The sequence below is a fragment of the Chitinophaga silvisoli genome (assembly GCF_003412465.1).
Lineage (GTDB): Bacteria > Bacteroidota > Bacteroidia > Chitinophagales > Chitinophagaceae > Chitinophaga > Chitinophaga silvisoli.
Genome location: NZ_QTJV01000010.1, coordinates 173,015 through 230,685, shown reverse-complemented (window position 1 = coordinate 230,685; position 57,671 = coordinate 173,015). Strand labels below are relative to the sequence as shown.

Annotated in this window: 58 protein-coding genes (2 of these 58 running past the window's edge); 29 read left to right on the top strand and 29 right to left on the bottom strand. The window is 45.6% G+C overall.

All coding sequences use genetic code 11. From position 1 onward, the window contains the following. Positions 1-374, bottom strand: the 5' portion of a protein-coding gene (locus DXN04_RS25305) for an Mrp/NBP35 family ATP-binding protein (protein ID WP_116856196.1). 724 nt of this gene lie to the left of the window's left edge; only the first 374 of its 1,098 coding nucleotides appear in the window; the start codon lies at positions 372-374; its stop codon lies beyond the left edge, outside the window. A gap of 168 nt (positions 375-542) precedes the next feature. On the opposite strand from DXN04_RS25305, the gene DXN04_RS25300 reads away from it, so the two are divergent. Further along, positions 543-1,208, top strand: coding sequence for a carboxypeptidase-like regulatory domain-containing protein (locus DXN04_RS25300; protein WP_116856195.1), 666 nt, complete (start codon positions 543-545; stop codon positions 1,206-1,208). Positions 1,209-1,350: 142 nt separating this feature from the next. Then, a complete protein-coding gene (locus DXN04_RS25295; RefSeq protein WP_116856387.1) occupies positions 1,351-2,247 on the top strand; it encodes a 3-hydroxyacyl-CoA dehydrogenase family protein in 897 nt (298 codons plus the stop codon). Between the two features lie 12 nt (positions 2,248-2,259). Here DXN04_RS25295 and DXN04_RS25290 read toward each other — a convergent pair whose 3' ends face one another. Genes DXN04_RS25290 through ribD form a run of 3 tightly spaced genes read right to left on the bottom strand, consistent with a single transcriptional unit; the run spans position 2,260 to position 5,138 of the window. Further along, on the bottom strand, positions 2,260-2,856 hold the full coding sequence (locus DXN04_RS25290; protein ID WP_116856194.1) for an IMPACT family protein: 597 nt from the start codon (positions 2,854-2,856) through the stop codon (positions 2,260-2,262). A gap of 10 nt (positions 2,857-2,866) precedes the next feature. After that, positions 2,867-4,144: a hypothetical protein gene (locus tag DXN04_RS25285; protein WP_116856193.1), complete on the bottom strand. Its 1,278-nt coding sequence runs from the start codon at positions 4,142-4,144 to the stop codon at positions 2,867-2,869. Position 4,145: 1 nt separating this feature from the next. Beyond that, the gene (ribD, locus tag DXN04_RS25280) at positions 4,146-5,138 is read right to left on the bottom strand and encodes a bifunctional diaminohydroxyphosphoribosylaminopyrimidine deaminase/5-amino-6-(5-phosphoribosylamino)uracil reductase RibD (RefSeq protein ID WP_116856192.1); all 993 of its coding nucleotides are present in this window, start codon (positions 5,136-5,138) and stop codon (positions 4,146-4,148) included. 77 nt (positions 5,139-5,215) lie between these two features. Between ribD and prmC the strand changes: the two genes are divergently transcribed. Beyond that, positions 5,216-6,073 carry a peptide chain release factor N(5)-glutamine methyltransferase gene (gene prmC / locus DXN04_RS25275; RefSeq protein WP_116856191.1) on the top strand — a complete coding sequence of 286 codons (858 nt, stop codon included), beginning with the start codon at positions 5,216-5,218 and terminating at the stop codon, positions 6,071-6,073. A gap of 230 nt (positions 6,074-6,303) precedes the next feature. Here the strand turns inward: prmC and DXN04_RS25270 are convergent, their stop codons facing one another. The 3 genes from DXN04_RS25270 to pepT all read right to left on the bottom strand — a co-directional run bounded on the left by DXN04_RS25270 (position 6,304) and on the right by pepT (position 8,933). Continuing rightward, positions 6,304-6,720 (bottom strand): ExbD/TolR family protein, encoded by a 417-nt coding sequence (locus DXN04_RS25270; RefSeq protein WP_083721470.1) that lies wholly within the window; start codon positions 6,718-6,720, stop codon positions 6,304-6,306. Positions 6,721-6,728: 8 nt separating this feature from the next. Next, on the bottom strand, positions 6,729-7,445 hold the full coding sequence (locus DXN04_RS25265; RefSeq protein ID WP_116856190.1) for a MotA/TolQ/ExbB proton channel family protein: 717 nt from the start codon (positions 7,443-7,445) through the stop codon (positions 6,729-6,731). A gap of 243 nt (positions 7,446-7,688) precedes the next feature. After that, positions 7,689-8,933: a peptidase T gene (gene pepT / locus DXN04_RS25260; protein WP_116856189.1), complete on the bottom strand. Its 1,245-nt coding sequence runs from the start codon at positions 8,931-8,933 to the stop codon at positions 7,689-7,691. A 224-nt stretch (positions 8,934-9,157) separates the two neighbouring features. Here pepT and metE point away from each other — a divergent pair, with 224 nt between their 5' ends. Then, positions 9,158-11,452: a 5-methyltetrahydropteroyltriglutamate--homocysteine S-methyltransferase gene (gene metE / locus DXN04_RS25255; RefSeq protein WP_116856188.1), complete on the top strand. Its 2,295-nt coding sequence runs from the start codon at positions 9,158-9,160 to the stop codon at positions 11,450-11,452. Between the two features lie 22 nt (positions 11,453-11,474). Then, positions 11,475-11,678, top strand: a complete 204-nt coding sequence (locus DXN04_RS25250; protein ID WP_116856187.1) for a cysteine-rich CWC family protein — start codon at positions 11,475-11,477, stop codon at positions 11,676-11,678. 61 nt (positions 11,679-11,739) lie between these two features. Here the strand turns inward: DXN04_RS25250 and DXN04_RS25245 are convergent, their stop codons facing one another. Next, positions 11,740-12,168 (bottom strand): FKBP-type peptidyl-prolyl cis-trans isomerase, encoded by a 429-nt coding sequence (locus DXN04_RS25245; RefSeq protein WP_116856186.1) that lies wholly within the window; start codon positions 12,166-12,168, stop codon positions 11,740-11,742. A 237-nt stretch (positions 12,169-12,405) separates the two neighbouring features. Between DXN04_RS25245 and DXN04_RS25240 the strand changes: the two genes are divergently transcribed. Beyond that, positions 12,406-13,569: an exo-beta-N-acetylmuramidase NamZ family protein gene (locus DXN04_RS25240; RefSeq protein WP_116856386.1), complete on the top strand. Its 1,164-nt coding sequence runs from the start codon at positions 12,406-12,408 to the stop codon at positions 13,567-13,569. Further along, entirely contained in the window at positions 13,559-14,491 is a 933-nt protein-coding gene (gene fmt / locus DXN04_RS25235; RefSeq protein ID WP_116856185.1) for a methionyl-tRNA formyltransferase, read from the top strand. The genes DXN04_RS25240 and fmt overlap by 11 nt, the downstream gene beginning before the upstream one ends. A gap of 84 nt (positions 14,492-14,575) precedes the next feature. On the opposite strand, the gene DXN04_RS35655 is transcribed toward fmt, so the two are convergent. From DXN04_RS35655 to hemH, 7 genes are all read right to left on the bottom strand, one after another. After that, positions 14,576-15,556 (bottom strand): LysM peptidoglycan-binding domain-containing protein, encoded by a 981-nt coding sequence (locus DXN04_RS35655; RefSeq protein WP_116856184.1) that lies wholly within the window; start codon positions 15,554-15,556, stop codon positions 14,576-14,578. Between the two features lie 69 nt (positions 15,557-15,625). Further along, positions 15,626-17,008, bottom strand: coding sequence for a methyltransferase RsmF C-terminal domain-like protein (locus DXN04_RS25225; protein ID WP_116856183.1), 1,383 nt, complete (start codon positions 17,006-17,008; stop codon positions 15,626-15,628). A gap of 137 nt (positions 17,009-17,145) precedes the next feature. Beyond that, positions 17,146-18,522, bottom strand: a complete 1,377-nt coding sequence (locus DXN04_RS25220; RefSeq protein ID WP_116856182.1) for an NAD(P)(+) transhydrogenase (Re/Si-specific) subunit beta — start codon at positions 18,520-18,522, stop codon at positions 17,146-17,148. A 3-nt stretch (positions 18,523-18,525) separates the two neighbouring features. Further along, positions 18,526-18,837 carry an NAD(P) transhydrogenase subunit alpha gene (locus tag DXN04_RS25215; RefSeq protein ID WP_116856181.1) on the bottom strand — a complete coding sequence of 104 codons (312 nt, stop codon included), beginning with the start codon at positions 18,835-18,837 and terminating at the stop codon, positions 18,526-18,528. Between the two features lie 7 nt (positions 18,838-18,844). Next, positions 18,845-19,960 carry a Re/Si-specific NAD(P)(+) transhydrogenase subunit alpha gene (locus DXN04_RS25210; RefSeq protein WP_116856180.1) on the bottom strand — a complete coding sequence of 372 codons (1,116 nt, stop codon included), beginning with the start codon at positions 19,958-19,960 and terminating at the stop codon, positions 18,845-18,847. 165 nt (positions 19,961-20,125) lie between these two features. Then, positions 20,126-21,466 (bottom strand): protoporphyrinogen oxidase, encoded by a 1,341-nt coding sequence (gene hemG, locus DXN04_RS25205; RefSeq protein ID WP_116856179.1) that lies wholly within the window; start codon positions 21,464-21,466, stop codon positions 20,126-20,128. Positions 21,467-21,468: 2 nt separating this feature from the next. Continuing rightward, on the bottom strand, positions 21,469-22,506 hold the full coding sequence (gene hemH / locus DXN04_RS25200; protein WP_116856178.1) for a ferrochelatase: 1,038 nt from the start codon (positions 22,504-22,506) through the stop codon (positions 21,469-21,471). A gap of 342 nt (positions 22,507-22,848) precedes the next feature. Here hemH and hemA point away from each other — a divergent pair, with 342 nt between their 5' ends. From hemA to hemL, 7 genes are read left to right on the top strand one after another with little or no spacing between them, the layout of a single operon-like run. Next, entirely contained in the window at positions 22,849-24,102 is a 1,254-nt protein-coding gene (gene hemA / locus DXN04_RS25195) for a glutamyl-tRNA reductase (RefSeq protein ID WP_116856177.1), read from the top strand. A 5-nt stretch (positions 24,103-24,107) separates the two neighbouring features. After that, positions 24,108-25,028, top strand: coding sequence for a hydroxymethylbilane synthase (gene hemC / locus DXN04_RS25190; RefSeq protein WP_116856176.1), 921 nt, complete (start codon positions 24,108-24,110; stop codon positions 25,026-25,028). Then, a complete protein-coding gene (locus DXN04_RS25185) occupies positions 25,018-25,701 on the top strand; it encodes a uroporphyrinogen-III synthase (protein ID WP_116856175.1) in 684 nt (227 codons plus the stop codon). Before hemC ends, DXN04_RS25185 begins: the two co-directional genes overlap by 11 nt. Before the next feature lie 5 nt (positions 25,702-25,706). Further along, complete coding sequence (gene hemE, locus DXN04_RS25180; RefSeq protein WP_116856174.1) at positions 25,707-26,732, top strand: uroporphyrinogen decarboxylase; 1,026 nt, start codon at positions 25,707-25,709, stop codon at positions 26,730-26,732. Continuing rightward, a complete protein-coding gene (gene hemF, locus DXN04_RS25175) occupies positions 26,732-27,640 on the top strand; it encodes an oxygen-dependent coproporphyrinogen oxidase (protein ID WP_116856173.1) in 909 nt (302 codons plus the stop codon). Before hemE ends, hemF begins: the two co-directional genes overlap by 1 nt. 27 nt (positions 27,641-27,667) lie before the next feature. Further along, on the top strand, positions 27,668-28,636 hold the full coding sequence (gene hemB / locus DXN04_RS25170) for a porphobilinogen synthase (protein WP_116856172.1): 969 nt from the start codon (positions 27,668-27,670) through the stop codon (positions 28,634-28,636). 15 nt (positions 28,637-28,651) lie between these two features. Then, positions 28,652-29,938 carry a glutamate-1-semialdehyde 2,1-aminomutase gene (hemL, locus tag DXN04_RS25165; RefSeq protein WP_116856171.1) on the top strand — a complete coding sequence of 429 codons (1,287 nt, stop codon included), beginning with the start codon at positions 28,652-28,654 and terminating at the stop codon, positions 29,936-29,938. A 186-nt stretch (positions 29,939-30,124) separates the two neighbouring features. On the opposite strand, the gene DXN04_RS25160 is transcribed toward hemL, so the two are convergent. Next, on the bottom strand, positions 30,125-30,898 hold the full coding sequence (locus DXN04_RS25160) for a carboxylesterase family protein (RefSeq protein ID WP_116856170.1): 774 nt from the start codon (positions 30,896-30,898) through the stop codon (positions 30,125-30,127). Between the two features lie 67 nt (positions 30,899-30,965). Between DXN04_RS25160 and DXN04_RS25155 the strand changes: the two genes are divergently transcribed. Beyond that, positions 30,966-31,559 carry a hypothetical protein gene (locus tag DXN04_RS25155; protein WP_116856169.1) on the top strand — a complete coding sequence of 198 codons (594 nt, stop codon included), beginning with the start codon at positions 30,966-30,968 and terminating at the stop codon, positions 31,557-31,559. Positions 31,560-31,604: 45 nt separating this feature from the next. On the opposite strand, the gene DXN04_RS25150 is transcribed toward DXN04_RS25155, so the two are convergent. Together DXN04_RS25150 and DXN04_RS25145 are read right to left on the bottom strand one after the other, a co-directional pair. Continuing rightward, the gene (locus tag DXN04_RS25150) at positions 31,605-32,399 is read right to left on the bottom strand and encodes an O-methyltransferase (RefSeq protein WP_116856168.1); all 795 of its coding nucleotides are present in this window, start codon (positions 32,397-32,399) and stop codon (positions 31,605-31,607) included. A gap of 4 nt (positions 32,400-32,403) precedes the next feature. Continuing rightward, positions 32,404-33,141, bottom strand: coding sequence for a glycosyltransferase family 2 protein (locus DXN04_RS25145; protein WP_116856167.1), 738 nt, complete (start codon positions 33,139-33,141; stop codon positions 32,404-32,406). Between the two features lie 273 nt (positions 33,142-33,414). On the opposite strand from DXN04_RS25145, the gene DXN04_RS25140 reads away from it, so the two are divergent. Next, positions 33,415-34,665, top strand: a complete 1,251-nt coding sequence (locus DXN04_RS25140; protein WP_147320059.1) for a hypothetical protein — start codon at positions 33,415-33,417, stop codon at positions 34,663-34,665. Between the two features lie 83 nt (positions 34,666-34,748). Next, positions 34,749-35,690 (top strand): hydrogen peroxide-inducible genes activator, encoded by a 942-nt coding sequence (locus DXN04_RS25135; RefSeq protein WP_116856165.1) that lies wholly within the window; start codon positions 34,749-34,751, stop codon positions 35,688-35,690. A gap of 32 nt (positions 35,691-35,722) precedes the next feature. On the opposite strand, the gene DXN04_RS25130 is transcribed toward DXN04_RS25135, so the two are convergent. The 3 genes from DXN04_RS25130 to prmA all read right to left on the bottom strand — a co-directional run bounded on the left by DXN04_RS25130 (position 35,723) and on the right by prmA (position 38,286). Further along, positions 35,723-36,529, bottom strand: a complete 807-nt coding sequence (locus DXN04_RS25130) for a M48 family metallopeptidase (RefSeq protein ID WP_116856164.1) — start codon at positions 36,527-36,529, stop codon at positions 35,723-35,725. Between the two features lie 161 nt (positions 36,530-36,690). Further along, positions 36,691-37,329: a glycerol-3-phosphate 1-O-acyltransferase PlsY gene (gene plsY, locus DXN04_RS25125; RefSeq protein ID WP_116856163.1), complete on the bottom strand. Its 639-nt coding sequence runs from the start codon at positions 37,327-37,329 to the stop codon at positions 36,691-36,693. 135 nt (positions 37,330-37,464) lie between these two features. Then, positions 37,465-38,286, bottom strand: coding sequence for a 50S ribosomal protein L11 methyltransferase (gene prmA / locus DXN04_RS25120; RefSeq protein ID WP_116856162.1), 822 nt, complete (start codon positions 38,284-38,286; stop codon positions 37,465-37,467). Positions 38,287-38,454: 168 nt separating this feature from the next. Between prmA and DXN04_RS25115 the strand changes: the two genes are divergently transcribed. Beyond that, positions 38,455-39,027: a hypothetical protein gene (locus DXN04_RS25115; RefSeq protein ID WP_147320058.1), complete on the top strand. Its 573-nt coding sequence runs from the start codon at positions 38,455-38,457 to the stop codon at positions 39,025-39,027. 59 nt (positions 39,028-39,086) lie between these two features. Here the strand turns inward: DXN04_RS25115 and DXN04_RS25110 are convergent, their stop codons facing one another. From DXN04_RS25110 to DXN04_RS25095, 4 genes are all read right to left on the bottom strand, one after another. Next, positions 39,087-39,896: an NIPSNAP family protein gene (locus tag DXN04_RS25110; protein ID WP_233525682.1), complete on the bottom strand. Its 810-nt coding sequence runs from the start codon at positions 39,894-39,896 to the stop codon at positions 39,087-39,089. Positions 39,897-40,040: 144 nt separating this feature from the next. Beyond that, positions 40,041-42,428 carry a polyribonucleotide nucleotidyltransferase gene (locus DXN04_RS25105; protein WP_116856160.1) on the bottom strand — a complete coding sequence of 796 codons (2,388 nt, stop codon included), beginning with the start codon at positions 42,426-42,428 and terminating at the stop codon, positions 40,041-40,043. Positions 42,429-42,514: 86 nt separating this feature from the next. Beyond that, on the bottom strand, positions 42,515-42,787 hold the full coding sequence (gene rpsO, locus DXN04_RS25100; protein ID WP_072361215.1) for a 30S ribosomal protein S15: 273 nt from the start codon (positions 42,785-42,787) through the stop codon (positions 42,515-42,517). Between the two features lie 166 nt (positions 42,788-42,953). Continuing rightward, the gene (locus DXN04_RS25095; RefSeq protein WP_116856159.1) at positions 42,954-43,649 is read right to left on the bottom strand and encodes a cell division ATP-binding protein FtsE; all 696 of its coding nucleotides are present in this window, start codon (positions 43,647-43,649) and stop codon (positions 42,954-42,956) included. 95 nt (positions 43,650-43,744) lie between these two features. Here DXN04_RS25095 and DXN04_RS25090 point away from each other — a divergent pair, with 95 nt between their 5' ends. From DXN04_RS25090 to DXN04_RS25075, 4 genes are read left to right on the top strand one after another with little or no spacing between them, the layout of a single operon-like run. Continuing rightward, entirely contained in the window at positions 43,745-44,119 is a 375-nt protein-coding gene (locus DXN04_RS25090; protein ID WP_116856158.1) for a BlaI/MecI/CopY family transcriptional regulator, read from the top strand. Beyond that, positions 44,116-45,294: a M56 family metallopeptidase gene (locus DXN04_RS25085; RefSeq protein WP_116856157.1), complete on the top strand. Its 1,179-nt coding sequence runs from the start codon at positions 44,116-44,118 to the stop codon at positions 45,292-45,294. Before DXN04_RS25090 ends, DXN04_RS25085 begins: the two co-directional genes overlap by 4 nt. Next, on the top strand, positions 45,295-46,041 hold the full coding sequence (locus DXN04_RS25080) for an energy transducer TonB (RefSeq protein WP_116856156.1): 747 nt from the start codon (positions 45,295-45,297) through the stop codon (positions 46,039-46,041). Positions 46,042-46,066: 25 nt separating this feature from the next. Further along, the gene (locus tag DXN04_RS25075) at positions 46,067-46,909 is read left to right on the top strand and encodes an energy transducer TonB (protein ID WP_116856155.1); all 843 of its coding nucleotides are present in this window, start codon (positions 46,067-46,069) and stop codon (positions 46,907-46,909) included. A gap of 54 nt (positions 46,910-46,963) precedes the next feature. Here DXN04_RS25075 and DXN04_RS25070 read toward each other — a convergent pair whose 3' ends face one another. Then, positions 46,964-48,142: an AIR synthase related protein gene (locus tag DXN04_RS25070; protein WP_116856154.1), complete on the bottom strand. Its 1,179-nt coding sequence runs from the start codon at positions 48,140-48,142 to the stop codon at positions 46,964-46,966. A 227-nt stretch (positions 48,143-48,369) separates the two neighbouring features. Between DXN04_RS25070 and DXN04_RS25065 the strand changes: the two genes are divergently transcribed. Continuing rightward, positions 48,370-49,302 (top strand): bifunctional riboflavin kinase/FAD synthetase, encoded by a 933-nt coding sequence (locus tag DXN04_RS25065; protein WP_116856153.1) that lies wholly within the window; start codon positions 48,370-48,372, stop codon positions 49,300-49,302. Positions 49,303-49,381: 79 nt separating this feature from the next. Here the strand turns inward: DXN04_RS25065 and holA are convergent, their stop codons facing one another. Both holA and DXN04_RS25055 read right to left on the bottom strand, forming a co-directional pair. Next, positions 49,382-50,377: a DNA polymerase III subunit delta gene (gene holA, locus DXN04_RS25060; RefSeq protein ID WP_116856152.1), complete on the bottom strand. Its 996-nt coding sequence runs from the start codon at positions 50,375-50,377 to the stop codon at positions 49,382-49,384. 8 nt (positions 50,378-50,385) lie between these two features. Next, positions 50,386-51,114: a ribonuclease H-like domain-containing protein gene (locus tag DXN04_RS25055; RefSeq protein WP_116856151.1), complete on the bottom strand. Its 729-nt coding sequence runs from the start codon at positions 51,112-51,114 to the stop codon at positions 50,386-50,388. A gap of 109 nt (positions 51,115-51,223) precedes the next feature. On the opposite strand from DXN04_RS25055, the gene DXN04_RS25050 reads away from it, so the two are divergent. Together DXN04_RS25050 and DXN04_RS25045 are read left to right on the top strand one after the other, a co-directional pair. Next, on the top strand, positions 51,224-52,186 hold the full coding sequence (locus DXN04_RS25050; RefSeq protein ID WP_116856150.1) for a hypothetical protein: 963 nt from the start codon (positions 51,224-51,226) through the stop codon (positions 52,184-52,186). A gap of 338 nt (positions 52,187-52,524) precedes the next feature. Next, the gene (locus DXN04_RS25045) at positions 52,525-52,923 is read left to right on the top strand and encodes a response regulator (RefSeq protein WP_158569140.1); all 399 of its coding nucleotides are present in this window, start codon (positions 52,525-52,527) and stop codon (positions 52,921-52,923) included. Positions 52,924-53,008: 85 nt separating this feature from the next. On the opposite strand, the gene DXN04_RS25040 is transcribed toward DXN04_RS25045, so the two are convergent. Further along, on the bottom strand, positions 53,009-54,655 hold the full coding sequence (locus DXN04_RS25040; protein WP_116856148.1) for an ABC-F family ATP-binding cassette domain-containing protein: 1,647 nt from the start codon (positions 54,653-54,655) through the stop codon (positions 53,009-53,011). Positions 54,656-54,868: 213 nt separating this feature from the next. On the opposite strand from DXN04_RS25040, the gene DXN04_RS25035 reads away from it, so the two are divergent. The 4 genes from DXN04_RS25035 to DXN04_RS25020 all read left to right on the top strand — a co-directional run. After that, positions 54,869-55,522, top strand: coding sequence for a carbonic anhydrase (locus tag DXN04_RS25035; RefSeq protein ID WP_116856147.1), 654 nt, complete (start codon positions 54,869-54,871; stop codon positions 55,520-55,522). Between the two features lie 4 nt (positions 55,523-55,526). Then, positions 55,527-56,345 (top strand): glutamate racemase, encoded by an 819-nt coding sequence (gene murI, locus DXN04_RS25030; protein ID WP_116856146.1) that lies wholly within the window; start codon positions 55,527-55,529, stop codon positions 56,343-56,345. Between the two features lie 269 nt (positions 56,346-56,614). Further along, a complete protein-coding gene (locus tag DXN04_RS25025) occupies positions 56,615-57,205 on the top strand; it encodes an RNA polymerase sigma-70 factor (RefSeq protein ID WP_158569139.1) in 591 nt (196 codons plus the stop codon). Between the two features lie 78 nt (positions 57,206-57,283). Continuing rightward, on the top strand, positions 57,284-57,671 hold the 5' portion of the coding sequence (locus DXN04_RS25020) for a FecR family protein (protein ID WP_116856144.1). 785 nt of this gene lie beyond the right edge of the window; only the first 388 of its 1,173 coding nucleotides appear in the window; it begins with the start codon at positions 57,284-57,286; the stop codon falls past the right edge of the window.

The following is a 57,671-nucleotide window of genomic DNA, read 5'->3' as shown; positions in this document are numbered from 1 at the left end:
CCTTCAGACAGGGCAAGGGCCAGGTTGGCCGCTACAGTAGACTTACCTACACCTCCCTTTCCGGAAGCTACTACGATGATGTTTTTCACCCCAGGCAGCAGGCTCTTTCCATCCTTACGGTTGGAATTTACGTTGGCAGTCATATTTACATGCACTTCAGCATCTTTGCTTACCAGGTGATGGACAGCATTGATACAGGCATTTCTGATCAGATCTTTCAGTGGACAGGCAGGGGTAGTAAGCACAACAGTGAACGTCACTTTATTACCATCTATCTCAATGTCTTTCACCATGTTAAGCGTTACCAGGTCCTTCCCCAGATCAGGCTCTTCCACATTGCTCAAAGCCTTTAAAATCTGTTCCGTAGTGATCATAAATAGTTGTTAATTTTAATTCGAGGCTGTAAAGTTAACCTAATTGCTATTTACTTTGTCTGCGCTGTCCATAGTTTTTGTCAATTGCTTCCGTTCATCCATCTATATGTGGAGGAAAAACATTCCTATGGCTTATGTTTAATTCAAATCATTTATCTTAGAGGCGGCATGCACAAGAAGATTTCCTACATACTGTTTTCGCTTTTGTTCCTTCCTTTTCTGCTGAAAGCACAGTTAACGCAGTTCAAGGATAGCATCATCCAGATTTCCGGTATTACTATGACGGCGGATAGCCTGAGAGCTGTCCCTGCAGTGAGTATTCTCATCAAAGGACAGAACAGGGGTACTATCTCTAACCAGCAGGGGGTATTCTCCATCGTTGCGTTTAAAGGGGATACACTGACCTTCACAGCAATTGGTTACAAGAAGAAAGATTTTAGGATTCCAGTGACTTTGCCAGGCAATGCTTATTCCCTGCTGCAACTCATGGTAGACGATACTACTTACCTGCCGGTTACAATCATCAAACCATATCCTTCCAGGGAAGAATTTGAAAAGGCATTTGTAAGTGCAGATATCCCGGATGATCAGTACGAACTGGCCCGAAAGAATACGGAAGAGGCAAAAATGAGGGCGATCTCAAGATATGTGCCACCAGATGCTGCTGAAGCTACCAATATGTACTTCAACAGGCAGGCTCAGAACCTGTATTATGCAGGACAGTTACCGCCACAGAATATTATGAACCCACTGGCATGGGCACAATTTATACAGGCCTGGAAGCGGGGGGATTTCAAGAGTAAGAGTAATAATTCGTACGGGTACGGGTATTAGCAAATTAAAAAGTATAAATCATTATATCCAAAACGGCTCAATTGCAATGCGATTGAGCCGTTTTGGCATTTGGGTCTTTCAGTGATAAACAGAAATGTATTTTCAATACCTTATTCACTTAAATTTGGCCAAATTCAATTCCATGTTCTCATTAAAAAATATTGCCGTGATCGGTGCCGGCACCATGGGCAATGGCATCGCACACGTCTTTGCCCAAAACGATTTTACCGTTACCCTGATCGACGTATCTGCACCAGCCCTTGAACGCGCCCTGCAAACCATCGAAAAAAACCTTGACAGACAGGTAGCAAAAGAAACCATCACTGCCGAAAAAAAGGCACAAACTTTACAAAACATCAGCACCACCTCCGACCTCGCCGGGGGAGTGCAAACTGCCGACCTGGTCGTGGAAGCCGCCACCGAAAACACTGCCCTGAAACTGAAGATCTTCCAGGACCTGGACCTGCATGCCCAACCAGCCGCCATCCTCGCCACCAATACCTCCTCCATTTCCATCACGAAAATCGCTGCCGCTACCAAACGCCCCGGCAAGGTAATAGGCATGCACTTCATGAACCCGGTGCCTGTTATGAAACTGGTGGAAATCATCAACGGCTACGCCACCGAAAAGAGTGTGACCGAAAGGATCGCCGCCCTCTCTGAACAGCTGGGCAAGGTGCCCTGCGTGGTGAACGATTATCCCGGCTTTATTGCCAACAGGATCCTGATGCCTATGATCAATGAAGCCATCAGCTCATTGTACGAAGGTGTAGCAGGTGTGGCAGAAATTGACACCGTGATGAAACTGGGAATGGCCCATCCCATGGGGCCTTTGCAACTGGCTGATTTTATCGGACTGGATGTATGTCTCTCTATCTTAAGGGTGCTGCAGGATGGATTCGGGAATCCGAAATATGCCCCATGTCCTTTATTAGTGAATATGGTAAACGCAGGCTACCTGGGTGTGAAAAGCGGGGAAGGATTTTACAGGTATGAGAAGGGAAATAAAGACCTGATTGTAAGCGATCGCTTTAAATAAATAAAGAAGGCTTTATGCCTTCTTTATCTCTAATCCATGAATATCTTTCAGCTTCAACAGTGCCAGCTCTTCTACGGCCTTCGGCACCCCAATATCCATACTGCAAAACAGCTGTAACTCCTGTGCATACACTGTGCAGTTCTGCTGCTTCACCACCATCATAATATCATTCAGAATCGTGTAGTCAAAACTCAGGTGATATTTGGCCTCTACATTTTTTTGCACTGCAGGGATCACCTGCAGCACCATAGACGCTGACATCTTATAGGCATTGATCAGGCCCGGTGCACCTAATAATGTACCACCAAAATAACGGACTACTACCACCAGTGTATCCGTCAATCCCTTGCTGTCGATCTGCCCCAGTATTGGCTTGCCGGCAGTCCCTGAAGGCTCTCCGTCGTCACTGGCGCGAAACTGATTGCCATCCGTACCCAGTCTGTACGCAAAACAATGATGTGTAGCTTTGGGGTGTTCTTTCTTCACTTCCTGCAGGCATTCTTTCACCTGCTCTACCGACTTCACCGGCCATGCATAGGCCAGGAACTTACTGCCCCTGTCCTTGAATTCTGCCCTTGCTGTTTTTTCTATAGTAAAATAAACTTCCATGCCTGGTTTGTTAAGGGGTATAATTGATCACGAGCAGGTTGTTCTGCTTCAGATCCGTCTTTATGCGCACGTATTTTCTGATCTTACCTGCGGTGATTTTCATCACGGCGGTATTGGGAGGAATACTTCCCAAATTGTCTGCCAATAATATCATCCGGTTTTCGCCCGGTTGGAGTGTAACTGATAATTTTTGTCTGCGTTTTAATACAGGAAATCCGCTTACGATGAATTTGTCATTCAGTCGGATAGAAATGCTGTCTCCATCTTCCGCAGCATCATCCCACAATTCCAGTTCTACCTCACCTGTGCTTACACTGATCTGATCCAGCAGGTTGTTACGCCGCTCCGTCACCCGCTTATCTACGGGAGGTGTGGGTGGTACTGGCTGTTGTGGCAATGCCTTCCTGTATACCTGTGCTACTAAGAAAGTAGAATAGAAATTTGACTTGTCACGAAAATCGTATACGGCTGCCAGGCTATCTGTCTTGATGCGGAAAGAACCGGTGTTTGGCGGGAGCCTGCCATAGTTGTCGGCGAAGAAACCCAGTATATTCATACCCGTATCCAGCTTCACCTGGAAGAGGGAGCCGCCGGGACTTACATATTCCTTATTCAGCAGGGTCTTACCATTGTGCACAAAACTTACGGTGTCTTTGTCATCCACATCTTCGTCCCGGATAAATACGGGGATGATGGAATCAGTCACCGTGATCTTATCGTAGACCCCGAAGTAAATGGAATCACCTTCAGGATGCACCATACGCTGGGTATCGGGGCTTTTCCAGGGGATATTATCTTTCTTTTTTAGTAAAATCGGTTTCTTAGACAGCAGTTCACGCAGGTAATCTTTCATCATGGCATAGATTTCATCGTCATGATAAAATCCCTGCATATACAACTCGAATGAGTTGATCCACATGCGTTCTACAGCAATGCCATTGGGCTTAAAATCCAGCGTACCATTGAGGTACAGCATCCAGGCACCGATTTTAAAAGGCGTTTCCGAGATGGGGTATTTATTTCTGCCAATGCCTAGTTCGTGGTCATTCTTCTTACAAAGTAAGACCTCGTACGCACCTGAAAAGGAGCCGTATTTAACAGTAAGGAGTGCCGGATACAGCATTTTGTTCGTAGGTTCACTGATCTGAAATTCCATGCTGATGGTGGAACTTCCGGTGGGGGCATAGTCCATATGCCAGGTGCCGGTCCATTTATCACCCTGGCCCACTGCCTGCAGTGAGCAAAGAATGAATAACCATATGCATATAGGAGCCCTTAATTTATACATGTTATTGTTCCCTGTGGTATGTAAATATATGATCGCCCTCCAGCGATATTTCAGTAGTTAACTTTGCATGCTTTAACCTGGGTGCCGGCAATCCTCCCGGTAGTGTGATCGCGCCCCTGATCACTCTTGCTTCGTCCCAGAGTTCTTCTGCTATAAACCGGTGCAGGGTAGCTGCCCCTCCTTCTACCAGTACACTGAGGATCCCTTTTTCATGCAGTTCCTTCATCAGTTGTGTCAGGGTATGGCCAGTGAAGAAGAAGGTCGGCTGACTCTCATCGTACAGGTGATGTGTATGGGGCACCTTGTGCTGTGGGTCTATCACGATCCTCAGGGGATTCTTTCCTGTCCAGAGCCGGTTATTGAGCCTTGGATTATCCATTACAGCGGTACGGCTGCCTACGAGGATGCTACTTTCCTCGCTCCTCCAGCGATGCACCACCCTATCGCTATATTCATTGGAAATACGTACAGGATGACCATCTTCAGTACCCATATAGCCTGCCTGGCACTCGGCCCATTTTAATATAATATAAGGGCGTTTCTGTTCATGAAATGTAAAAAAGCGGTTGTTCAATTCCCTGCATTCAGCCTCCAGGATGCCTGTGCGCACCTTTACACCGGCATTTTCGAGGATAGCGATTCCTTTTCCGGCTACTGCACTGAAGGTATCTACACATCCGATCACTACTTCCGGGATCTTTTCAGCTACGATCAGGTTGGCGCAGGGAGGCGTTTTGCCATAATGTGCACAGGGTTCCAGGCTTACGTACATGGTAGCTGCAGGAATCAGGTGGCGGTCGGCATCTTTTACGGAATTGACACAATTCACCTCGGCATGGGCCTGCCCGTATACCCTATGAAAACCCTCTCCTATTATCCTGCCCTCGTGTACCAATACCGCTCCCACCATTGGGTTCGGGGCCACCTTCCCTGCTCCCAGGGTAGCCAGGTGAATACAACGAAGCATGAAAAATTCATCAGTACGGCCGTCCATGATAGTGATTGTATCTTTACTTTTGCCTGCAAAAATATCGTTTACGCCGGGAATTTCCCTTTTTTATACCAGAGCATATGACCATTCAGGCAGCATTCATACAGATCATTCAGGCCCTAAGCCCCATCCATGGCGATCGGGAAGCCGCCAGTATTGCCCATATATTAATGGAGCATATTACCGGCCTTGGCAAAATGGACCGGATCGTTTATAAAGACAGGGAACTCACTGAGAACCAGGAGAACCTGTTTAGTACCAGCCTGGAGGCCATGCGCAGGAATGAACCTGTGCAGTATGTGACCGGAACGAGCTGGTTCTATGGCATGGAGCTCCGCGTAACACCGGATGTGTTGATTCCAAGACCGGAAACGGAGGAACTGGCGGAGTGGATTATAGAGGATGTGAAGAAGGCAGGAACGCAACCGAGAATCCTGGATATTGGTACTGGAAGTGGGGCGATACCGCTGGCGATTAAGAAAAACCTGCCTTTGGCGGCAGTAAGTGCAGTGGATATCAGTGAAGGTGCATTGAAAATTGCATCAGGAAATGCGGAAAAGCTATCACTGGATATTAGCTTTTCCCGGGTGGATATCCTGGATGCGGAGGCAACGGCAGCTTTGCCTGTTTTTGATATTATTGTGAGTAACCCGCCTTATATCTGTGAGCATGAGCGTGCGGGTATGCAGGACCAGGTACTGAGTTATGAGCCTGGTATTGCCCTGTTTGTGCCGGATCATGATCCGCTTCGGTTCTACCGGAGGATTGGTTTGCTGGCGCTGGAGAAGTTGACAGCCGGGGGTGGATTGTATTTTGAAATCAATGAGGCATATGGGGCGGAAACGGTGAATTTATTGAAGGAACAGGGCTTCGTGGACGTGGTGTTGAAACAGGATCTTTTCGGGAAAGACAGGATGGTGAAGGCGACCAAATTTTAACATTATCATTATTAAACCCTGGTATTTATCGCGGGTCTTTATAGCAGCAGTCTATCATCTGCATGCGAGCTAACATTTTTTTATTACTTCTCAGATGGCAAAAAAACGGCTCCGGCACTAAAGTGAACCGGAGCCGTTTGAATTTCGTATTTGTATGGTTGTTAGACCTCTTCGGTGTAATTCTCAGAGTCATTGGTAAAGTACGGAGACTTATCCCGAAAGTGCTATCCCTATTTAGTTTCAGGCGGTTTGGTAGTTGCCAGTACAACCTTGGCTCCTATTTCGCGCGCAATTTCCATAATAGAGACCACATCCTCTACCGGTACTGATTTTTCTGCATTTACCACGATGGTAGGATCTACCTCCTTGGAATCGCGTGCGATGGATGCGGCGAGCATCTGCTTCAGGCTTCCGAAGGCTACCTTGTTGGTACCTACAAAGAATTCTCTTTTATCATTGATGCTGACAACCACGGTCTGTTTAGACTTGGTATTGCTCTTTGCCTTTGGCAAAGTCAGCTTGATTACGTTTGGATTGGCCAGTGTGGATACGATCAGGAAGAAGAGCAGCAGAATGAACAAGATGTCATTCAGCGCCCCGCTGTGCATCTCCACATGATTTTTATTTCTTCTGTTGCGTAAGTTCATAAGCTTGATTATCTGGTTGGCTCCTGTAAAATATCGATAAACTCAGCAGAAGCAGCTTCCATCTTATTGATAGTCTTGTCTATCTGCGCATTCAGGAAGCTGTAGCCGATATAGGCCACCAGACCGATAATCAGACCCGTTGCAGAAGTGATCATCTTCACATAGATACCACCGGCGATAGTACCCAGTGTGATATCGGAAGTGATGGAGATATTAAAGAAGGTCTGGATCATACCGGCGATGGTACCCAGGAATCCGAACATAGGTGCTATACCGGAAATGATGGAGAGAATCACGAGGTTCTTTTCCATTTTATAGATTTCCAGTTTACCTACATTCTCCATAGACTTTTCAATGCTCTCGATAGGCTTACCTATGCGCTGGATACCTTTGTCGATCATACGGGCAATAGGGCTGTTGGTGTTCTTAGACAAAGAACGGGCAGCCTGGATGTTGCCATTGGAGATATGATCACGGATCATTGGCATGAAATTATCTTCCAGTTTGCCGGCTTTGGAGATGGTGAGATACCTTTCTACAAAGGAGAAAACGGCGATAACAGAGAGAATCCCCAGAGGGATCATGAGTACGCCCCCCTTTACCAGCAGGTCTAATAACCTGATATGCTGATCGGCAGCGGCAACTGCTTCGGTGCCGGCAGCCACTGTATCAGGCTTGGGCGATAATAAGGAATCCTGGAGTAATGTTACTAATCCTAAGAGCATGAATAAAAATTTAACCTTGCAAAAGTATTACATCAAATGCAACAAGCAGGGAAAGATACCAATATTATGTAAACATTTAACGTATATGTCCCTAAAATATTATCCCCATATATCATGAGTGGCGAATGCAAACCAGGGTTTGACTAATTGCGTCAAAAGGCATGCACCCCTCTATCAGCGATTTCTGTGCCAGATGTGGAAAAGGGTTTCCGTTACCTACCCGGATGCCTTTGCCAGCTGCCACTACGCTTTCTCTTCCCACACCTGTGCAAGGTATACGATCGTCTGCACTGCCTTCTGCATATCCTGTATGCTCACATATTCAGACTTGCCATGCAACGCCATTTCACCGGTAAAGATGTTAGGACAAGGCAGTCCCATAAAAGAAAGACGGGAACCATCGGTACCACCACGAATGATCATTTTCAATGGCTCTACTCCTGCCCTGCGGATCGCCTCTTCTGCGTAAGCAGTTACCTGCGGGTGCAGGTTCAGCACTTCCTTCATGTTGCGATACTGCTCTGTGACAGTAAGTTTAGCACTGGCAGCCGGGTATTTCGCCATTACCTGATCCAGGATGTTCTGCAGGAACTCCGCATGGTCCCTGAGTTTGGCCGTTACGAAGTCACGCAGAATGAAATCAATCTCCGCTTGTTCAACAATACCACTTACCCTTACCGGATGAATGAAACCCTGGCGACCTTCGGTCGTTTCAGGAGAGAGACTATCCTTAGGCAGTGCATCTATTATTTCTGAAGCTATCTTGATGGCACTCACAAGTTTATCTTTTGCTGTACCCGGGTGCACACTTACGCCGTCGATCACAATTTTGGCGGCATCAGCACTGAAACTCTCATCCTCCAGGGAACCCAGTTCACCGCCGTCCATGGTGTAACCAAAGCTGGCCCCGAGTTTCTTCATATCCAGTTTTTCCACGCCGCGGCCTACTTCTTCATCTGGCGTGAAGAGGATGCGGATGGTACCATGCTTGATTTCAGGATGCGCTACCAGGTAGTAGGCTGCATCCATGATTTCGGCTACACCAGCTTTATCATCGGCTCCCAGCAGGGTGTTGCCGGCAGCAGTGATGATGTCGTCTCCTTTTTTGGAGGCGAGGTATGGGTGAAGAGCGGCTTTAATCACGGTATTATCTTCCGGCAGTTCGATGTCTCCGCCATCATAGTGCATGTGAATGATAGGTTTTACACCTGTGCCACTACAATCGCTGCTGGTATCCATGTGGGAGCAGAAGCAAATGACAGGAACATCTTTGCTGGTGTTGGAAGGGATGGTGGCAAATACATAGCCATGTTCATCCATTTCAACATCGGAGAGGCCTATTTCATGCAGTTCCTGCACGAGCAGGCGACCAAGGTCTTTTTGTTTTTCCGTGGAAGGAAAGCTCTTGCTCAGTGGATCTGATTGCGTGTCTATCTGAACGTAGCGCAGGAAGCGCTCGGTAACGGTGTATTTGTAATTAGTGAACATAGTGCAAACCTAAGAAATATGGGCAAAAGTGAAATGTACTATTTGGTGCTGGTGAATGTTCTTTATTTAGAACAAATGAACACTCACCTCTCATTTAAAAGAACAATACTCTAAAATATCAAATACAAATAGATCATACAATCTTTCTATTTAGGTTTGTGCAGTAATTTGTACTACGGAACCGACTGGGTGCAGATATTTTCACCTTTAAAAACCTAAAAAACATGAAAACCAACGTTCCCGGCTATCCGCGTATTGGTAGCAACAGAGAATTGAAGAAGGCAAACGAGGCATATTGGGCGGGCAAAATCTCTTTAGAGAAATTGCAGATGACTTCCCGGCAGCTTAGAAGGCAGAATTGGGAAACCTTGCGTGATGCGGGAATTGACCTCATTCCTTCGAACGACTTTTCCTATTATGATCAGATCCTGGATATGTGCGTGACGACCAATACCATTCCTGCCAGGTTCCAGGGGCTGAAAGCCACCCAGATCACGGCGAATAGTCCTGAACTATATTTTGGTATGGCCCGTGGTTATCAGAAGAATGGTTTTGACCTGACGGCCATGGAGATGACCAAATGGTTCGATACCAATTATCATTACCTGGTACCCGAGTTTGACGGCACACAAAATTTTGAACTGGCTTATAATAAAGCACTGGAAGAATTTGAAGAAGCAAAAGCCCTGGGTATTCATACCAAACCTGTGATCATCGGGCCTGTGAGCTTCCTGCTCTTAGGTAAGATCAAAGAAGAGAATTTGCAGGTAGCAGATCTGCTGGATCAATTATTGCCTGTTTATATTTCACTAATACAATCACTGGAGAAGGCCGGTGCCAGCTGGATCCAGATAGATGAACCTACACTGGTGCTGGATCTGGCACCACAGCAACAGGCCTTGTTCCAGTATGCTTACAATAAAATTGCCGCCGTCCTTTCATCTGCCAAATTGTTGTTGACCACTTACTTTGGAAGTCTGCAGGACAATACTGCATTGACTTTGCAGCTGCCGGTACAGGCACTGCATATCGACCTGGTGAGAGCCCCGGAACAACTGGAGCAGCTCTTGCCTCAAATCCCTGCACATCTTCAACTCTCGCTGGGTGTGGTAAATGGACGGAATATCTGGAAGAATAATTATGAGAAGAGTATCTCATTGATCAGGAAAGCTGTTGACTCTTTGGGGGAAGAAAGAGTGCTGATTGCCTCTTCCTGCTCACTGCTGCATTCACCATATGACCTGGACCTGGAAACGCTGACACCACAACTGAAAAACTGGATGGCCTTTGCAAAGCAAAAAGTGTATGAGTTGGTGGACCTCGCGAACATCCTGGCAGGTAATAATGACATCTTAGTAGCAAATAAAGCGGTCATGCAGGATAGAGCGACTGCCGACATCATTCACAAACCAGCTGTAAAAGCCAGGATGGCGGCGCTGACAGCTGCTGATGCAAATCGTAAAAGTGAATTCAGAGTTCGTCAACAGGCACAGGAAGCCGTGTTGCAGTTGCCATTGTTTCCTACTACTACGATTGGCTCATTTCCTCAGACAGAAGAGATCCGTAAGCTGCGTGCAGATGTAAAGAAGGGGTTGATTACTCCTGAAGCATATGCGGCATCGATTCGAAAAGCCATTGAAGCATCCGTTCAATTGCAGGAAAGCCTGCATATAGATGTGTTGGTACATGGAGAATTTGAGCGGAATGATATGGTGGAATATTTTGGTGAACAGCTGGAAGGCTTTGTGTTTACGAAGAATGGCTGGGTGCAGAGTTATGGATCACGATGTGTAAAACCACCCATCATTTATGGAGATGTATCAAGACCATTACCGATGACAGTAACATGGAGCAGTTATGCACAATCGCTGACACGCAAGCCTATGAAGGGAATGCTGACGGGGCCTGTGACGATCCTGCAATGGTCATTTGTGAGAGACGATCAGCCGAGAGCGGATACCACATTGCAGATTGCACTGGCAATCAGGGATGAGGTAAATGACCTGGAGCAGGCGGGTATTCGTGTGATACAGGTAGATGAACCTGCCATCAGGGAAGGTTTACCATTGCGCAGGGCGGATTGGCCGGCATATTTGGAGTGGGCAGTACGTGCCTTCAGGGTAGCGGTGAGTGGTGTGGAAGATGCCACGCAGATTCATACGCACATGTGTTATTCCGAGTTCAATGATATCATTGATAGTATTGCAGCAATGGATGCGGATGTGATTACGATTGAGACGTCGAGGTCACAAATGGAATTGCTGGAAGTGTTTAGTTCATTCAGCTATCCTTATGAAATTGGGCCTGGCGTGTATGATATTCACTCGCCGAGAGTGCCTACGGTGGCGGAGATGACGGCATTGTTGGAGAAGGCAGTGCAGTTATTGCCGGCGAGGAATATATGGGTGAACCCGGATTGTGGATTGAAAACGAGGAAGTGGCCGGAGACAGAACAGGCATTGCGGAATATGGTGACGGCTGCGGAGAAAATGAGAGTGGCGATTCAACAAGCGGTGTAATGTCATTTTGTATCTTTGTGGTATGGCAGAACATGAAACAGTCAGCTGTCCACGCTGTAAGCAACCATTTGAATGCCGGGTCGGATCTATTCTTCGTTGTCAATGCCAGGCGGTGACGCTGAATGAAGAGGAACGCATCTATATCGCTGAACATTATTCAGGATGCCTTTGTGCATCCTGTATGGAAGAAATGAAAGAACAATTTAAAAAACAACAATTTCATTAGCTATAAACGCAAAAAGGGTGTTTGCCACGAGGCAAACACCCTTTTAAATCAATATCCTTGATTAAACGATCTCTACTAATTCAATGTCAAAGATTAAAGGCTCACCAGCCAGCGGATGGTTTGCATCCAGGGTGATGAACTCGGTGCTGATAGCAGCCACTTTTACAGGGAATACCTGGCCCTGAGGATTGCTCATCTGCAATTCCATACCTACCTGAGGATTTAAATCAGCTGGTATATTCTCTTTAGGAAAATCCATGATCAGTTCATCGTTTTTAGGACCGTAGGCTTCCTCAACCGGAATGTTCAAAGTCTTCTTATCGCCTACTTTCATATCCACCACACCGTTGTCGAAGCCTTTAATAACCATACCGGCGCCAACCTCAAATTCCAGCGGGTCTCTGCCTTCGGAAGAATCAAAAGTAGTTCCGTTAGTCAGACGGCCATGATAATGCACGCGCACCTTATCTCCGTTTTTAACTGCTTGCATAAAAATAATTTGTTAAGTGTTTAGGAAATTTATTACCTGCAAGGTAAGAAAAATGATTAAAGTGCCAAGTGTTTGGGCGCATTCTGTCTGCGTTATAGGAAAAATTTGGGGTTGGTTAATGAGGACCGGATTGTTTCGACAAGGGAAGGAAGCAGCTTGCGGAAAAATTGATGAGTGGCTAAACGGTGAGTGTTGATGGGTTATAGCAGGGAAATAAATTTTATTATTTTTGAACCTATGTATAAATTCCTCCTTTCCTGCATAATTTCAGCATCTTTCCTGCTGCCAGCAAAGGCACAGGTCATCACCGGGGCAGACCGGACAGCGGAATACCTTCCCCTGCTCAAAGGCAAACGTGTTGCCCTGATGGTCAACCAGACAGCCACTATCGGCCATACACACCTCGTAGATTCCCTGTTGAAACTCAAGGTGAATATTCAGAAGATTTTTAGTCCTGAGCACGGCTTCCGGGGCAAGGCGGATGCCGGCGAAAAAGTAGGCAACAGCAAAGATGCCGCTACCGGCCTCACCATTGTTTCGCTCTATGGCAAACACCGGAAAGCTGATGCAAATGACCTGAAAGATGTGGACATCCTCATTTTTGATATCCAGGATGTAGGCTGCCGGTTCTATACTTACATTTCCTCCCTGCAGGAACTGATGGAGTCTGCTGCTGAAAACAATAAACCACTCATTATACTCGACAGACCCAATCCAAATGGTCATTATGTAGACGGTCCTGTACTGGATACCGCTCTCCGATCCTTTGTAGGCATGCAGCCTATTCCTATTGTACATGGTATGACGGTAGGTGAGTATGCACAATTACTGAACGGTGAGAAATGGCTGAAGAACGGTGTGCAGTGTAAACTGACCGTGATCAAATGCCAGCAATATGATCACCATACTTATTACCAGCTGCCGGTGAAACCTTCTCCCAACCTGCCTAACATGGCATCTATCTACCTGTATCCCAGCACCTGCCTCTTTGAAGGTACTGCACTGAGCCTGGGCCGTGGTACAGATCTGCCTTTCCAGGTCTTTGGTAGTCCGGAGTTCCCGAAGAATCTCTACTCCTTTACACCTCACAGCACTGAGGGTGCCAAAGAACCTCCGCTGAAAGATGTAACTTGCTATGGCTATAACCTGACAGGTACACCTGAAGAAAGCAGGGCGAAGATGAATGAGCAGGTACAACTGAAATGGCTTATTCAGGCTTATCAATTGTTCCCGAACAAGGATAAATTCTTTATCGGCAGTTTTAACAGGTTGGCAGGGAATACTACCTTGCAGCAGCAAATAAAACAGGGTATGAGCGAAGCTGCTATCCGCCAGAGCTGGGAACCGGCTTTGAAACATTTTAAAACTATCAGGAAGAAATATTTACTATATGCAGAGTGATTCTCTTAGGATCGTATTTATGGGTACACCGGATTTTGCAGTGGCATCACTGGATATCCTGGTTCAGCATGGATTTAATATAGTGGGCGTGATCACTGCACCGGATAAGCCTGCGGGACGCGGCTTACAGCTACAGGAATCTGCCGTGAAGAAGTATGCAGTAAGTAAGGGATTGCATGTGATGCAGCCGGAGAAGTTGAAGAATCCGGAGTTCCTGGAAGAACTGCGCGCATTGAAGGCGGACCTGCAGGTGGTGGTAGCATTCCGTATGCTGCCCGTGGTGGTGTGGGATATGCCAAGGCTTGGAACAATCAATGTACATGGATCTTTGTTGCCTAATTATAGAGGGGCGGCACCGATTAACTGGGCAATCATCAATGGAGAAAAGGAGTCTGGTGTGACGACATTTAAGTTGCAGCATGAGATTGATACGGGCGATGTGATGTTTAGCCAGGCAGTGCCTATCAGGGAGGATGAGACGGCGGGTGAGCTGCATGATGCACTGATGCAGACGGGGGCTGAGTTGTTGCTGAAAACGGTGACGGCTATTGCAAATGGCGACGTGCATGAGATGCCGCAGGCGCAGATGAAGGCAGAGGATATTAAGCATGCGCCGAAGATTTTTAAGGAGGATTGCCAGATTAAGTGGGAGGATGGGATTGATCATATTTATAACCTGGTGAGGGGATTGAGTCCTTATCCTACTGCGTGGACGTATTTGCAGGGGAAGAGTGTAAAGATCTTTAAAGCTACGAAGGAGAAGGTGGCACCGGCGGTGGCACCCGGGGAGTTTGTGACGGATGGGAAGAGCTATTTGAAAATAGCGGCAAAGGATGGGTACCTGAGTTTGGTGGACATCCAGCTGGAGGGGAAGAAGCGGATGGAAATTGAGGCTTTTTTAAGAGGATTCAGGGCGAATTAAGAAATAGAATTAAATAGGCTAAATGAAATGGGGTTTGCGATCGCAAACCCCATTTCATTTACTTGATTATTTTTTGAATTCATTTTAATTCTCGTAGCTCAGTTCACAATAGAACTTCGGATCATTCGTACCCAAAGCTTCCAGTGCTGAATCACTCAGTTTGATAATCAAACCTGCATTCCCCTTGATCTGCGGAATAGTCTCCAGCACTTTCGCATAGATATACTTACCATTCAGCGGGTTCGTCACTTTTATGATCGTACCTCTCTGCGCGGTGTTGTGCAAAGCATAATATTTTCCGGCAGCAGCATTACTCTTGAACCAGCCTCCAGGACCTTTTTCAGTTGTTGCATTTTTACCATTGCTGGTCTGCTGCATATACAGTGATTCAAATGAAGAACCGGAACTTGCAACAGGCTTAGTCTCTGCGGGAGCAGGCGTTGGCGTTGGTGCCGGTGTTGGTGCCGGTGTATTATTCTCAATCGGCGGTGCCGGGTTGTTATTACTTACCGGAGCGGGTGTATTATTCACCGGTGCAGGTGCAGGAGTATTATTTACAGGAGCCGGCGCAGGTGTCGGTGCAGGCGTAGGCGTAGGTGTGTGTGCCACTGCACCACTACCACCTTTCAGATAACCGATGATTACATAGGTATCTTTCTTAAGGCCATCACCAGACATATTGTTCCACTTACGGATATTATCCAGCGGCACCTTGTTATGATTGAGACTGAGCCGATACAGTGTTTCTGCTGCTTCTACTTTATGATACAGGGGTGCACCACCAGATGCAGCATCTGCCTTCTGTGAGAAGTTCGCACCATTCAGCGGGATCTTGATATTCTGTCCCAGCTGCAGCCCTTTATCTGCAGAAATGTTATTCTCTGCAGCTATATCCTTGATAGGCAGACTGAAGGTCCTGCCCAGGCTATATAAAGTTTCACCTTTTTTCACGGTATGCATTACATACAGGTCAGGAGTAGTACCCTGCACCTGAATGATATCCTGTGCGTAAACGCCTGCTGCTGATAATACAAGTACCGCTAATGTCATGAACGATTTTACCATACTTCGCTGTTTATACCTTTCGGGCAACTAAATTATAAATATTTTGTGGTTTGAAACCTATACGGTATTTCAAGCCTGGATTTCTTTCAGAATACGGAGTTCCTTAGGATAATAATTATTGATACGGTTTGGCAATACTTTGGCCCAGCCCAGCGACATTCCTCCATATTGCATTAACGCCCATCCTTTTAGCGCTACAGTTACATCAGGATCTTCTTTTCTCAGATACTTCAATGCCTGCTCACGGGTCAATTCTACTTTTTGCACATTGCCTGCCACCAGTGGACTCATTGCCAGCTGATGATCCGGTATCAGTTCTTTGGCGGCCAACTGGCCAGCCCTGACACCTGCTTTCCGCAAATATAAGTGCTGCTGCAATACGGAAACAGCTGATTGCATCATTTCAGGTAATAATAGTACCTCGCCCTGATGCTCCATCATATAAATGCCTTCACTATTTTGCAACCAGGGAACGACTTTCTCCCTGTCTTTTTTTGTGACTGCTGTGAGTGTATCACGCTGTTTCTTAGCGCTGTATTCTTCTCCTGATTTTCTGCGGAAGCAGGTTATAAAGAACCCCTCTCCCTGTACTTTATCAGGATAAAAACGATATCCTTCTGCTGCGGTTTTTACAATGTGCCAGTCAGCCTGCAAAGGCACCGGTATATTTTCCAGGTCAAAATTAGCCTGTAACCAATCCATGATCTCCTCATCTTCTGCCCTGCTGTAGGAGCAGGTCGCGTAGACCAGGATCCCTCCTGCTTTCAGGGCAGGCAGTGCATCCGCCAGAATTCTCTGCTGCCGCTGACTACACAGGATCACATTTTCTTCTGACCATTCGCTGATGGCCTCCGGTTCCCTGCGGAACAGGCCTGAACCTGAACAAGGCGCATCTACCACCATCACATCAAAGAAACCGGGCAGTCGGCCAAAATCTCTCGGATCGTTGTTAGTCACCACCACATTGGCAGCTCCCCACTTGGTAATATTGTCTCCCAGCAGGGCGGCCCTTGTCTTGATCACCTCATTGGAAACCAACAGGCTCTCCGGACTGATCAGGGATTGCAACAGTGTCGACTTGCCACCTGGTGCTGCACAGAGGTCCAGCACTCTGAGGGGAGCAGTCAGGTCACATGCCTGTCTTAATACCTGTTCCAGAAACATGGAAGAAGCCTCCTGTACATAGTAGGCCCCTGCGTGAAAATATGGATCAAATGTAAAAGATGGCCTTTCAGCCAGATAATACCCGTCAGTCGTCCATGGGACCCTGCTATACCCATTGGTAGCCAGTTCACCCAGTATTTTTTCTGTCGTGTCTCTCTCCTTTATTTTGTTCGGATTAATACGCAGCGAAGTTACCTTTTCTCCCGCCGCATGTACACGCAAAAAAGCTGCCAAATCCATTTCAGGCAGCGAAATCAGACTATCAATAAATTTTTTTGGAAGCTCCAACCCGCTTTTTGTGGCAAAATACTGAAAATTAAGGTATGATAGGCTTAGATAAATTGGGGCCGGGGTATAACACTGCACTTTAGTTAGTTGGCCTACGGGAGCCTGGTATGATTCTTTGAAAAAAAAGGTGACCTGCTTTACACCTGTGTGATCTCTGCAATCAGCTGCTGCATCACGGCTTTCGCATCTCCAAACAGCATGGCGGTTTTTGGTCTGAAAAACAATTCATTCTCAATGCCTGCATAGCCGGGCTTCATACTTCTTTTATTGACGATCACTGTTTTTGCATGCTCTACTTCCAGGATAGGCATGCCGTAAATGGGCGATGCAGGATCACTTTTGGCAGCAGGATTAACCACATCATTGGCCCCAAGTACCAGCACGACATCGGTGGTATTAAAGCGGGGATTCGCCTGTTCCATTTCCAGTAATTTCTCGTAAGGCACATCTGCTTCCGCCAGTAACACATTCATATGTCCCGGCATTCTGCCCGCTACGGGGTGGATGGCATACCTTACTTCTACGCCTTTTGCTTCCAGCAATACCTCCAGTTCATGACAGGCATGTTGTGCCTGTGCAACGGCCAATCCATATCCCGGTACGATCATTACTTTGTGGGCATAAGCTAATACAACTGCTGCATCTGACAACCCGATTTCCCTGTAAGCTCCCTGCTCTTTACTGCCACTGCCTGTGTTGCTGCCACCAAAACTGCCAATCAATACATTTTTCAGGGAACGGTTCATGGCTTTACACATGAGGATTGTTAGAATAGTACCTGCAGAACCTACCAGGATACCACCTGTGAGCATCACCGGGTTATTGTACAGGAATCCGCCACAAGCCGCTGCCACACCGGTAAAGGAGTTCAGTAATGAAATCACCACCGGCATGTCTGCACCACCGATCGGCAATACAAAAAACACACCGTATAAGAGTGATAACAATAACACAGCCAGCATCCACCACGCCATGGTAACAGGCTGCACACCAATAACGAATGCTGCTATCGCCAGTATTACGATCAACAATATAATATTGAATATATGCTGCCCTTTAAAGGCGATGTCTTTGATTTTCCCGTTTAGTTTTCCCCAGGCGATGATAGAACCGGCAAAGGAAATACTACCGATGATGAGTCCTGCAAATATGATGAGCAAATGCAGACTTGTTGTTTCCGCATTTACATGCTCAAATTCAACGATCGAGATCAATGCTGCACATGCACCACCCATTCCATTGAACAAGCTCACCATCTCGGGCATAGCGGTCATCTTCACCTTCTTTGCAGATACGAGACCGATCACCCCTCCAATTAAGAGTCCGCCGGCTATCCACCAGAAATTATGCAGGTGTTCGCCATTGTGTGTATACAAAAAGATGGTGCCCAGTATGGAGATGAACATCCCTCCTGCCGCTATCAAATTGCCTTTGCGTGCAGTGGCAGGATGGCTTAGCATTTTAAGGCCAACGATGAAGGTAACAGAGCCAATCAGGTAGATCAATGATAACATGGGCTATTTATTTTTCTTTGACTTGAACATTTCCAGCATACGATCGGTCACTACAAATCCACCCACTACATTTAGTGTACCTAAGATGACGGCCAGGAAGCCCAGGATCAGTGCGGGATAATTATCTTTCTCCGCTTCGCCCATGACGATGATGGCACCGATTATAACGACACCATGTATCGCATTGGCACCACTCATCAACGGGGTATGCAATACAGATGGCACCCGGGAAATAACTTCTATACCCAGGAAAACGGAGAGGATTACCACATAGGTCATCTCCATATGTTGTTCAAAAAACGAAAGAATGTCCATTGTGCTGTTATTTTAATACGGCCTGCAGTCTTTCACTGATCACGGCACCTTCGTGTGTGATACAGGCACCTTTAATGATATCGTCCTGCAGATTGTTCACTAACTGGCCATCTTTGATGAGCAGTTGCAGGAAGTTGAATACGTTTTTGGCATACAGTTTACTGGCATCGGCAGGCATGCTGGCTGCGAGATTGGAGTCACCTATAATTGTGATGCCGTTGTGAAATACTGTTTGCTGGTTCTGAGTAAGCGCGGTGTTGCCTCCTGTACCGGCGGCAAGGTCTACGATCACACTACCCGGTCGCATACTGTTGATCATTTGTGCTGTTACCAGCAGCGGTGCGCGTTTGCCGGGAATCTGTGCGGTGGTAATGACAATATCTGCTTTGGTAATACTTGCGGCGATCAGTACTTCCTGTTGTTGTTTGTAATCAGCGGATTGTTCTACAGCATAACCACCGGCCTGCGAGGCATCGGCTGCACCTTCTACGGAAATGAATTTCGCGCCAAGGCTCATCACTTCTTCTCTCACAACGGGCCGGGTATCAAATACCTCGACTACGGCTCCCAGTCTGCGCGCAGTGGCAATGGCCTGTAAGCCTGCTACGCCGGCACCCAGGATCAATACTTTAGCGGGAGCAATAGTGCCTGCTGCTGTCATGAACATGGGGAAGTACCGGCCATACGAGACGGCAGCCAGCAATACAGCTTTATAACCTGCGATATTTGCCTGGGAGCTTAGTATATCCATCGATTGTGCGCGTGTAGTCCGGGGTATATTATCCAGGCTATAAGTAGTAAGACTTTTTGCAGCCCATTGCTGCATAAGATCGTGATGATGTAATGGTTGGTAAACACCGGCCAGGATAGTGCCTGCCCGGAGTAAATGCCAGTCTTCCGGGATCTGGATGCTGCATACCAGATCTGATTGCTGCAGGATATCGGTCCTGGGCATGAGAGCGGCCCCGGCCTGTATATAGGTATCATCGGAATGAAAAGCGGCTGCGCCCGCATCTGGTTCTACCCAAACAGTTACGCCCTGTTTCCCCAGCTGCTTTACTATGTCCGGTACTAAAGAAACCCTTTTTTCTGGTAGCTGTTCTTTTAGAACCCCTATGATCATTCAGTGGAATTTATGTACTGAATTTACGGTTCTTTTTTCCCATAAACAAAAACGCATTTTGTTGAAAAAAAAACCGCCATTTTTCGCTGTTGGAGAGATCAGCGAAAAATGGCGGAGCGAAGCGTACGGCCTGCGGCCGGCTTCATTCAATTCAGAAAAGATATGCTATACCCGTTCAGCTATTCCTTTTGCTGCGGAAATAATGCCTGGAATAGATACTCCTGTTACATAATTGCCGGCTACTATAATACCCGGGTTCCTTACTTCAAATGATTTAATCATTTCTCTCGTGGCGGCAAATCCTACATTTAACTGTGGAATGGCTTTCTGCCATTCACTGAACTTTTGTAATTCAGGCGCTGTCGTCAATCCCAGCAATTCCATGAATTCTTTCACGACCGTCGCCTGCAATTGGGTAGCGCCTAACTGATCGAACAGGGATTCCTGCTGAGCACCACCTACGAATACGGTAAATAATACCTTCCCTTCGGGTGCCCTGTTTGGAAATACTGCAGAATTACAGATTGCTCCCAGGAAATGTTTCTTTTCTGCATGTGGTACGAGGAAACCAAAGCCTTCCGGAATTTTATCCTTCGCTTCTTTTCCAAAACCAAGATGCAATACTCCCATATGTGGATAATGCAGTGCTTTCAGGGTGTCGGACAAGGATGCGTCCAAGGCAGCCACGGCACCTGCGGTAGCATAAGCAGGGGTTGTGAAGATCACATGCCCTGCATTCAGCATCTGCGTTTGTCCATTTTCTTCGTACTGCACAATATAATCAGTCGCACCTTTGGTAATTCCGGTCACCTTACACCCCATTTTGACAGGTGTGTGCAGCAGGGAGACCAGTTTCTCCGGCAATACCTGGTTGCCGCCTTTGAAAGCAATGATCTTACGACCACCCATATCGCCTTTGCTCTTCATCATCCCCCTGGTGACACTGCCGTAGGTCTTTTCCCATTTCGGCAACATGGGCAGCACTTCCTGGATAGATAATTTATCAGGGTTACCGGCATAGATACCGGACAGCACAGGTTCAAACACATACTCCATGATCTCCGCACCAAAACGACGGGTCACAAAAGATGATACGGATTCTTCCTGCGTAGTTTTATCTGCTTTGCGGAAGCTCTCTGTGAACAATCGCCACTTGGCGCCGCCGCTTACATATTTGGAACTGATTATTTTCACCGGGTTGGGCGAAATACTGTGTAACTGGCCGTTTCTAACGAGGAAACGATTCTTGCTGGCAGCTGTGGCTTCCATCACTACATCTTTCAATCCGATTTCAGTGAGGAACGACAACGTGTCCGGCGTAGCACCAATAGAGTTAGGTCCTGCATCCAGCTCATAGCCATCGATGTGCAATGAGCGGATCACGCCTCCGGCCTTATCTCCTGCTTCCAGTATCTGATAAGGGATTCCTTTTTTCTGTAACTCGTAGGCGACAGTGAGCCCGGCTATGCCGGCGCCTACAATGATAACAGGTTGATGTGTATCCATGATTAATTATTGGCTTGCAACGCCCCCATCCATTTCACGATTGCCGCCACCCAAAGTGGGTGGATATTCAAACAGGGGATCATAGTGAAACTATCTCCACCGCTACTGATAAAAGAGTGCTTTCCTTCCACCGCTATTTCTTCCAGCGTTTCGAGGCAATCGGATACGAAAGCCGGGCATGCTACCAGCAGGCGTTTTACGCCCTGCTTAGGCAATTCTTCCAATTGTGTGGCAGTGTAGGGCTTGAGCCATTCTTCCCTTCCGAGTCTGGACTGGAAAGATACACTCCACTTCTCCCGTGGAATTTTCAGTTTTTCTGCTACCAGTTCTGCAGTAATATGTACCTGATGACGATAACAAAAATCATGTGCAGGAGAGTCTACATGACAGCAATCGGCTACCTTCAGGCAATGCTTGCCGGTGATATCACCTTTGTGTATATGCCTTTCCGGTACCCCATGATAACTGAACAGCAGGTGATCAAAGTCCTGCGATACGTAAGGACGCATGCTCTCTGCCAGTGCATTGATGTAATCAGGTTCTTTATAATAAGGAGGTACTACCGTGAGCCTGAACGGGTACTTCTTCTTTTTGTGTACGCTCTTCGCGTGCTCCACTGCCGTTTCATAGGATGACATGGCATAGTGTGGATACAGCGGCAGCAATACCACCTCTTTCAGGTTCGGATTCTTCTTTAATAAGTTTTCGTAGGCTGCTTCCTGAGATGGATTTCCATAACGCATGGCTATTTCTACCGGCATGTCCAGGTCGTGTGTGACTGCATTCTGCAATTGCTTTGTCAATACAATCAGGGGCGAGCCTTCAGGCCACCAGATAGACTGATATGCCTCAGCGGACTTCGGCGCGCGCCGGGGTACTATGATACCTTTGATGAGCAGTAAACGGAACAGGTAAGGGTAATCGATCACCCTTTTGTCCATCAGAAATTCATTTAAATATCGCTTAACATCAGGTACTGCGGTAGAATCCGGTGAACCTAAGTTCATCAGAATGATTCCTATATCAGATTTAGCTTCCATTCGACTCTTTAAAAATTGATGCAAATGTAATAGGTTTGGTGCCCTGTTAATGTCATACAATTGTTGAAATAACGGGTAGTGACCGATTTTGCGTTTTAATGACCCAACAGCGTCAGCGATCACTGTCCGGGAGAATGGCCTGTGGCCCGGTTAAAACTAAAACCTGGCCAGTACCCAACAACAGGCCAGGGCGTATATGATCAAAATTAATACACAAACTGACAAAAATCATTTTTCTGCTAATACTGATCACCATCAGTGGAAATGACTAACTAATGACAGCCTGAAGCCTGATGTTGCACTCTATGAATGTATTTTTGCACCGGAAGCTTATAATAAACAATGCAGGGTAGTCAATCAAAGGATATAGCCCACTATCATATAGTTGGTATCAACTATAAAAAGACAGATGCAGCTATAAGGGGGTCGTTCGCAATCAATCAGGCACAATACGGGCAATTGCTCGAGCAGGCAAAAACTGCGTACCTCGATGATGTGTTCGTACTCTCCACTTGTAACAGAACAGAGATCTATGGCTTTGCTGAAGATCCACAACAACTGGTAGAAATGGTGTGTCGCCAGACAGAAGGCGATTGCAACCTCTTCAGCCAGCTCTCCTATGTTAAATCAGGCGAAGAGGCCATCAAGCACCTGTACCAGGTAGGTACGGGTCTCGATTCTCAGATCCTGGGTGACTATGAAATTATTGGTCAGATCCGCAACGCAACAAGATTCGCAAAAACCAACGGATGCCTCGGCGGTTTCCAGGAGCGACTGGTGAACAGCGTACTGCAGGTATCAAAACTGATTAAGAATGAAACCGCCCTCAGTGCCGGTACCGTATCTGTCGCTTTTGCCGCTGTACGTATGCTGGAATACAAGGTGCCGGACATCCTCAATAAAAAGATTTTACTGGTAGGTGTAGGAAAAATAGGCCGCAATACCATCAAAAACATGATGGATTACCTCGGTGTAGCAGATGTGACCCTGGTAAACAGAACACTGTCTGTGGCTGAAGATTTTGCCAAAGAGCATGGCCTCCGCTATGCTCCCTACGAAAACCTGAAGGAAGAACTGAACAGAGCCGATATTATCCTGGTTGCCTCCAATGCACCGGAACCGAATATCCTCAAACAACACTTTGAAGGGTCAGGTCCCAAACTGATTATCGACCTCTCCATCCCTTTCAATGTGGCACCGGAAGTCGTTGAACTCCCTCATATCTCCCTGGTAAACGTGGATGAGCTGTCCAAAATACAGGACGAAACATTGCAGATGCGGCAGCAGGAAGTGCCAAAAGCACTTTCTATTATCGAGGAGCACATGAATGAGTTTCTCTACTGGTACAAGATGCGTAAGCATGCTGTGGTACTCAAAGCCGTGAAAGATAAGCTGCAGGAAATTCATACCAAAGAAATTCAACAGCAGAAAAACGGCGCACAATATAAACTGGAAGATATGGAAGCTGTCTCGTCACGTATCATCCAGAAAATGATCAACCTGATGGCTGGAAAAGTGCGCCGTGAAACAGATAAAAGTGATCAGTACATCTCCATGATCAACGATATTTTCGAGGCAGGAGTTAAGCAGGATTAATCATAATGAGTAAAGAAATCAAGATCGGCACAAGGGAAAGCCAGCTCGCACTGTGGCAGGCTAATAAAGTTAAATACCTCCTGGAAGCACAGGGATATACTACTGTGCTGGTGCCCATAAAAAGCGAAGGCGATATAGACCTCGTCACTCCACTGTATGAGATAGGCGTACAGGGCATATTTACAAAGAGCCTTGATATTGCATTGCTGAACGGAAAAATAGATATTGCCGTACATTCACTCAAAGACGTTCCCACTCAACTGCCCACAGGTATTATACAGGCTGCGGTACTCGAAAGAGGCCCTGTTAAGGATCTGCTGGTTTATAAAACAGATACGACCTTCCTGGATCAGCCGGACTACATTGCGAACATCGCTACCAGTAGCGTACGCCGCAAAGCACAATGGTTACGTAAATATCCACAGCACCAGCTGCACAACCTGCGTGGCAATGTAAATACGCGCCTGCAGAAACTGGCCAATGAAAACTGGGATGGTGCCATCTTTGCGGCCGCAGGCCTGGAAAGGATTGGTGTACGTCCAGCTACTTCTGTTGAAATAGACTGGATGCTGCCTGCTCCTGCTCAGGGTGCTGTCGTATCAGTATGCCGTGAAAACGATGATTACTGCCGCCAGGCCCTGGAAGCATTGAATGATCTTCCTACTGCACTCTGTACCCGGATTGAACGCGACTTTTTACGCGGATTGATGGGTGGTTGTACTACACCTATCAGTGCATATGCATCTATTAAAGATGGTGTGGTACACTTTAGTGGTGAACTGTGTAGCCTGAACGGAGACCAACTGCTGAAAACAGAAACCGCCGCCCCTTTGGATGCTGCTGCATCTATCGGTATTAACGCTGCAAAAACGATTCTCAATAATGGAGGAGATCAAATCGTAGCACAGATAAAAAATGCAAGGTAATTACCGCATATTAAGTACAAAAGATTTGCCGGCATCCTTGCTGGAATCGGCGGCCCAACAAGGCTTTGAAATCACTGTACAAGCTTTTATCCGTATACAGCCTGTTATCACCACCACACTAAAGGAAGAAATCAGTCAATTACTGCAGGTCTATCCAGTCTGTGTATTCACCAGTGCACATGCTGTAAGCAGTATGCAGGATTTTGCACAACCTGCACAAATATATTGTCTGGCCGGGGCTACGCTGGATGCTGTGAAAGCCGCTTTCCCAAAAGCATCCATCCTGGCAACAGCGCATGATGCGGCTGCATTGGCGGCAAAAATCCAAAACTCGCCTGTATTGTTCTTTTGTGGTAACCAGCGTCGTGATGAATTGCCTGATCTGCTCGCGCAAAAAGGTATTACATTAAAAGAAGTAATTGTGTATGAAACCATCGCCGTGGAATCTGTACTGGATACGGATTTTGACGGGGTGCTCTTCTTCAGCCCCAGCGGCGTTCACAGCTACTTTGCTGCCAATCATACAAGGAACAACACTATCTGCTTTGCCATCGGAAACACCACCGCACAGGCACTGAAAACATATACCGGCAATATCGTAGTCAATCCCGGCAAACCTTCTGCCGCACAACTGGTACAAACTGCAATAACTTATTTTAACAATCATAATTAAGACTAATGAACGCATTAAAGAATGACCTTTTACTGAGAGCTTTACGCGGAGAAAAAACGGAACGTACACCTGTATGGATGATGCGCCAGGCCGGCCGTTATCTCCCTGATTACATCAAGCTGCGGGAAAAATATTCCTTCTTTGAACGCTGTATGAAACCTGAACTGGCTACAGAAATCACTGTGATGCCTGTACACCAGGTAGGCGTAGATGCGGCCATTATCTTTTCCGATATTCTTGTAGTCCCTCAGGCTATGGGTCTCGAAGTACAGCTGATCGAAAAGACAGGCCCTGTTTTACCGGATCCAATCAGGACGATTGAAGATATGAAGAGAGTATGTGTGCCTGATGTAAATGATAAACTGGGTTATGTATTCGATGCCCTGCGCATGACCAAACAAGCTTTGGATGGTGCAGTTCCCCTGATCGGCTTTGCTGGTGCCCCCTGGACCCTGCTCTGCTATATGGTACAGGGTCGTGGCTCCAAAACCTTTGATGGTGCCAAGCAATTCTGTTATCAGCAACCTGCTGTAGCACACCAGCTGCTGCAGATGATCACCGATACGACAATCATCTATCTGAAAGAACAGGTGAAAGCCGGTGCTGACCTGGTACAGATCTTTGATTCATGGGGTGGTATGCTGAGCCCTGAAGACTTTGAAGTATTCTCTCTCCAATACATGCGCCAGATCGTGGCTGCTTTGAAAGATGTGTGCCCTACCATTCTCTTTGCAAAAGGAGCCTGGTTTGCACTGGAAGAAATGGCTGCAACCGGTGCCCATGGCCTCGGTATAGACTGGTGTATCAAACCTGAACTGGCCAGGCAATTTGCTGGTCCGAACGTAACTTTGCAGGGCAATTTCGACCCTGCCAAATTACTGGCACCCATTCCTGAAATTGAGAAAGCGGTGAAAAACATGCTGAAAAGTTTTGGTGGCCACAGGCATATTGCTAACCTGGGACACGGCATCCTGCCAAATGTTCCGGTTGATCATGCAAAAGCATTTGTTGAGACTGTAAAAGCGTACTAATGAGCGTTAAAGAAAAATTCATTCCTTTTATACACCAGCTGCAGGATGATATCTGTGCAGCACTGGAGAAGATAGATGGGAAAGCTACTTTCCGCGAAGATCGCTGGGAACGCCCTGGTGGCGGTGGTGGGAAAACCCGCGTGATTGCAGACGGGAATGTGTTTGAGAAAGGTGGGGTAAATACCTCGGTAGTAGAAGGTGAATTGCCTGAAGTAATGGCGAAACAGTTTGGTGTAAGTGGCGGACAGTTTATGGCCTGTGGGATCTCACTGGTGATCCATCCGCTGAATCCTTATGTACCTACTGTACATGCTAACTGGCGCTACTTTGAGCTGTATGACGCTGCAGGTAATATTAAGGATAGCTGGTTTGGTGGTGGTGCAGACCTTACCCCCTATTACCTGGATGAAGAAGATGGCAAACACTTCCATCGCACATTCAAAAATGCCTGCGATCCTTTCGGCACCCACATATATCCGCTCTATAAAAAACAATGCGATGAATACTTTGTGAACAAACATCGCAACAATGAGACGCGTGGTATAGGTGGTATTTTCTACGATTATTTACGCCCCGATGCCGGCAGAACTGCGGAGGATTTATTTCTTTTCTCCAAAGCTACCGGGGAGGCATTTATCCATGCTTACCTGCCGATCGTGGAAAAGACAAAAGACTTACCTTACACTACTGCTAACAAAGACTGGCAGGAATACAGGAGAGGTCGTTATGTAGAATTCAACCTGATCCATGACAGAGGTACCTTATTCGGCCTCAAGACGAATGGCAGAATTGAATCTATCCTAATGAGCTTACCACCCAGGGCCCGCTGGGAATACGATTATCACCCGGCACCAGGTAGCCCGGAAGCCAAAATGGTGGAGTACCTGCAACCCCGGGAATGGGCATAAAATTGCTAACACAAAAACAGAGATATTATGATTCGCCGTAACAGAATTTTGAGAGCTAATCCCGCCATACGTGCTATGGTTGCGGAAACGATTTTAAGGCCGAGCGATTTCATTGCCCCCCTATTCGTTGTAGAAGGGAAGGGCGTAAAAGAAGAGATCATTTCCATGCCGGGCTATTTCCGGTATTCACTGGATCTGATTGTGACAGAGGTAAAAGAACTGTGGAGCCTGGGTGTGAAGAGTGTACTGCTGTTTGTAATGGTTCCTGACAACCTGAAAGATAATAAAGGTACAGAAGCTGTGAATCCGGACGGATTGATGCAGCGCAGTATCAAGGCCATTAAGGATGCGGTACCAGGTATCGTAGTGATGACGGATGTAGCATTGGATCCTTACTCCATCCATGGCCATGACGGTATCGTGGAAGGTGAGCAGATTGTAAATGATGCGACTGTAGAAGTACTGACCCGCATGAGTCTGAGCCATGCACAGGCAGGTGCCGATTTCGTAGCACCAAGTGATATGATGGACGGCCGTATCCTGGCTATCCGCAACATTCTGGAAGAGAATAATTTCACGAACACAGGGATCATGGCATATAGTGCCAAATATGCATCCTGTTTCTATGGGCCATTCCGCGATGCACTGGATTCTGCACCAGGTTTTGGTGACAAGAAAACGTACCAGATGGATTATGCAAACTCCACAGAAGCAATCCTGGAAACACAGCAGGATATAGAACAGGGCGCGGATATTGTAATGGTAAAACCAGCACTGGCTTACCTGGATATTATTCGTATACTGAAAGATACTGTACATGTGCCAATCAGTGCCTATCATGTGAGCGGCGAGTACGCTATGATCAAGGCAGCAGCACAAAAAGGATGGCTGGACGAGAACAAGACAATCCTGGAAACGCTGACCAGCATCAAGCGTGCAGGAGCAAGCCTGATAGCTACTTATTTTGCGAAAGACGCAGCTAAATTATTACAATAAACAGCTTTAACTACCATGTACGAGCAAAGCAAGAAACTTTTCGACCAAGCTAAAAATGTCATTCCCGGTGGTGTGAATTCTCCTGTACGCGCATTCAAAAGTGTAGGTGGTACCCCCATTTTCATGAAGAGTGCTAAAGGTGCATACCTCTACGATGTAGATGGCAACAGATACATTGATTATATCAACTCATGGGGACCAATGATCCTGGGTCATGCTTATGAACCGGTGATTAATGCCATCCAGGAATATGCAGGCTATTCCACTTCCTTCGGTGCGCCGACAGAACTGGAAACTAAGATTGCGGAGCTGATCGTAAGCATGGTACCGAACATTGATATGGTACGTATGGTGAACTCTGGTACAGAAGCCTGTATGAGTGCTATGCGTGTGGCCAGGGGTTATACGGGCCGCAATAAGTTCGTCAAATTCACGGGTAACTATCATGGTCATGCCGATGCTTTTCTTGTAAATGCAGGCAGTGGAGTAGCTACATTAGGTATACAATCTGTGCCGGGGGTTACGCAAACTGTTGCAGAAGATACCTTGACCGTTCCTTACAATAATTTACCGGCTGTGGAAAATTTAGTGAAGGAATATCCGGACCAGATAGCAGCCATTATCGTAGAACCGGTAGCAGGCAACATGGGCTGTATCCTTCCCCAGCAAGGGTTTTTAGATGGGCTCCGTTACATCTGTGATGAGCACAACATCCTGCTGATTTTTGACGAGGTAATGACCGGTTTCCGTTTGGCCAGAGGAGGTGCGCAGGAACTGTTCAATATTAAAGCAGATTTGGTTACCTTTGGCAAGATAATTGGCGCAGGGATGCCTGTAGGTGCCTTCGCCGGACGTAAGGAAATCATGGAAAATGTAGCACCGGCTGGTAAAGTCTACCAGGCTGGAACATTGAGCGGCAATCCTATAGCCATGATAGCTGGTTATACACTGTTGCAGACGTTAAACGACAATCCTGACATCTACCGGCAATTGGCAGAAAAAACAGCATACCTCTCAGGTGGTTTACAATCAGTATTAAATGCGGCTGGCATCGTTCACCAGGTAAACAGCATTGGTTCAATGCTTAGTGTGCATTTCGCAGAATATCCTATTATTGATTTTGACGCAGCCTCCGGTGCAAATAACGAATTATTCAAGCGTTTCTTCCATTCAATGCTGGAAAAAGGTATTTACCTGCCACCATCCGCATTCGAAAGCTGGTTCATAAGTAATGCTTTGACAATCGAAGATCTGGACGAAACAATTGCAGCTGCTAAAAGTTCAATTGCGTCCCTGAAATAGTTAACAATTCAAATCCTGTGCAGAGTGGAAAAACGCCCCGGTCAAGTCGGGGCGTTTATTTTTTTATTTATGCTTGTGTGAGAGTAGCTTTTTTAGGTTTGTGTAAGCCTGAACTATTGGCGTTTAGGTGAGCGTAACCTATTCACCTTGTGTGAGCGTAACCTATTCACCTTGTGTGAGCGTAACCTATTTACGTTTGTGTGAAAGTAACCAAGGTACTAAATCCGGTTCAGCAAAAGCATTATCCCAGCTATTGTGTCCTACACCCGGGTACTCTGAATACTTTACTTCCGCTTTCAGTTTTTTCAGTGCCTCATAGTAATCTCTTGAACCTTGAACAGGAACTACAGGATCAGCACCGCCATGGAAAATCCAGACAGGAATGGATTTGAATTTCTTTGCATTTTCTACAGCACCCGCACCACAAATCGGGAAGCCGGCTGCCCACTTTTGCGGATATCTTGCCAGCAGATCGAATGTACCCATCCCTCCGAGCGATAAACCTCCGATATAAACCTTTTTTGCTTCGATCTTTCCTGTTTTATTCAAGCTATCTACCAGCTCTCCTACTAACCTGCCAGGAACAGTAGGCGGGGCATCGGCAGGGAACATACGACCTGTTTCAGTGCGTGTTAAAGGCCCCCAGGTAGAGTCGTTAGGCAATTGTGGAAAGAGCACGAATGCAGGGTATTTTTCCCGGATAGAATCCTGTAAAAATAAGGCACCGCCATGCACCAATTGAGCAGCATTGTCGCGTCCACGTTCTCCTGAGCCGTGGAGGAATACGATGAGGGGATATTTTTTATGGATGTCGTAGTGCAATGGTGTGAGCAGGCGGTAACGAAGGGTGTCTCCGTTGTGGATGTATTCTTCGTAACTGTATGCGCTGTAATCGGGTGTTTGTGCTTTGGCGAGAGATATGATCAGGCATAGCAGCAGGGTAAAATATGTTTTCATCATGGGTGGAACTTTAAGTGCGTAAAATAGGAACTTCCTTTAAGTGAAAACAAATTTTTAAATTTGACATATGAAGATGGATTATATCAGGGCTTTTGTCTGCATTTTTCAGGAATGGCTCAGTGAGAAGACTTATAGCGTAGAGGTACATCCAGCTCTACCTTTTATACATCCTGATCCTGGCACTAAGATCTGGCTTGGGTATGCTGAGGAAAGTACTATTCCTTTAAAGGAAAGAGAAGAAGAAGATCCCCAGGATTTACTTCTTTATGGTACTATATTGGAATATAAAGGAGACGATACCAATATCATTGAATTCCTGGTAGAGGAAATAATTACAAAAGATGAGGTGTTTGAGTTATATCCCGAAAGACCTTTGCCGAAGCAGATGGATGAGGAAATGCAATCTTTACTGTTAAACCGTAACACTCACTTCGTTAGTAAGGCTAGCATGTCTGTGAGGGATGACGCGGTTACCTTTTATAGTAATACGATTGATTATGATCCTACGAAGGGTTGGGAGCACTATATCTATATCAGGTCAGTAGAGGGGAAAAGGTATGTCTGGTTTAAGTATGAGGGCTGTCGGACATTGATTGCATTCTATGGTAAGTTCACCGTACCTGACTGGTTAAATGATCTCATTGAAAATCCACACGAATAGAAAGCCATAAAGAAATATTAGAAAGAAGAGGTTGCCCTCTCCGTTCTAATATTTCAACACAAAATGCTGTTTTATCTTCATATCAGGCAGGAAGAACACCAACCCGATAAAGAATAAATCGATCGTAAATGTCACCCTGGGATGGTCCTGAATTGTCTTCCAGGCCTGCTCCATATCCGGTGTCCAGTGAATATCATCAAAAATAAAAATGGAATGATCATGTGCTTTTGCCAGGCACTGCTCAAAATATTCCAGTGTAGGCACTGAACGATGGTTCCCATCAATAAACACATAATCTACCTGTGGCAACTCATCCAGTACACCTGCCAGTACGTGGTCAAAATTTCCTACCCGCTGTGTGATATTCTGTAAACCCAGTGATTGGAAATTCTTTCCTGCCTTTGCCGCAATATTCGGACATCCTTCTATGGTATAGACCTTTGCACCGGGTGCTGCTGCCTTAGCCATATATGAGGTAGACAATCCCATAGAGGTACCTAATTCCAGCAGATATTGTGGCTTATAGTACTTTATGAGCCTGTAAAATAATTGTCCGAATTTAGGCGGCTTGGCCGCATGCTTTGTAATATCTTTTACGGCCCGCTCATTGCCGGCATTCATGAGAGAACCTGCTCCCAGGTCGGTTACCTGCAGGGTTTCATTACTCCTGAGCAGCTCTTTCCGCAGCTGTTCTACTGCTTTATAATCCGCTGGTTGGCTTTTATCTCTCAGCACCTCTTCAATCATTGTATACACAAACGGAGAGTGTACATCATGCCGGTTACCGGCTGTGAAGTAGTAATTCAGGTATTTTTTAGCAAGTTGCCACTGTACATTCATCAGATTAATAAATTTTCGCCCGGATCAGCCCTGCTTTATGCAGGCGGTGTTGCAATGATACGCGCAAAACCCCTAATCCGTAGATCGCACTTCTTTTAAAGTTAATACTGGAAGCTTCATCAAAGTACTTGGTAGGACAGGTTATCTCCCCTATTTCGTATCCTTTCATAAAGATCTGGGACAACATCTCGTTATCGAAGATAAAATCGTCGTTGTCAACCATATAATTGATATCATTGAGTACTGTTGCTGAAAATGCACGATAACCGGTGTGGTATTCACTCAGTTTTTCGTTCATGAGCAGGTTCTGGAACAGGGTCAGGAAGCGGTTAAAGAAATACTTATAGAGCGGCATACCACCCTTTAAGGCACCTTTGCCCAGGATCCTGGATCCGAGTACTACCGGGTAAACACCATTGGCAATGATCGAACTCATGGCCGTAATCAGCTTTGGTGTATACTGGTAATCAGGATGTAACATGATTACAATATCTGCGCCTAATTCCAGGGCTTTATTGTAACATGATTTCTGGTTTCCACCATACCCTTTGTTGTTATCATGGCGAATAATATGGCGGATACCGAGGGCGTTTCCGACAGCAACGGTCTCGTCTTTACTGGCATCATCCACCAGTACCACGTCATCCACTATATCAAATGGTATTTCGTGGTAGGTTTTTTCCAGTGTTAATGCAGCGTTGTAGGCAGGTAATACCACCACTATCTTTTTATTATTCAGCATGAAAGTGGATAATTTCGGGGCAAAGGTAATAAAGTAGTTGAAAGACTGGCAATTTCAACTTAGTATAAATTGTTATCTTTGTGCCAAATTGTATTTTGGCACCATATTTTCTTAACAATTAGGTTGATATAGTTCCAAAATGCTATTAATAGCATGCTAATTCACTTACAGGTCTCAACTGCTGGTTATTGATTTATAACCTTAGGAGGAGATTGTACCTGACAGTGAACAATTTGCAAATCAAATCAGGCCAATATCATGCATTTTAATTCTATGAGATATCTGACACTATTATTGATCTGTCTTGCCGGCACTCAAATTGCCCTGGCACAGGAACCTAAGCCTCAACAACCGACGGATCCTAACGCTGAATTAAAAAATGTGGTGATGCCACAGGTTAGGACCCAGGATACTACCATTCGCAGAATTATGGAAGAATTACAGAAGATCCAGGCAAGCGATCAGAGTAATTCAAGCGCCATACAGGGATTATTGCAAGGCAGGGAAATTGATAACATCACAAAGTACCAGCTGATCAGAAACAACATTGTATATGCCAGCGAAACCTACTACCTGCTGAACAAGAAAATTATTGACCTGAAGTCACGTACGACCACCAATAATCTCGATGTATTCATCACTTCACTGAACAACCCTGAGAGTAAAGAACTGGGGTTCTCACTGAGTGACCGTATCGTAGAACTGGTAGAGAAAGTAGTACTGAAAGGTAAGAAAGACAAAAATGATGATAAGAGTAACAAGATCGTAGAATCGACCAAGTCTATCATCGCTAGCCCTATCTTCCAGAGCTTTACTTCACTGACTCCTCCTTTGGCGATTGCAAACTCCGTGATGAACTTCCTGCACAGTGTGAGCATCAACAATAAAGAAATCAATCAGCAAACGCTGAAAGATTTTGAAAAAGAACTGAACAAGTATGTTGTATACTATACTGCGCTGAACGATGCGAACAACAAGTTTGAATATGGTCTGAACTTCAATAAAGATCAGCTCAACCTGCTGCATGACAACCTGTATGATCATATTATGTTCACTGCCAGTGCACTGAAATTTAACCTGCCACAACGTGGTAACAAATCACTCGGTGAAACGCTGAACGACTTCTTCTTTGACTTCAAAAAAGAGAAAGTAGTATTGTTCTTCGATGACCTGGAAAATAAGTATACCAAAGGCAAGAAAGTAGATTACGAAGCACTGCTGCGTGAGAATCCAAATCTGAAAGAGGTGAACAACCAGCTGGAAGACCTGGTAATGCAGACAAAACGCTTTGAGAACCTGTACAATGAATACTTTACACTGCTGGATTCTTACTATGGTAAAGTAGCAAGCGCGCTGAAGATTGCACAGGATAATGGTCTGGCAGATAAGTCAACCATCGATGCAAAGCAATCTGAGTTCCGCAACCTGAAGGATGAAGCTGTGAAAGAAATCCAGGCTTCTATCAACATCAAGGAGCTGTATAACAACACTGACAAGATTAAATACCGCTATAGAATATTCTAAATTAAGCATGGTATTATGCTGACCACTCCCCGGGAATTATGAGCAATAATTTTCGGGGAGTTTTTTTATGGTTACTTTTGCTTATGACTACCGTTCAACTTGAATATATCGTTGCTGTAGACACCTACCGCAGTTTTGTCGTCGCCGCCGAGAAATGCTTTGTTACGCAGCCTACGCTGAGTATGCAGATCCAGAAGCTGGAGGATGAATTAGGAGTGAAAATATTTGACAGAAGTAAGCTTCCGGTGGTACCTACCGAGATAGGTGTAGAAATCGTAGAGCAATCCCGCATTATACTGAAAGAAAACAGCCGAATCAAAGAGATAGTATCCGGGCATAAAAAAGAAGTACAGGGCAATCTTCGTGTAGGCATTATCCCTACCCTGGCCCCTTACCTCCTGCCCCGTATTCTGACAGGGTTCATGAAGAAATATCCAAAGGTAAAACTGGAGATCTGGGAGTATCCTACAGAGCAGATTGTACAGCAGTTAAAGCTGGAGCAACTGGATTGTGGCTTGCTGGCGACACCGCTGGAGAACCCTAACCTGGAGGAGCAACCTTTGTTTTATGAATCTTTCGTGGTATATGCTGCGAAGACGAATCCCCTGTTTGAGAAGAAGATTGTAAAGCCGGAGGATATTGATGTACGTGAAGTATGGTTACTGAATGAAGGGCATTGCATGCGCAACCAGGTACTGAATATTTGCAGGGATAAGTTTACGATGGGAGAATATAAGAACCTGGAGTATAATACGGGAAGTGTGGAGACCCTGAAGAGGATGGTGGATCTGAATGCGGGGTATACTATTCTGCCGGAGTTGTCATTGCAGGATTTGTCTGCAAGGCAGATGAATATGGTGCGATTTTTTAAATCGCCTGAGCCGGTGAGGGAGATTAGCCTGGTGACACACCGGTTCTTTGTAAAACAGGCGCTGATTGCTGCGTTTAAGAAGGAGATCCTGGCACATGTGCCGGAGAAGATGAAGGCGCAGAAGAATAAGAAGATAATTGAGATAAATGCATAAAAAAGGGGCCGCTGACAGCGGCCCCTTTTCAATTACTTTATTGGTTTGTAATACTTCATTGCCTCGGGCATCAAACTCTGCAACTGCGCAATTCTACGCTCATCACTCGGGTGAGTACTCATCAGCTCCATTGGCTTGCTGGCACCTGCACTTGCAGAGGCCATTCTCTGCCAGAAAGGAATCGCTTCCTGCGGATTATATCCTGCCATGGCCATAAAAATCACGCCCAGGTGATCTGCTTCCAGCTCATTCTGTCTTGAAAAGGCCAGCAATCCTAAATTACCGCCTACACCAAAAGACTGCAGGAAGATATTTTGTGCCTGTGGGTTCCTGTTCAAGGCCACAGAACCAGCGATTTCAATACCCTGTGATACCAGCTGCTGGCTCATACGCTCATTACCATGTCTTGCGATCGCGTGGGCTATTTCATGTCCCATTACACATGCCAGTGAGGTCTCGTTCTGTGTTACCGGCAGCAGGCCTGTATACACTACTACTTTACCACCCGGCATACACCATGCATTCACCTCTTTATTATCTACCAGGTTGAATTCCCATTTATAATTCGCCACTTCATTCCCCATGTTATTCTGGGTCATGTATTGTGTTACGGCGGCACTGATGCGTGCACCGACTCTCTTAACCATGTCAGCATCTTTGTTGCCGGCAGCAGTAACAGTTTTGTTCTCTGTCAGGAAAGTCTTATACTCCGTGAGTGCCATGGACTGCATGGTGCTTTCAGGAATCAGGTTTATTTGCCTGCGACCAGTGATAGGTACTTTCGCACAGCTCATCATCATTGCTACACTTGCTCCAAGAAACAGGAATTTTTTTTGCATCTGATACAAATTTGAATTTTACGGGGGGCGCCCCTTTGAATGCTACAGTATATAAACGGATTTGATCATGACTATTACGAATGTCGCAATAATCATGATCAAATATAAGTAAGGTAAATAATTCGTGATACAGTGCAAGAGATATGCCAGAAAGAACAGGATTACTTCCTGTCTCTGTGCCTGAACAAAGGCACTTTACTTTCGTTACCGTTCAGTAAACGGAAGATGTTTTTCTGGTGGGTTAATACCACCATCAGTGCTACAGCGATTGCAAAGATCCGATAGAACTTCTCAGGTTCATTGAAAATGAACAGGATCAGGATCGGGAATGCTATACTTGCGATAATAGAACTCAATGATACATACCTGGTAAGGAACAGGATCAACAGGAACACACCCACGCAGCAGATAGCTACCAGTGGCTGAATAGCCAGTACCAGACCAAACAGGGTGGCGATACCTTTACCACCACGGAAACCAGCCCAGATAGGGAAGATATGCCCTACTACGGCTGCAAGCCCCAGACCGATCTGGAGGTTTACCAGCTGTGTCAGGTGATCAGGATTCTGATAGTAACCTACCAGGTACGCCAGACGTACTGCCATTACTCCTTTGATCATATCGACCAACATCACGAATGATCCGGCTTTTGGGCCCAGAACGCGGAAAGTATTAGTCGCACCGGCATTACCGCTGCCATATTCCCGGATGTCCATACCAAATACGCCTTTACTCACCCATACCGCAGTAGGTATGGACCCGATCAGATAAGCACAAAAAAGCAACAATAATTCTGTCATACAATAAGTTAGGTTTTGCTAAGATAGTATTTTTCGTTGTTAAAGTCCGTTAAAGTTAAGAAAATATTAAAATTAACATTAACACGAACATTGGATTATCAAGCCTTATTATATAAGCATGTTATAACATATTAGCTATTTCCTGGCTAATAATTTCATTGCCAGCCAATTATCTTTATCTAGTGCGGTTTCAAGTACCAAACCATTCTGTCTGGCAGCTTCTAAGATAGCAGGTTCATCTTCTTTCAGAATGCCGCTGAGCAACAAAATACCGTCTCTTTCCAGTAACCGGCGCATATCCGCCATAAATTCCAGGAGGATATTACGGTTGATATTAGCTAACACGATATGGTAAGTGTTCCGGATATTTTTAAGTGTATCTGATTGCCATACTTTCACAGCGAGTGCGCCATTGTTCCCTATGTTTTCTTTTGTGTTTTCTACGGACCAGGTATCGATGTCGATGGCATCGATCACGGCAGCCCCCATTTTGGCAGCAAGGATAGCCAGAATCCCGGTTCCCGTACCAAAGTCAAATACTTTCTTTCCGCGGAACTCTATACCCTGCATCAGCCTGATCATAGACGCAGTGGTGGCATGGTGACCGGTGCCGAAAGACATTTTAGGTGTGATTACGATTTCGTGGAGTGGAGCAGGATTAAATGGCTCATGGAAGGAGGCCCTGATACCGCAGAAGGTGTCTACCAGTACAGGTTGGAAATTACTTTCCCATACTGCATTCCAGTTCTGCTGTTCTACCGTATCGCGGGTGTAGGTTACACCATATTGCCCCGTCAGGGCATTTACGGCTGCCTCATCAAAATTCGTTTCCGGTATATATGCTACCAGTGTAGCCCCTTGTTCTTCAAACCCGTCGAACCCTTTTTCAGATAACTCAGCTATAAGAATATCTTTTATTTCATCGGTACAGGTAAGGGTAATAGCTGTATGTGTCATACAGCAAATTTAATAAAATCAGCAGGTTTTATATATGACGGCAATACCTTAAGCCCTCATTTTCATGTTATTGTAATGTTAATGGTAAAATATCCCTGTTTACAGCTATATAACACATAATATGTTAATTTTATATTTGCATTATAGTTAATATAAAATTTGTATCCTATGAAGACCTGTTTACTTGCTATTGTTGCTCTCTTTCTTTCCCTCATGACCCAGGCACAAGATGTTGTGAAGTTGTTCCATGATGATACCATGGTGGATTCAGTTACCTATACTAACAAAATCACCACGATAGTCATCAACAAAGTGGACCTGGTGAACTATTTTAAAGCGCTCGATACCGTTTTATTCAACAATTGCTATGACCCGAAAAGCTTCCGTAACATCCAGTTTGCGCACCTGACAAACCAGGAAGTGGAAAACCACTTTAAAGCGGCCAAAGCATGGCTGGACGATTCGACCCATACGGAGTACAACTTTAACACCGATAAATTCACGTTATTCTGGACACAGGGCGAAGGCATTCTGTTACCTTATATTGAGGACATGATGTCTCAGCTGCTCGTGGATGGCAGACTGGCTGTAGTTGAAAATGCGACGAAAGTACGCGTACCTCAGTACAGTATCTTCTACGAATATATTGGTGGAGGAGAGTATAAGATTTACAAATTGCCAAACGGCAAGATCATCTTCAGAGAAAGTAATTTCTACCTGGAGCAGCTGTCCAAAAGCTAACCCATCATCTAATATTCATGCTTGCTGTAAAATGGCACCTTTCGGGGTGCCATTTCATTTTAGTATTCTGAGTAAGATGCGGCATGGCACAGGATGATATCCTGGTGGGAGACATTGTGGGCATAATAGCTATCGCCTATCAGCTTCTTCCAGTCTGCATCGGCACCGAATGCTTTCCAGTGGGCTTCTCTTTCTGCCCTGCTTACAAAACTGGTCATATACATCAGGTTCGGCATTTTGCTGCCACTCACCACGCTGGCATAAAACACGGCATTGAAGCCAAGGCGCCTGAATATACCTACTTCATTGCCTTTGTTAAACATTTCTACCTTATTCTGGTACAAACGCTCTGTAGGCCCTTCGTAACTGCGTAATTCATAGATCGCTCCCGTATCTTTTACATGGGGTACTTCCATCCTTGGCATTTCGGGAAATGCTTCCAGGATGATGGTTTCCATTCTGCTGTAAATGGGATGATCCCAGGCTGTTTCTACATAGTCCTTTCCGCTTTGCAGATAAGCTGGGTCTTTCAAAGCATTTTCAGGCCATTTCAGCAGCTTTTCAAGGTTGGATGAAGGTATGAGTATATAAACGGTAGTATCGTTTGTGACAGGCTTAAACACCCCTATTTTACCAAATCCCTGTTTATGAAGAAAAGGGATTAATGCCTGCTGGCAATAAGTATCCAGTCTGGCCTCCTGCCCTTTATCTTTCAGATGATATACCAGCAAACTATAGTATTCCTTTTTTGGTGGTACAGGATGTGCCTGTGTCATCCGGGGCAGGAGGAAAAAGAACAGGCAAAGAGCAATCAAATGGTTTCCGTTTAAGAAATAGCGGGTGTTTTTCAGCATTTGTGGAATCTTCATAATAAAATTCAATCTGTTATGAAATTATATCAGAATATCTGATAGTGGGATATAAATGTTAGGAGCGGTCAATGGGAAGGGATAAGCATAAAAAAAGGTGTATCAGTAATCTGATACACCTTTTCATTTATAGAAGAATATAAACTATTCGTCAAACATTGGTTCCATTGGCTCATCGGCCTGGCTGGACATTGGAGGTTGTTGCTGTGGGCGTGGGCCACGATCACCGCCATCACGACGATCACCACGGTCACCGCCTCTGTTGCCACCACGATCGCCACCGCGATCATTGCGGAAACCACCACGGTCGCCACCTCTGCCACCACGATCACCGCCATCACGACGATCGCCACGGTCACCTCTATCGCCTCTGTCGCCACGCTCAGGACGCTCCCCTTCAGGTCTTTCTACATAACCTTCTGGTTTTGGCATCAGGATACGACGGCTCAGCTTGAATTTACCGGTCTTAGGATCGGTACCTACCAGTTTCACTTTCACTTTCTCGCCTTCGGTCAGCACGCCATCCATATTTTCCAGACGTTTCCAGGAAACTTCGGAGATATGCAGCAAGCCTTGTTTACCAGGCAGGAATTCAACGAAAGCACCGTAAGGCATTACTGATTTTACAGTAGACTCGTACACTTCACCGATTTCAGGCACCGCAACGATACCCTTGATCCATGTGAGTGCTTTGTCCAGACCTTCCTTCTGTGCAGAGAAGATGCTCACTTCGCCGGTTTCACCAACTTCTTCGATGTTGATGGTAGTACCGGTTTCGCGCTGGATCTCCTGAATTACCTTACCACCTGGTCCGATCACAGCACCGATGAATTCGCGGTCGATGATCAGTTTCTCCATACGAGGAGCGTGTGGTTTAGGCTCAGGACGGGCAGTTTCGATACAACCGTACATGGCATCGATGATGTGCAGACGACCTTTACGAGCCTGTTCCAATGCTTTACGCATTACGTCCATGCTCAGACCGTCTACTTTGATATCCATCTGGATACCACAGATCCCATCGCGGGTACCGGTTACTTTAAAGTCCATATCACCCAGGTGATCTTCATCTCCGAGGATGTCTGTGAGTACAGCCCACTTGCCATCGGTAGCGCGGGAGATCAGACCCATTGCCACACCGGAAACGTGTTTAGGCAAAGGCACACCCGCGTCCATCAGCGCCAGGGAACCAGCACAAACAGTCGCCATAGAAGAAGAACCGTTAGATTCCAGGATATCGGATACTACACGTACAGTGTAAGCATACTCACTACCTGGCATCATCTGCTTCAGGGAACGCATCGCCAGGTTACCATGACCTACTTCACGACGGCCAGGTCCACGCATTGGCTTTACTTCACCTGTAGAGAACGGAGGGAAGTTATAATGGAGGATAAATTTAGAATACTTGGAGTTTGCAGCGCTTTCGATCAGCAGTTCATCATCAGGAGTACCGAGGGTAACAGTAGTCAGGGACTGTGTTTCACCACGGGTAAACAGGGCGGAACCGTGAGGAGAAGGCAGGATATCAATTTCCATATTCAGCGGGCGAACCTGATCGAGGCTACGGCCATCCAGACGAACGCTTTCGTCCAGGATCATGTTACGAACCACTTCTTTTTCGAGGTCATGAAAATACCTGCCAACCAGTGGAGCATCTTCTTCAGGCAGTTCGCCCAGAGATTCTTTCACTTCGTCTTCGATAGCATGGAATGCATCGCTACGTTCGTGTTTGCCGGAACCGGATTTAGCTACTGCCAGGATCTTTTCTTTGGCAAACGCAATGATTTTCGCTTTCAGTTCCTCATTTTCATAAGGCTTAGGATATTCACGTTTTCCGCTTACACCTGCCAGAGCAGCCAGTTCATGCTGCGCTTTCACCTGTACACGGATAGCTTCGTGAGCGAACTCGATTGCTTTAATAATATCTTCCTCGCTGCACTCCTTGCTTTCACCTTCCACCATCATGATGTTCTTGTCAGTAGCACCGATGATGAAGTCCATGTCAGCTTTTTCCAGCTGGGAGCGGTTTGGATTTATAACTAATTGACCGTCAATGCGGGCAACGCGTACTTCAGAAATAATTTCCTGGATAGGTACATCAGATACTGCGAGTGCAGCAGATGCAGCCAGACAAGCCAGTGCATCAGGCATTACTTCAGTGTCAGAAGAAATCAGGGTTACTAATACCTGTACTTCGCAGAAATAATCGTCAGGGAATAAGGGGCGCAGTGCGCGGTCGATCAAACGTGATATTAAAACTTCGTAGTCGGATAATTTTCCTTCGCGCTTGAAGAAGGAACCTGGGATACGACCCGCAGAAGCAAATTTTTCCTGGTAATCAACAGTGAGGGGGAAGAAAGATTGTCCGGGTTTGGGTTCTTTATTGGCAACGACGGTAGCCAGGAGAATATTATTTCCCAGACGAACCGTTACTGCACCATCAGCCTGGCGGGCTAACTTTCCAGTCTCGAGGGTGACAATCCGGCCATCTCCTATATCGAAATTAACTGATTTAGGTGTCAGATTCATAAAAAAGTGAAGATTAAAATGGTATACCTAAAAAAAAACTATTCCCAACCTTAAAAGTTGGGAATAGCGCTATAAAAAAGTTTCAGTTATTTTCTGAGACCTAACTTCTCAATCAGAGCGCGGTAGCCTGTGAGGTTTGTTTTAGACAGGTAAGAAAGTAAACGCTTTCTTTGACCAACCATTTTCATCAAACCGCGGTGTGTAGAAAAGTCTTTTTTGTTTTCTTTCAGGTGACTGGAAATGCTGTTGATACGCTCAGTCAGCAGTGCAACTTGTGCTTCTACAGAGCCGGTATTTTTCTCGCTTCCACCAAATTCTTTAAAAATATTGGCTTTCTTTTCAACAGTTAAGTAAGACATCTTGTAATAAATAATAAAATGATAAAGGTTATTAGTCGCTATTTTTCCGGGGCAAAGGTAAAATAAAATTATTAATTAACCATAATAAGGAAAAATATTCCCACCGGACGAGCATCGTTGCCCTTCCGGCCTGGAATTCCTGCACCCGGATTGTAAGCTGTTTGGTTTATACAAAGTTGACGGTGGCATGGTCTGATACCCGTCCATTCTCGGTTCTCAGCACTCTTGACGGAAATTTCTGTAATAATATATAGTCATGCGTAGCCATTACTACTGCTGCCCCTTCTTCCCTGCTGATGCGGAATAAAAGTTGCATAATGCCGTCGGAAGTCTCAGGATCCAGGTTCCCGGTAGGCTCATCTGCCAGAATCAGCTTAGGCGAGTTCAGCATGGCACGGGCAATATCCACACGTTGCTGCTCCCCTCCACTCAGTTCATAGGGCATTTTGAACCCTTTGGTGGTCAAACCCACCTTTTCCAGCACATCATTAATCTTTTCTTCCATCTTCTTATTGTCTTCCCAGCCAATAGCACGCAACACAAATTTCAGGTTGTCATGCACATTCCTGTCTGTCAGCAGCTGGAAATCCTGGAATACCACCCCCAGGTTACGACGCAGGTAAGGTACCTTTTTCCAGTCCATCTTTTTCAGGTCAAATCCTACTACCTGACCAGCTCCCTCTTTCAGCGCCAGATCCCCGTACAGGGTTTTCAGCAGGCTGGACTTCCCTGTCCCCGTCTTTCCTATCAGGTATACAAATTCACCCCTGTTCACCGTAATATTTACATCTGACAGGATCAGGGAATTCCCCTGGTAAATATTAACGTTTGATAACTGTATAATCGGTTGTTCTGCGCTCATGTACTTTTGAAAATGGGTTTAGTATAACAAAAATAGCTAAATCCATGCTAGATTGTTAGAACTAATTTGTTAGTTTACATTATAAATTAAGAGACATGTCGGGGATAAAAACATTGACGAAAGCAGAAGAGCAGATTATGCAGGCCCTGTGGCAGATAGGACCAGCCTTTGTAAAAGACATTATTGAAACCCTTCCGGAGCCAAAACCGCATTATAATACTATCAGCACCCTGGTGAAAATCCTGATTGATAAAGGCTTTGTAGATTTTAAGGCTTATGGGAAATCTCATCAGTACTTTCCATTAATCACCAAGGAAGAGTATAGTCAGAATACGCTCCAGCAGGTAGCCAAAGGCTATTTTGCAGGTTCTTTTAAAAATATGGTGTCTTTTTTTGTGAAAAAAAATGATCTCAGCATCTTAGAACTGGAGTCTCTGCTGGAACAAATCAAAAAAGCTGAAAACAAATGATGCTGCTTCCGTATATCGTTAAGGTATTGATCTGCTCAGGCGTGTTGTATGGCTATTATGCATTGGCACTGAAAAACAGTACAATGCATTTATGGAACAGGGTCTTCCTGTTGCTGGCACCTGTATGCTCCTTGGTATTGCCACTGATACAGTTTCCCTTTGTACAACAGGGAATGGTCATGAAGATGCTGGAGGTCAGGGCCTACGCCGGTTCTTCCACTGCGCAGGCGGGAGCTCCTTTCGATGTAATTCCTTTATTATATACCTTATATATAGGAGTGGTTTTAGTGCTCTGGGTGCGTATGGTACTGAGCTGGCGGAAACTGAAATTATTAGCTGCACAGGGCGAGGTGCAGGAAGATGCAGGATTTACCATCATCCGGCATCAAGAGGTAGTATCCCCTTTTTCCTTCTTCAGTAAGATCTTCTTTAATAACACACCTGATGAAACAGTATTGCGGCATGAGCTGGCGCATGTGCAGGGCTATCATACCATGGATAAACTCTGGATGGAGATACTGTGTGCTGCATGCTGGCTGAATCCTTTCTTTTATTTGATGAAGAGGGAACTGGCCATGGTGCATGAGTTCATTGCAGATAAAGCAGCTGCATCGGACAGGCAGGCAGATTATGCAAAGGTATTATTGCAGATGACATTGCAGACACAGTCCATCGCAGGTGTAAGCACCTTCGGGCAATCGCCGGTGAAGAGAAGGATTACGATGCTCCTGGCCAGGAAAACGCATTACACATTTATAAAGAAGACTTTCATTATCCCTATAGCTATTGTTCTATTGCTGATGATGGGGAGTCAGCGGCCTACCATGGCAGTGACAAATCCTGCTGCCATGGATGAGGTCTTTACATTTGTAGAGAAGCCCCCGATGTATGTAGGCGGAGAAGAGGCCTTAGTGAAATACCTGTCGCAAAACATTCATTATCCGAAGGATGCGCAGCGTGATGGTGTAGGAGGAACCGTGTTTGTGCAGTTCATAGTTGGAGCAGATGGCGGTATACGGGATGTGAAGACGGTTGGTAATAAGCTGGGACACGGATTGGAGGAGGAGAGTATTAGAGTAGTGAAGACAATGCCCAAATGGGACGCAGGATCGCAGGGCGGGAAGAAAGTAAACGTGATGTTTAACCTGCCTATCAGGTACCAATTGGAGATTTAAATGCTGACTTTTTTACTGATTACATTATTATCCTTTCAGGGTCCCTTACTGGAAGAAGCGCCCAGGCCGGAATTCCCTGGTGGAGAGCCCGCGCTGAGACAATTTTTACTAAAAAATGTACTGTATCCTAAAGCCGCTATAGCAAAAAAAGAAGAAGGCTATGTTGTGGTGAAATTTACAATAGACGTACAGGGGAATGTGACAAAACCAGTGGTGATCAGCGGATATAGACATCAGTATTTACTGGAAAAAGAAGCTTTGCGGGTAGTGAGGAAAATGCCGAAGTGGATACCGGCCAGGCGATTTAAAAAGGTGGTGGCTGTTGATTTTTATCTGCCTGTTAATTTTAGTTTATCAGCACCTGTCAGTGCAGCGGATATTTCCGGGGATGTGGCATGTATGCTGCCTGTAGAACCTACAGCGGAGTATCCCGGAGGCAGTGAAGCGATGGCACAGTTTCTTAAAAGAAACAGTCGTTATGCTTTGGACAATGAGACGGTAAACCCTGCGGGCAGGGTCTTTGTTCAATTCACAGTTGATACCCGGGGAATGATCATTCATCCGGCTATCATCAAACCTGGAATGTATCCTGCATTAGAAAAAGAAGCGATCAGGTTAGTGAATAAAATGCCGCGATGGAAACCGTGTCTGCAAGAGGGGGAACTGGTGGATCAAAGCTGGACGGTTCCAATCTTCTTTAAAATACCCATACAAACGAACTTTACCCTCCCCAGGCAAAAGAAATAAATATTTTAATTAGTTTGCCGCCATTATGCGACACATTATCCCCTATTTATTTCTGTACCTGAGCACATTTTCAATTGATTGCCTCGCCCAATCCCCTGTTACTGACACTACCGGGACCATCTATTACAAAGTAGATGTGCCGCCTGAATTTCCCGGGGGCGAAACAGCACTTGCCAAATTTTTATCCAAAAACATTCACTACCCCCGATCCGCCCAGGAGAACGGCGCTTCGGGAACAGTGTTCATTCAATTTGTGATAAATGAAAATGGCAAAATCATCAACCCTGTCAGCAAAAGTCCTGATATGGATACCTCCCTCCAGCGGGAAAGCATCCGGGTAGTACATCTCATGCCTGATTGGAAACCGGGCCTGGTAGGTGGTAAGCAGGTATCTGTACAGTACAATCTTCCTATTAAATACAACCTGATAGATGCAGGCCCTCCCCGCAAACCAGGCTCCATTGCTTTACCCAAAGATCCGTCGGCAAAAGATTCAGCACATAATACGATCTATTATAGCGATCCTGCCTACAAACCTGAATTCCCCGGTGGTAGCAATGGCTTGGTGAAATATTTAAAAAAGAACTTCCAATACCCGCAGGAAGCACTGGAATCAGGCATTGAAGGAGTTGTCACCGTACAATTCACCATCAATGGCGATGGTACTATCAGTAATGTCAGCACGATCAGTCCAAAGCTGGGCGGGCACCTGGAGCTGGAGGCCATTCGCCTGGTCAGGTCTATGCCCAACTGGAAACCGGCTTTGGAAAATGGAAAGGGAATACCTGCCCGATGTAATATTCCTGTGGAATTTAGTCTGAGAGAATACTATATCAACAAGAAGAAAAAAGTCTATCCGATGTTCTAAATAAAGAGAGAGGCTGATCAGTGATCAGCCTCTCTCTTTTATAATATTATATGCTTAGTGATAAATAAACTCACCCTTTTCACTCCTTACCGTCACCTGCTTCTTCTCTGCTGCTTCTACCCTTCCTACAATCTTCGCTTCGATCTTAAAGCTTTCACTAATCTTAATGATGTCTGCTGCAATTGCCTCTGGTACATACAGTTCCATTCTATGCCCCATATTGAATACCTGGTACATCTCCTTCCATCCTGTGCCGGATTGTTCCTGGATCAAACTGAATAATGGCGGGATCGGGAACAGGTTATCCTTGATCACATGTACATTGTCAACGAAGTGCAACACCTTCGTTTGCGCACCACCACTGCAATGCACCAGGCCATGGATCCGGGAACGATAGCCTTCCAGTACTTTCCTGATCACCGGTGCATAGGTACGGGTTGGAGACAATACCAGCTTACCGGCATCGATGTTACCAAAGCCTGGTACGGCTACTTTATCTGTCAGTGCTTTTTTACCGCTGAAAACAAGGTTGTAGGGAATGCCCGGATCATAGCTCTCGGGATACTTTTCCGCCACCTGTTTGTTGAATACATCATGACGGGCAGAGGTGAGACCATTGCTCCCCATACCGCCATTGTAAGAAGTTTCGTAAGAAGCCTGACCATAAGAAGCCAGTCCTACAATCACATCCCCGGCCTGGATAGTATGATTAGAGATTACTTCCTCTCTCTTCATACGGCAGGTAACGGTAGAATCCACGATGATGGTGCGAACCAGATCTCCTACATCCGCGGTTTCACCGCCGGTAGAGAAGATGCTGATACCATGCCCTCTCAGTTCTTCAAGAATTTCTTCAGTACCATTGATAATGGCAGCAATCACTTCGCCGGGTATCAGTTGTTTATTACGTCCAATCGTGGAAGACAGGAGGATATTTTCAGTAGCACCTACGCAGAGCAGGTCATCAATGTTCATGATGATAGCATCCTGTGCAATACCTTTCCATACAGAAAGATCACCTGTTTCTTTCCAGTAAGTATAAGCCAGAGAAGATTTGGTACCAGCTCCATCGGCATGCATGATATTGCAATAATCTGCCTGACCGCCGATAATATCGGGAACAATTTTGCAGAATGCTTTTGGAAACAGGCCCTTGTCAATGTGCTTTATCGCATTGTGCACGTCTTCTTTTCCAGCTGAAACACCGCGCTGGGCGTAGATATTCTGATCCACCGGTTAATTTTAAGTTGATTAATCAAAGTGCAAAAGTAACGGATTCCCCCTTCCCGCGCAAACCATTCGCTTCCAGGTAGTGTAGCAGATACGTTTCTTATTCAGAAATTATGATACTTTCGAAAGGGCCGTAGCCTAAGCCGAATAATCAAATTGAACTGCCGTCATACAATCATTTATATCTAAATGTTGTAATTTGCATAGAATATTTATATCGAAGGCGTATTATGCTCATACACAGGGACCTCACCCAATTGCCGGCATTTAAGCGGGCAGTTATTACCATCGGAACATTTGACGGCGTTCATACCGGACACCGCCACATCATTCAACAACTACAACAGGCTGCCACTGCCTGTGATGGTGAGACGGTGATCGTCACCTTTGACCCTCATCCAAGAGAAGTGCTGCAACCCGGTAGTAACCTGGTTCGCCTCCTCACCACTTTGGACGAAAAGATCGCTTTACTGTCTGCACAGGGGATAGATCACCTGGTGATCGTGCCCTTTACCCCTGAGTTTTCGGAGCTGTCGGCACAGGCTTACCTGGAAGATTTCCTGATAGAAAGATTCAAACCGCATACAATTATTATTGGCTATGACCACCGTTTTGGTCATAACCGGGAGGGTGGACTGGAATTGCTGGAAGCAGAGCAGGCGAGTTATGGATTTAGTCTGATAGAGATTCCGCAGCAGATAGTGCATGACCTGACAGTAAGTTCTACTAAAATCAGGAAGAGCCTGCAGGATGGGAATGTGCACCTGGCAAATGAATTGCTTGGTTATCAATATTTTCTGGAAGGTACGGTGGTACATGGAGATAAGATGGGGAGGAAATTAGGGTATCCGACGGCTAATATTCAGTTACCGGACCAGCGGAAACTGATTCCGGCACAGGGAATTTATGCAATTCGGGTACATACCAGGGAAAATGTGGGCCCGCTGAATGGGGTCATGAGTATTGGTACCCGTCCTACTTTCAATGGAAATGATTTGAGGCTGGAGGCACATATTTTTGATTTTAAGGGAGATTTGTATGACCAGGTGATTAAGGTCGAGATGGTGAGTTATATCAGGGCTAATCAGAAGTTTGACAATGTAGAGGCGCTGATAGCGCAGATGGATAAAGATAGTGCGCAGGCGAAAGCCTTGCTGGCATAAAAAACAAAACACAAAGGCTTTTACCTTCGGTAAAAGCCTTTGTGTTTTAGACCTGTTGGGCCTTCGGCCGGCAAGAAGTTTAATTCATTATTTTATACGCCAGTTCCTTCATCAGTTCTCCATCCTCTACCCCACTATCATTAATCCCTATACTCCTCAGGTTATAAGTATGCAATAGCAATATCGCCTTCTCCGTTCCTTCCACGCCATACTGCCTTGCTGCCGCCATATAATCCTTCACAAAAAAAGGATGCACGCCCAGGGCCGCTGCAATCTCCTTCTCCCCTCCCTTCACACCAAAGATCTGGCTCATCTTACTAAAGAAATTATACAATGCAGGCAATACCATCTGTATAGGCCCTGCCTTCGGATTAGCTGCAAAATACTGGATAATGCGCATCACCTTGCCCATATCCTTTTGCCCAATAGCATTCTGCAATTCAAACACATTGTATTCTTTACTGATCCCCACATACTTTTCAATATCATTCTCATCAATCTTCTTTTCAGGAGCCAGGTTCACCAGCAGTTTATCAATCTCATTCGCAATGCGGGACAGGTCATTACCAATATGATCTACCAGCAAAATAGCTGCTTTCTGCGCAATGGCTCTGCCTAATCCATTCACATATGCATCCACCCAGGCAGGCAACTGATTATCATACATTTTCTTGGTACTGAGTAGTACCCCTCTGTCTTTAATCAGCTTTGCCATCTTACTGCGGCCATCAATCTTGCCCTGCTTATGCGCTACTACGAAGATGGTGGAATCCAGTGGTTTATCGATATAAGCCTCCAGTTTCAGGATGTCTTTCATCGCCTGCGCTTCCTTCAATACCACGACCTGTCTTTCTGCAAACATGGGATAGCGCCTGCAGGCATTGATTACTGCACTCCAGGAAGTCTCCTTTCCATATAATATAGTGAGGTTGAATCCTTTCTCTGATTCCTCCAGCAGGTGATGCTCCGCATAGTTGGTCACCTGATCGATAAAGAAGTCTTCGTCTCCCTCCAGCCAGTATAAGGACTTGAATTTCTTTTGTTTCCAGTCTTTTATTATATCCTGATAATCCATGTCCTAAATTATTTAATATATACGATATCCCCATCTTCGATCAGGGGTACTCCCTTGAACCGCATCAGGAGCTGGCCTACCGCCACTACGTCTTTCTGACAATAGGTAACGATCCTTTCCAGGCCATTAGCTTCTCCATAATATACTTTGGCCACCATACTCCCGTCGATATCATCTTTGGGAGTAGGAATACCTAATACTGCTGTTAATAACTTCAGGGAAGTATAGTTCTTGAAGTCGCCAAATCGCCATAACTGCATTGTATCCAACATAGGAACTTCCCATGGTTTAAGATTATGCAATTGCAAGGCCGGGGGCAAAGATAACAGGTTGATTACAGACCGCCTGCAAATAAAAGGAATATCAAATTCTTTGATGTTGTGACCTGCAAACTGGAATTTGGGATTTTTTATATAAAATTTATTGACCAATTCTAAAAAACTGCTTAATAAAACCTTTTCATCATCATGATAAATTGATTTGATTCGCAATTGATAACGACCATTTTCCACGGTAAAGAACCCTACTGAAATACAGACAATCTTCCCAAATTCGGCAAAGATCCCCGCCCGGTCAGCGTATAGCTCCTCCCCTTCGGATGAATCTGGCGCAGTTTTTGCAATTTTGTCAAGCCAAAGCGTTTGCATGTTTTCCGGAAGACAGTCAAAAGCCTTGACAGCAGGTGTTGTCTCTATGTCGAGCAGTAATAATTGATCTAATGCGATATTCGGTAACACAGTTGAAAAACAGTTTATAAATTTTTATAATTAAAGTACTTTTAACACTTACATTTGTATAATTAGTTTTAACCATATAACAATTAAACTTAAATAAATAATAACGACTATGACTGAGAACACATTTAACAAACCTGCTTCGGGCTCTCCCGGATCTGAAAAACCAAGAAGCCGTAATGGACTGATATATGGTATTTTGATTGCAGCATTAGCCGGTACCTGGATCTATATGCTGTACGACAAAAATAAATCCAGCGAGATTCAAACTCAACAAAGTGCTCAGATTGATTCCATTTCTTCTTCCAGGGATGCACTCCAGCAGGAATATAATGCAGCCAACGCACGTCTCGATGACCTGATCTCCCAGAACACCCGCATGGATAGTCTGGTAAAGACAAAAGATAAGGAAATTGCTGACATGAAATCCAGAATCAACAGCATTTTATCCAACAAAAACGCGACTCAGGCACAACTGGCTGAAGCCCGTCGTCTGATCGAACAACTGAAAGGCAACATCAGCTCTTACCAGGAAACCATCGAAAAACTGGAAGGCGAGAAACTGGTGCTGACCGACGAGCGTAACAGCGCACGCCGCGAAAGAGACTCTGTTGGTACTATCAAAGATAGCCTGAACAGGAAAGTTAACCTCGGTTCAGTATTGCACGCTTCGAACATTCACTTACAGCCAATCATGCTGAAAAAGAATGGTAAAGAAGTAGAAACTTCAAAGGCTAAACGCGCTGATATGATGCGTGTAACTTTTGATCTGGATGAAAACAGAATTGCGCCAACCGGCGACAAAGAACTGTATGTTGCTATCTCCGCTCCTGATGGTACCCCACTCGCTGTAGAAGCCCTGGGTTCCGGCAGATTCACCCTGGATGATGGTACAGAAAAACTGTATACTGCAAAGAAAACAGTAGCCTACACTTTAGGTCAGAAACAGACCGTGGTGATGGACTGGAAACAAAACTCTGATTTCAAACCTGGTGATTACAGTGTTGAAATCTACCATGATGGTTTCAAAATCGGTCAGGGTAAAGTAACGCTGAAAAAAGGCGGATTGTTCTAGTAGTTTTCTTCTATATATTATTAATTTCAATCCCGGTGTCTTCTGATACCGGGATTTCTTTTTTCAAAAAAGATAGCACTCCTTCCAAATGTTAACACAAGGATCATTTTGTTAATGATTAGTTATTTAGAAAAAGACATATATAATATTCTAATTAAATCCCCCATCTTTGCACTAATCTTTTGTATAGTTGGAAACCCACGACCCAAAAGGTTGCAATTTCATGTGAAAACCGGGGAATGCATAATCTTGCATCACCATGTGTCCCCCTCGCTATCTTATATTGTATGTTATTGGGATTGAGTTCAACTAACAGTGTTAAAATACAGGAACCGATTATGCAGGAAAACACGAAGCAGGTGTACGTCGTAGACGATGATGAGATCTTCCATTTCATCCTGAAAAAGATGTTGGAACAACAAACCGACAATCTTGAAATCACCAGTTTCCTCTGCGCAGAAGATGCGCTGGCTCAGTTACAGGACCAGCCGCAATATTCACTGCCCTCCTTAATCATCCTGGACATGAATATGCAACGTATGAATGGCTGGGATTTCATAGAAGCCTATAAAACTATCAAACCGAGCCTCAATCAACATATTCCCATCATCATGTGCTCATCATCTATGGACATGCGGGATATGCAGAAAGTACAGCGTACACCGGAACTAATGGCTTACATTACCAAGCCCTTAGACCCGATGAAGATGAAAGTGATCACCGATGTACTTGCCTGAGGCCATTGAATCAGATTATGGAATGGACAATACAATAAAAAAACGCCGGCGTTCTGCCGGCGTTTCTCTTTATAAGCTGTTGTGATTAAGCTAATTGTACCTTACCACCATACATTTCTTCTCTCATCGCTTTCACTCTCTCATCCGCCAGGTATTCATCGAAGGTCATCAGCCTGTCAATTACACCCTTAGGCGTAATCTCGATGATACGGTTTGCTACTGACTGCATGAAAGTATGGTCATGGGTAGTGAACAGCACTACTCCCTTGAAATTGATCATGCTTTCGTTGAAAGACTGGATACTTTCCAGGTCCAGGTGGTTCGTAGGCTCATCCAGGATCACTACGTTAGGATCCTGCAGCATCATACGACTGGTCATACAACGTACTTTTTCACCACCACTCAGCACACTGGTCTTCTTCATGATCTCATCACCGCTGAACAGCATCTTACCCAGGAACCCACGCAGGAACGGCTCATCCACATCTGTTACGTGTGGTGGCACGAACTGACGCAGCCAGTCCATCAGGTTGATATTGGTGTCAGTAAAGAACTGCGCATTATCATTGGGCAGATACGCAGTGGTTACAGTTGTACCCCACTCATATTTACCACTGTCAGCAGTATCTTCACCGTTGATGATTTCGAAGAATGTACTCAGTGCCACGTGATCCTTAGACAGGAAGGCGATCTTATCACCCTTGTTCACTGTAAAGGTAATATCAGCGAACAGCTTGTTACCCTCGATAGATTTTTCCAGTTTCTCTACATTCAGAATCTGGTTACCTACCTCACGCTGTTGCTTGAAGATGATACCCGGATACTTACGGTTAGAAGGCTGAATGTCTTCGATAACCAGTTTCTCCAGGGCCTTCTTACGGGAGGTTGCCTGTTTACTCTTGGAAGCGTTCGCACTGAACCGGGCAATGAAGTCCATCAGGTCTTTACGCTTATCTTCCATTTTCTTGTTCTTATCAGCAATCTGGCGGGCCATCAGCTGAGATGATTCGTACCAGAAGGTATAGTTACCGGAGAAGATTTGGATCTTAGCACGGTCTACGTCCGCTACATGGGTACAAACCGCATCCAGGAAGTGACGGTCGTGGGATACCACAATCACGATGTTTTCGTAATCAGCCAGGAAGTTCTCCAACCAGCCGATGGTTTCCACATCAAGGTGGTTGGTAGGCTCATCCAGCAGCAGGATGTCCGGGTTACCAAACAGTGCCTGTGCCAGCAGTACACGTACTTTCAAGCTACCACTCAGGTCCTTCATCAGCACTGCATGCAGATCTGCGCTTACACCCAGATCGCCCAGCAGGGTTCCAGCATCACTCTCGGCAGTATAACCGCCCATTTCGCCGTATTCCGCTTCCAGCTCACCTGCACGCATACCATCCTCTTCGGTAAAGTCTTCCTTGGCATAGATACTATCTCTTTCGTGAGCGATCTCCCAAAGTTTCTTGTTACCCATTAATACGGTATTCAATACAGACACCTCGTCAAACTCAAAGTGGTTCTGTTTCAGTACGGACATGCGTTCACCAGGGGTGATTTCCACAGTTCCTTTGGTGGGGTCAATCTCACCTGAAAGGATCTTCAGGAAGGTCGACTTACCGGCACCGTTTGCGCCGATTACACCATAACAGTTGCCCTTGGTAAAGTTGAGGTTAACTTCATCAAACAACACTCTTTTTCCAAAAGAAAGCGATACGTTTTTAACACTGATCATGCTGGCTAAAGAAATTTAAGGCGCAAAGTTACGAAAAAATATACGGTTTCAATATTTTATCAGATTAATAGAAAATTAAGCCGGCCGCCTGGCAAGACCTCAATACCAGTGGCTTTTACCTACGGCAAAAGCCGCTGCCGCCGGTAATTTTTCTTCTCATCCTAATACCTTAATTTTAACCCCTGCATTGATCCATCTTTAATCACTTTCGCCATGACTAAATACGACGAGATTTTCGAGAACAACAGGCGTTGGATAGCCGCGAAAACCGCTACCGACAAGGAATTTTTTGAGAAACTGGCCAACGAACAGCGACCAGACTACCTCTACATTGGCTGTAGCGATAGCCGGGTACCCACCAATGAGATCATGGGATTGGATGCCGGTGAAGTATTTGTTCACAGGAACATCGCGAACCTGGTCAATAACACTGACCTGAACGTAATGGCCGTAATCAACTACGCCGTACGCCACCTGCAGGTAAAGCACATCGTAGTATGTGGCCATTACAACTGCGGCGGCGTAAAAGCTGCTATGCAACCTGCCGACCTCGGTCTGCTCAACCCATGGCTCCGCAACATCCGGGATGTATACCGCCTGCACAAAGAGGAACTGAACGCCATCCAGGATGAGCATGCCCGTTACAACCGACTGGTAGAACTGAATGTACAGGAGCAATGTGTGAACGTAATCAAAACTGCCGCCGTACAGCAATCCTACCTGCAAAATCAATTCCCTACCGTTCATGGCTGGGTATATGACCTGCGCAACGGAGAACTGAAAGATCTGAAGATTGATTTCGAAAGAGTCCTGCACGAAATTCAGGAAATCTATGACCTGACAGGTGAAGGATTGATGAAAAAATAAAGAAATGACAACTGGGCCAATTGGCGTATTCGACTCCGGCTATGGCGGTCTGACGGTGCTCAAAGAGATCATCGCCGCCCTCCCGCAATACGATTATATCTACCTGGGCGACAATGCCCGTGCCCCCTATGGCAACAGAGGCTTTGAAACCATTCATACCTACACACTGGAATGTGTGCAGCACCTTTTTGACATGGGCTGTCCTTTGGTCGTGCTGGCCTGTAACACGGCTTCCGCCAAAGCACTCCGCACCATCCAGCAAAAAGACCTGCCAAACATCGCTCCGGATCGCCGCGTACTCGGGGTAATCAGACCTACTACCGAAATGGTAGGTACCCTCACCCAGACTGGCGAGGTAGGCATACTGGCTACAAAAGGTACAGTGAGCTCGGAATCGTATCCCATTGAGATCAAAAAGTTCTTTCCACATGTAAAAGTCCATCAGCTGGCCTGCCCCATGTGGGTGCCCCTGATTGAGAATGGAGAAGCGGATAGCGAAGGAGCTGATTATTTCGTAAAGAAATACCTGGATCAGATCCTGACGGATGCACCTGATATCGATACACTGGTATTGGCATGCACCCATTACCCGATTCTCACTAAAAAAATCAGGCAATATTTACCAGCTGGTATTACTCTATTGTCTCAGGGAAAGATCGTTGCTCATAGCCTCAAGGATTATCTGCAAAGACATCCTGAAATGGAAACGAGACTGAGTAAAAACGGTAACCGCAGGTTCTTTACTACAGATGATCCGGTTATCTTTGAAAAACTAACAAACATTTTCTTCGGAGAAACGGTAAAAACCGAGTTCCTAGGATGATAACAGCGCCTGCATGTACAATAAAATGCAGGCGCTACCTTTTCAAAATTTGAAAGATGACGACTGCTTTTTTTTGATGGCATTAGTTATATTACCTTTTTTCAACGTCATTCTAAAAAAAGAGCTGGTTCAGGGGGAATATTTCCAGCACTTATAAATGATACACCAAAATTATCTTTCCGTCGTTCGCACCCCACAAATCGGGGCATTTCAGGTGGTAGAACGGTTTAAGCAGATTTCAGAAATTCTTGTTTCAAAAAAAACAGCCATTGGATGCTGCAATAGACAAAGACTTATTATTGCTGATAGCACAGGGAAATGAAGCCGCCTTCAGGCTGCTTTTTAATGCTTATTTGCCTAAACTGACAGGCTATCTGAATCCTATTATAAAATTTCCGGCCGTTGCAGAAGAAGTGGCCATGGACGTATTGACCAAAATCTGGTTAGCACGCGACATGCTCCCCCAGGTACAGAATATCGATGCCTTTTTCTTCAGAATAGCCCGGAATAAAGCGATCGACTACCTACGCTCCGTTGCCAATAAACCTGAAATACAGGATGAAACCTGGATACACTCACAGGAACTCACCGAGTCTGAAATGGCAGATTATCAATTATGCCAGCGTGAATTCAATGCCGCTTTAATGAATGCCATCAACATGCTGTCTCCTCAGCGCAAAAAAATATTCCTGCTGAGCAGAGAAGGCGGAATGACCCATGAACAAATCAGTAAATTGACCGGGTTATCCAAAGCCACTATTAACAATCACCTGACTGACGCACAAAAATTTCTCCGCGCCCACCTGTTACAACAGGTGGATATTATTACCCTCCTGATTTTTTTACATAAAATCCATTAATTTTTAAATCCCATTAGTTATAGCTCTTCTTTTCACCGTCATTATAGGTAGACCGTTTAGTTTATAATGAAGAGATAAATGGAAAAATCAACCAAAAATCTGTTGGATTCCTTTATTCACGGCAACCTGTCAAAAGAAGAATGGGATCAGCTATTGCAGGATATCCGGGATAATCGCGAAACATTTTCTGCCCTTGATAAATGGTGGCCGGATGCAGGTGCCGATATGCCGGATAGCCGGAAAGAAATGTTGTTTAATCAGTTGATGCATACCTTGCAGGAGCCTGTGGCACCCCGCCGCAAAAGGCCCTTGCGCAACCGGCGTATCCGTCAGGGCATTCTATGGGGCCTGCCACTTGTACTACTCGTTGTACTCCTGTTCAGCTATCATCGTAAGCAATCAGATCAGCCCAATATTGCCCTGCCGGCAAATGACATGCTGCCTGCTCAGGCAGATGTAATTCTCA

Bases quoted from the DNA above. Each gene is read 5' to 3' on its own strand.
- DXN04_RS25300 (WP_116856195.1), top strand. From the start codon at position 543: ATGCACAAGAAGATTTCCTACATACTGTTTTCGCTTTTGTTCCTTCCT.
- DXN04_RS25295 (WP_116856387.1), top strand. From the start codon at position 1,351: ATGTTCTCATTAAAAAATATTGCCGTGATCGGTGCCGGCACCATGGGC.
- DXN04_RS25290 (WP_116856194.1), bottom strand. From the start codon at position 2,856: ATGGAAGTTTATTTTACTATAGAAAAAACAGCAAGGGCAGAATTCAAG.
- DXN04_RS25285 (WP_116856193.1), bottom strand. From the start codon at position 4,144: ATGTATAAATTAAGGGCTCCTATATGCATATGGTTATTCATTCTTTGC.
- ribD (WP_116856192.1), bottom strand. From the start codon at position 5,138: ATGGACGGCCGTACTGATGAATTTTTCATGCTTCGTTGTATTCACCTG.
- prmC (WP_116856191.1), top strand. From the start codon at position 5,216: ATGACCATTCAGGCAGCATTCATACAGATCATTCAGGCCCTAAGCCCC.
- DXN04_RS25270 (WP_083721470.1), bottom strand. From the start codon at position 6,720: ATGAACTTACGCAACAGAAGAAATAAAAATCATGTGGAGATGCACAGC.
- DXN04_RS25265 (WP_116856190.1), bottom strand. From the start codon at position 7,445: ATGCTCTTAGGATTAGTAACATTACTCCAGGATTCCTTATTATCGCCC.
- pepT (WP_116856189.1), bottom strand. From the start codon at position 8,933: ATGTTCACTAATTACAAATACACCGTTACCGAGCGCTTCCTGCGCTAC.
- metE (WP_116856188.1), top strand. From the start codon at position 9,158: ATGAAAACCAACGTTCCCGGCTATCCGCGTATTGGTAGCAACAGAGAA.
- DXN04_RS25250 (WP_116856187.1), top strand. From the start codon at position 11,475: ATGGCAGAACATGAAACAGTCAGCTGTCCACGCTGTAAGCAACCATTT.
- DXN04_RS25245 (WP_116856186.1), bottom strand. From the start codon at position 12,168: ATGCAAGCAGTTAAAAACGGAGATAAGGTGCGCGTGCATTATCATGGC.
- DXN04_RS25240 (WP_116856386.1), top strand. From the start codon at position 12,406: ATGTATAAATTCCTCCTTTCCTGCATAATTTCAGCATCTTTCCTGCTG.
- fmt (WP_116856185.1), top strand. From the start codon at position 13,559: ATGCAGAGTGATTCTCTTAGGATCGTATTTATGGGTACACCGGATTTT.
- DXN04_RS35655 (WP_116856184.1), bottom strand. From the start codon at position 15,556: ATGGTAAAATCGTTCATGACATTAGCGGTACTTGTATTATCAGCAGCA.
- DXN04_RS25220 (WP_116856182.1), bottom strand. From the start codon at position 18,522: ATGTTATCATTGATCTACCTGATTGGCTCTGTTACCTTCATCGTTGGC.
- DXN04_RS25215 (WP_116856181.1), bottom strand. From the start codon at position 18,837: ATGGACATTCTTTCGTTTTTTGAACAACATATGGAGATGACCTATGTG.
- DXN04_RS25210 (WP_116856180.1), bottom strand. From the start codon at position 19,960: ATGATCATAGGGGTTCTAAAAGAACAGCTACCAGAAAAAAGGGTTTCT.
- hemG (WP_116856179.1), bottom strand. From the start codon at position 21,466: ATGGATACACATCAACCTGTTATCATTGTAGGCGCCGGCATAGCCGGG.
- hemH (WP_116856178.1), bottom strand. From the start codon at position 22,506: ATGGAAGCTAAATCTGATATAGGAATCATTCTGATGAACTTAGGTTCA.
- hemA (WP_116856177.1), top strand. From the start codon at position 22,849: ATGCAGGGTAGTCAATCAAAGGATATAGCCCACTATCATATAGTTGGT.
- hemC (WP_116856176.1), top strand. From the start codon at position 24,108: ATGAGTAAAGAAATCAAGATCGGCACAAGGGAAAGCCAGCTCGCACTG.
- DXN04_RS25185 (WP_116856175.1), top strand. From the start codon at position 25,018: ATGCAAGGTAATTACCGCATATTAAGTACAAAAGATTTGCCGGCATCC.
- hemE (WP_116856174.1), top strand. From the start codon at position 25,707: ATGAACGCATTAAAGAATGACCTTTTACTGAGAGCTTTACGCGGAGAA.
- hemF (WP_116856173.1), top strand. From the start codon at position 26,732: ATGAGCGTTAAAGAAAAATTCATTCCTTTTATACACCAGCTGCAGGAT.
- hemB (WP_116856172.1), top strand. From the start codon at position 27,668: ATGATTCGCCGTAACAGAATTTTGAGAGCTAATCCCGCCATACGTGCT.
- hemL (WP_116856171.1), top strand. From the start codon at position 28,652: ATGTACGAGCAAAGCAAGAAACTTTTCGACCAAGCTAAAAATGTCATT.
- DXN04_RS25160 (WP_116856170.1), bottom strand. From the start codon at position 30,898: ATGATGAAAACATATTTTACCCTGCTGCTATGCCTGATCATATCTCTC.
- DXN04_RS25155 (WP_116856169.1), top strand. From the start codon at position 30,966: ATGAAGATGGATTATATCAGGGCTTTTGTCTGCATTTTTCAGGAATGG.
- DXN04_RS25150 (WP_116856168.1), bottom strand. From the start codon at position 32,399: ATGAATGTACAGTGGCAACTTGCTAAAAAATACCTGAATTACTACTTC.
- DXN04_RS25145 (WP_116856167.1), bottom strand. From the start codon at position 33,141: ATGCTGAATAATAAAAAGATAGTGGTGGTATTACCTGCCTACAACGCT.
- DXN04_RS25140 (WP_147320059.1), top strand. From the start codon at position 33,415: ATGAGATATCTGACACTATTATTGATCTGTCTTGCCGGCACTCAAATT.
- DXN04_RS25135 (WP_116856165.1), top strand. From the start codon at position 34,749: ATGACTACCGTTCAACTTGAATATATCGTTGCTGTAGACACCTACCGC.
- DXN04_RS25130 (WP_116856164.1), bottom strand. From the start codon at position 36,529: ATGCAAAAAAAATTCCTGTTTCTTGGAGCAAGTGTAGCAATGATGATG.
- plsY (WP_116856163.1), bottom strand. From the start codon at position 37,329: ATGACAGAATTATTGTTGCTTTTTTGTGCTTATCTGATCGGGTCCATA.
- prmA (WP_116856162.1), bottom strand. From the start codon at position 38,286: ATGACACATACAGCTATTACCCTTACCTGTACCGATGAAATAAAAGAT.
- DXN04_RS25115 (WP_147320058.1), top strand. From the start codon at position 38,455: ATGAAGACCTGTTTACTTGCTATTGTTGCTCTCTTTCTTTCCCTCATG.
- DXN04_RS25110 (WP_233525682.1), bottom strand. From the start codon at position 39,896: ATGAAGATTCCACAAATGCTGAAAAACACCCGCTATTTCTTAAACGGA.
- DXN04_RS25105 (WP_116856160.1), bottom strand. From the start codon at position 42,428: ATGAATCTGACACCTAAATCAGTTAATTTCGATATAGGAGATGGCCGG.
- rpsO (WP_072361215.1), bottom strand. From the start codon at position 42,787: ATGTCTTACTTAACTGTTGAAAAGAAAGCCAATATTTTTAAAGAATTT.
- DXN04_RS25095 (WP_116856159.1), bottom strand. From the start codon at position 43,649: ATGAGCGCAGAACAACCGATTATACAGTTATCAAACGTTAATATTTAC.
- DXN04_RS25090 (WP_116856158.1), top strand. From the start codon at position 43,745: ATGTCGGGGATAAAAACATTGACGAAAGCAGAAGAGCAGATTATGCAG.
- DXN04_RS25085 (WP_116856157.1), top strand. From the start codon at position 44,116: ATGATGCTGCTTCCGTATATCGTTAAGGTATTGATCTGCTCAGGCGTG.
- DXN04_RS25080 (WP_116856156.1), top strand. From the start codon at position 45,295: ATGCTGACTTTTTTACTGATTACATTATTATCCTTTCAGGGTCCCTTA.
- DXN04_RS25075 (WP_116856155.1), top strand. From the start codon at position 46,067: ATGCGACACATTATCCCCTATTTATTTCTGTACCTGAGCACATTTTCA.
- DXN04_RS25065 (WP_116856153.1), top strand. From the start codon at position 48,370: ATGCTCATACACAGGGACCTCACCCAATTGCCGGCATTTAAGCGGGCA.
- holA (WP_116856152.1), bottom strand. From the start codon at position 50,377: ATGGATTATCAGGATATAATAAAAGACTGGAAACAAAAGAAATTCAAG.
- DXN04_RS25050 (WP_116856150.1), top strand. From the start codon at position 51,224: ATGACTGAGAACACATTTAACAAACCTGCTTCGGGCTCTCCCGGATCT.
- DXN04_RS25045 (WP_158569140.1), top strand. From the start codon at position 52,525: ATGCAGGAAAACACGAAGCAGGTGTACGTCGTAGACGATGATGAGATC.
- DXN04_RS25040 (WP_116856148.1), bottom strand. From the start codon at position 54,655: ATGATCAGTGTTAAAAACGTATCGCTTTCTTTTGGAAAAAGAGTGTTG.
- DXN04_RS25035 (WP_116856147.1), top strand. From the start codon at position 54,869: ATGACTAAATACGACGAGATTTTCGAGAACAACAGGCGTTGGATAGCC.
- murI (WP_116856146.1), top strand. From the start codon at position 55,527: ATGACAACTGGGCCAATTGGCGTATTCGACTCCGGCTATGGCGGTCTG.